The organism is Bacillus sp. FJAT-25509, assembly GCF_001420605.1.
GTDB lineage: Bacteria > Bacillota > Bacilli > Bacillales > Bacillaceae_G > Gottfriedia.
Genome location: NZ_LJIZ01000026.1, coordinates 1 through 57,671, shown reverse-complemented (window position 1 = coordinate 57,671; position 57,671 = coordinate 1). Strand labels below are relative to the sequence as shown.

Sequence of the window (57,671 nt, the reverse complement as noted above, 5' to 3'; positions counted from 1 at the left end):
TCTAATTCTTTTAAAATTGTACGGACAGTTTTTTCCTCACCGTTTACGGTAATTTCTCCACCTTGAAATTTTATATCTGTGAGAGCACGTTTAGAGAGCTCCTTTAATTTAAGAAACTCTCTAAGTAAAATTCCATTATGCTCTTTTTTTACTTCCCATGATAAATTAAATCGCTTCATATTCTTCACCATTTTTATTTAACAAAAGAATCAACGACACGCTTCCAAAATGGAAAAGGTCTAAAACGTGCAAAACGGACTTTTTCATGAGCTACTCGACATTGAATCGATTTAACATCTTGATGCACTATTGTTTTATGATCTAATGTAATTTGAAAATTTGCGTTTCTTACAGGCTTCAGTAAGCATGTATGATGTTTCGGTAAAACAAGAGGTGAACCAATTGTACGAAAAACTCGATTATTAATTGATGCCATCTCAGCAATTTGAATCGCTTCAATTGATGGATGAATAATTGCTCCACCAAGTGCTTTATTGTACGCTGTACTACCTGAAGGTGTAGAAATACAAAGACCGTCACCTCTAAATGTCTCAAAATGCTGACCTTTTATTTCAACATCAATCACTAATGTACCTTCAAGACCTTTTATCGTACATTCATTTAAAGCTAATGTTTGCATTTCTTTTCTTCCATCCTTATAACGGATGATCACTTCCAATAAAGGATATTCAACTACTTGAAATGGAGTCTTCGCAATTGCAATAACAAGCTTTTCTACCTCACTTGGTACCCAATCTGCGTAAAACCCTAAATGCCCAGTATGAACCCCTACGAAAGAAACTTTATCGAGAAGATGAGTGTAATGATGAAAAGCATGAAGTAAAGTCCCATCGCCACCTACAGATATGACGATTTCAGGCTCTTCTTCATCAAATTTAAAATTAAAACTCTCTAAATAATCTCTCATTCGTTTCATCAGTTCATTGGACTCTTGATCGCCCTTAGACATAATTACGAATTTCATTTTCTCGTCCTTTCCTTACTGGTCGTTTTTTTTCGAAAACTCTGCTTGCGCCTCTTGAATCTCTCCTCTAATAAGAGACATTTCTTCATCTAATAGAAACGCTGCTTCAGCCGCTCTTTGTAATCGTTCATGAATATTTTCAGGGTATTTCCCTTTATACTTATAATTTAAAGAATGCTCTATTGTTGCCCAAAAATTCATCGCAAGTGTTCTTATTTGAATTTCAACTAAAACTTTTCGTTCACCTTCAATTGTTTGAACTGGATATTCAACAACTACATGATAAGAACGATATCCGCTATCCTTTTTATTTGTAATATAATCACGCTCTTCTACAATTGTAAAATCTTTCCGTTTGCGAAGAAGCTCAACTACATTTTTAATATCTTCTACAAATTGGCACATCATTCTCAGACCGGCAATATCCTGTAATTCAGTTTCTAAATTCGCTAATGGAATTCCTTTTCTAATCGTCTTATTAACAATGCTATGAATAGGCTTAACTCTTCCAGTTACAAACTCAATTGGGGAATGCTGATTAGTTTCTTCAAACTGTTTTCTAATCCCTTTTAACTTTACTTTCAATTCACTTACTGCTTGTTCATAAGGTGCTAAAAAACTTTCCCATTGACCATTCATCCAATCACCACCAACTTACTTCTCTTCTAAAAATGCGCTTTGAACTTGCTTAACAAATTCTTCTCCATAGTTAAAATTCCCTTCAACATTTTGGATTAAATAAGTTAACTCATCATTCCAATTATTTAGTGAAAGACTCCTTTCACCGACCTTTAAAAATACGTTTAACTTTTGATCATTTGCTTTTTTCAAGTCCGACCAATACTCAGAAGGAACTGTAACATATACAAATTCTTCATTTTCTTCTAATATATACAATAGTGAACTTTGATCTGAGTCTGCAATCATTGTTCCTACTTCATGACACTGTTCTAAATTCATTTTTGTATCGTCAATTAATAGAAATAAACCATCTTCATTTATATTTATTCCATTTATTTCAAGCATTTTTCTCATCACTGAAACCTCAACCTTTTTAATGTATGTATTTTATTTAATTTTGACCATTTCTATTGTAACATATCAAATAGAAAATAGACGACGACTAGCACATACAATAACAAAAATAATACTAAATAGAAGGAGTTAATTATGGCTAAAGAAATTGAAATTGAATTTAAGAACTTATTAACAAAAGAGGAATTTGAACAGCTAAAATCCTATTTCCAAATTAACGAGTCGAGTTTCGAATCACAAACTAATTATTATTTTGAGACACCTGATTTTGCAATTAAAGAACATGGTGGAGCGTTAAGAATCCGCAAAAAGTCCCTAACTTCATTTACATTAACTTTAAAAATAAAACAAGCAGTCGGACATTTAGAAATTAATCAAAAAATTAGTGAAACTGAAGCATCAGCTATGCTAAAAACATACGTTCTTCCAGAAGGAGAAGTAAAAGAATATATTAACGAAGTAAAATTAAACTTAAATTCCCTAGTATTAATAGGTGACTTAACAACAAACAGAGCAGAATTTCCATACGAAAACGGACTATTAGTTTTAGACCACAGTACATATTTAAATCATGAGGATTTTGAGTTAGAATTCGAAGTTTCGGATGAAAACATTGGTAAACAACAGTTTATCAATCTGTTAAAAAATCTTCAAATTCCTAGGCGTAAAACATTAAATAAAATTAGACGCTTTTTTAATGTAAAACAAGGAAATCAGACTAACTGACATCTGAGTACCATTTTAATTTAAATAGCACAACGTAATTAGTTACTTTTAAACGTCGAAAAAACCAAAAGGGTATATATCGGCGTTTTTTTAGTATGAGCAATTTAGAAAAACTCCTTACTTGTAAACCAGACTACATTTTTAGTTTTTAATATCCATTTCAGTAATTGATTTTGAAATCAATCAGGCTTTTGGGACTGCCCCATTTTACTACCTTACTTAAATGAATTAAGGAAATATTAATAGATTAATGAAAAATAGTGCATCATATTTGAAATATTAACTATCCGTTGCTACAATACCATTAGAGAACAAACGTGTTATATCTTACAAATTAATTTTCAAGTCTGTTATAGTACGGACGAATGAATTGCATTAAGGGTGAAATATATGAATGACAAACAATATAAAAATGAATCAATCACGCTTCCCGAGCAGAATTGTACAAAAAAATCGATTGAATTGTATGTATTCATAGATCCACTTTGTAGAAATTGTTGGGATTTTAGTACAATTTTAAAAAAGTTTCACTTAGAATATGGTCAATATTTTTCATCTACTTATATTCCAGTTAATCGATATTACACTACTAAAAAACTATTAGAAAAACGACCTTCACAGCTTGCATTCGTGTGGGAGAAGACAGCTAGCAGATCGGATATCCTTTGCGACGATCACTTATGGATTGATAATAAAGAACTTTACCCATACTACTCTGCAATTGCATTAAAAGCAGCTGAGCTTCAAGGTAGAGTAGCTGGCGTTAGCTACTTAAAGAAGTTACAAGAATATTATTTCTTGAAGGATTTAGACATTACAGATCAAGATGTTCTTATCGAATGTGCTAAAGATATAAATATTGATGTAAAAGAGTTTATGGAAGATTTACACAGTACACACTCTATTAAAGCTTTGCAATGTGATATTAAAGTTACGAAAGAAATGCATGTAACTGAAATTCCAAGCGTTGTATTTTTTAATGAAAATATTGAAGAAGAAGGCTTGAAAGTTTCTGGTTTTGAAAGCTATCAGACTTATGTAAAAATATTAGAACTAATGACTAATAAAAAGTTAGAAAAACGAGAACTACCTGATTTAGCTGAATTTATTAAATTTCAACCATTTGTTACGATTAAAGAACTATGTATGATTTACGAACAATCCACTCAATGTATGGAGTTAGAATTAAAAAAATTAATCCTACGTAGAAAAGTTAAGAAAATTGTCCAAAAAGATCAAATTTATTATCAGTATGTTGTTTAAGAAATAAAAAAAAGACCTAGCTTTCGCTAGGTCATTTTTTTGATGTAATATTTTACATCAAGGGGATGGGAGAAATTTTCACGTTCAACAAAGGGGTATTTGTGTTTGTGAAGTAATTCACACCCTTATAATACAATTTATTTTAGAGTTTGGCAACCATTTGAGAAATATTTCACATTTTAGACACAAAATAGTAGGTATAAAGATATAGAAAAAGTTAGGTTAAAAAAACAAACACATATAGGTTTGATGCTACATGTGTTTGTTTAAGTAAGTTATTTGTTAAATAGAAGTTCTTCCATTTCGTTTAACATTTCTTCAAATACTTTCAATGCTTCTACGATGGGTTGTGAAGAAGTCATATCAACGCCAGCTTTTTTCAATACTTCAATTGGATAATCCGAGCTTCCTGCTTTTAAGAAGCCAAGGTATCTCTCAACTGCTGGTTCGCCTTCTTCTAGAATTTGTTTTGAGAGTGCTGTCGCTGCACTGAATCCTGTTGCATATTGGTAAACATAGTAATTGTAATAGAAATGCGGAATTCTACTCCACTCTAAACCAATTAACTCATCGATTACAATCTCGTCACCAAAATATTTTTTATTAAGCTCGTAATATGTTTTTGTTAATAGATCTGGTGTTAATGCCTCACCATTTTGAGCTAATACGTGGATTTGATGTTCAAACTCTGCAAACATCGTTTGACGGAATACAGTTCCTCTAAAAGTCTCTAAATAGTGGTTTAGTAAATAAAGTCTTTGTTTAGGATCTTCCGTATTTTTTAGTAAATAATCATTTAAAATAGCTTCATTACAAGTAGAAGCAACTTCAGCTACGAAGATTGAGTAATCACCGTAAACATAAGGTTGATTTTTACGAGTATGATAACTATGCACTGAATGACCAAATTCATGTGCTAATGTAAATAAATTATTTACATTGTCCTGCCAGTTCATTAAGATATATGGGTTCGTACCATACGCACCAGAAGAGTATGCTCCGCTTCGTTTTCCTTTGTTTTCTACAACATCTACCCAACGGCTTTCATATGCCTCTTTTAGAATTTCAACATATTCATCACCTAATGGTTTTAATGCCTTTAATAAAATTTCTTTTGCTTCATCATACTTAACTTCCATTTTTACTTCTTCTACCAATGGAGTAAATAAGTCATACATATGAATTTCATCAAGCTTTAACGCTTTTTTACGAATAGCAATATAACGATGTAATAAATTTAAATGCTCATTTACTGTAGACACTAATTGATCATAAACAACTTCAGGAATTTCGTTATTACTTAATGCTGCATGACGAGCATTATCATATTTTCTAACTTTTGCTTTGAAATTATCTTTCTTTACAGCACCACTTAAAGTACTTGCAAAAGTATTTTTATACGCATCATACGTATGATAAACCGCTTCAAAAGCTTCTTTACGAACGCGACGATCTGCACTTTCTAAATAATGAATATAACGGCCATGTGTGATTTCTACTTCTTCACCATTCTCGTCTTCAATCGTCGGGAATTTTAAATCCGCATTATTTAACATTCCAAACGTATTGCTAGAAGAAGATAACACTTCAGATGCTTGTGCCATAATTTCCTCTTCAGCTGCTGAAAGAACATGTGGTTTTTGCTTTAAAATTTCTTCTAAAGAGTGCTCGTACAATTTCAGTTCATCATTTTCTTTAATAAACTTTTTCAATGTATCTTCTGAAATTGTTAATAATTCAGGCACGAAGTATGACATTGCACTTCCAGCCTTAGTGTATAGATTTTTCGCACGATCATCTAAAGCTTGGTATGTAGAATTTGTTGTGTCTTGATCGTAACGCATATGAGAGTATGTATACAATTTACCTAATAAAAACGAAATTTCATCCTGTTTTTTTAATGCATTTAAAAGTGTTTGTGATGACTCACCTAATTTACCTTTAAACTCTGAAAACGATGGGATTAATTCAAGTACTTTTTTATACTCTGCTTCCCATTTTGCATCTGTTTCATAAATATCTTCCAACTTCCAAGTTAATTCTTCTTGAACTTCACTTCTAGTTGGTAATTTTTTAACAGCTTTTTGTTCTAGCATGTCTGATCCCCCTAAAATTATTATTAGTATTAATAACATTCCAGCGTCTGATATTAATAATCATTTGAATCAGTTCTTGCATTAAACAACAAATCAAATGCTGTATTAGCGCTCAGACAGTCTTCATCCAATGCTTGTTGGAATGATGTTGGAATAATAGCATTAGCTATCTTCATTATTTTACCATTTTTAATACGTTTTACGATTCTAATTTTTACTAAAAAGTCAATATACTTTTCTACACATTTCTCCAAATTATCAATTTCATTATCTTGAAATTGATTAACTCTCCAATTACCATACTGTACTTCCATTTTTACAGACTGAATTATTTTATCAGTAAAGATTAGTTGTCCAATTTCTACTTCATGAAAAAATTTAAAATATATTTGCCCCTGCCAAAAGATACAATGTTCTTTAATTATGCAGTTACTTTCTAATGGAACCCCAATTACCGCGGGAAAATAATTCATATTTGCATTGTATAAATACTGTTTAAAAACCTTTAAATTACCTTTAGTATGCAAATGTTGATATAGTCTAAAATCCTTTTTTAAACGATTCCATTTAGAGACAAATACCTTTTTATCAATTCTATTTGGAGATAAAAATTCATTAAGACTGAAATTGTTGATTGGAAATACGTCCTTTTGACCAATATATTGGACCGGAGAAAATGCTATTAATGAGGAAAGCACTGTAAATGATTGTAATGTAGGATTATAGAAGAGAAGGGAAAAAACGTTAATTCTAACAAGTGAATAAATAGAAAGGGAATTAATATAGAAAGATGACCATCTTTTTTGATTTAATAGTTTGTCATGTAAGATCCACAAAACTTTCATTCCACTATCTTTAAAAGAGTTTGTTCTCTTTATCATTATTTCTAAAGGAATAACCGAACATTGATATTCAACACATATTTGAATTGTATTTAATCTAATTAATAAATCAGGTCTTTGATTTAATTCAGGTATATATTTTTCAACCTCAACATTTACATTAAACCTTTTAAAAAATTGGTACAAAGCAAACTTCCCTTTATAATGGTCAATACTCTCTTTTTTTTCATTTTCACATTCAGACAAATCTATATGTGCAAAATGAGTTACCTTCTTTACTCCAATTTTAAGCCTCACTTGCTTTTTACAAACCGGGCAAAAATATGGTCCGTTTTGCTTTAATCTTAATAATTCCTCTGTCTTTTTAACTTCAAATAAATTAATAGTATGCTCTGCTGTATTTAATGCGACGATCATATTTCACTACCACCTTTCCAAATAACTTCACTATCCTTTTCGTATTTTCCTTCAAAAAAATTAAAAACGATTTTTCAAATAAAAAACCTACCAAATATTGAATTTCTATTCGGTAGGCTTTTTGACTATATGAAATATTATAAAAATGTTCTATCAATGTTCTATCAATAAGATAGCTCATTACAAAAGTGGTGCCATTAATCTTGATAATGATTCAAATATCCTTTTGTATATAGGTCTCTTTTTAAAATCTTTAAATATAATTGCTTCAGAATCGCGGATATCATTATTAAAATCATTAACTAAATGATTAATACTTTCTTCTAAATATAAAAATGCAGTGACTTCGAAGTTTAAACGAAAACTTCTCATATCCATATTTGCCGTGCCAACAGATGCGATTTCATCATCTACAATCAATATTTTACTGTGCAAGAATCCTTGTCTATATTCATAGATTTCTACACCTGCTTCTAATAACTCTGGAAAATACGAACGTGAGGCATAAAATACGATTTTCTTATCAGGGCGATCAGGCATTAGAATTTTTACTTTTACCCCACCATTTGCTGCAACTTTAAGAGCAGTTAAAATATCTTCATCGGGCACAAAATACGGTGAAGCAATGTATATACTTTTCCTTGCACTTGTAATCATCGCAAAAAATAACTCTTTTATCACTTCATGCTTTCGGTCTGGTCCACCAGAAACAAGCTGAATTGCTCCTTTTGAAGAATAACTACTAGCATTAATGTCAAAGTACTCTTTGTCATCAATTAACTCATTCGTCATATAATACCAGTCTTGCAAGAATATGAATTGTAGTGTTCGTACACCTTCTCCATTAAGGTATAGATGGGTATCTCGCCACTTTCCAAAATAATGGTCTTTCCCTAAATACTCATCTCCAATATTTAATCCTCCAACAAATCCTACATTCGAATCTATAACGATAATTTTCCGATGGTTTCGGTAATTAATCGTATCATTTAAAACTGGAATTTTAACTGGAGAAAATGGTAGTATTTCTACACCAGCTTTTCGTAAGTCTTTAACAAAATTTCTTGATAATTTCCAACTGCCTACAGCGTCATAGAGAAATCGTACCTTTACTCCATTCTGTGCCTTTTCAATTAGAATATCTTTTAGTTGATTACCAATCTCATCATTTCTTACTATATAAAATTCGATATGAATATGGTGCTTTGCTTTTTTAAGTTCCTCAATTATTTTTGGAAAGGTTTCACTTCCGTTTGTAAGAACTTTTGTAAAAGTATTCATCGTGACTGGAGTATTACTCTGTTTAGCTGCAATATTTATTAGATACTCTAATCTTTGATTTTGCGCTATAAAATCTTTCACTTCTACATCTTCGGATCCACTAATTAAACCATTTGCATTTTGATCATTAATTGCCTTTTTTCGATAGACCATTTTCTTTTTGTAATTTTGTCCAAAAATTAAATAAAAAACAAAACCAAATAACGGGAAAATAGCTAAAAGTATAATCCATGTTAAAGTTCTAGCAGGATTTCTATTTTCAAGGAAAATAATAATCGATACACCTATAGCTGTTATCGAGAACATGATACTTATTAATCTAAAAATAGTAGATTTCTCAAAAAATGCAAAATTCATTAACCAAATGAATTTAATAGTTGGAGAAGCAAAATATAAAATGCATACTACAATTGATAAAAATATTAAAATCTTTAATCGAAATTGCATCAATATTCTCCTTTATAAAGAAAAGAAACCGATCCCTAAGGCATCGGCTATTACAATAATGGAAAAATTGATTTAAAATGAGGTAAAGCTGTCTTTTCATAAATCAATTTTCCGTATTCCTCTAAAACATGTATAGTTACTTTTGAACGATGACCATATTCAAGTAACATAGATGATAAATATTCGACTTGAATTTCATCAAGCAATTCTTCTTCAAATTTAACATAAAGATAGTAATAATCTTGGAAGGAATATAGTGTGCTTTCAAATGATTCTTGATTAACAGCATGTGATAAAGAAATAATGTCTTCAAGATTTTTAAAGGAAAGAATAAGTTCAGTTTCCTCTTCATCCATCGATTCAAAAATATCGTCATCATCATCTTCATCTGAATCATCGTCATCATCTACAGAGATAAATGGAATTTCTAAATTCTTTTCTCCTTCACCTAAATTCACTTCTACTTTTTTGCCGTCTTTAGAAATCACAGCTTTTGTTACAACAACTTCTAAACCCTTGTCTAGTGCCTGTACCTGAATCCATAGGGGGCCACCAGCAATGAATTCCTCAGTCAAATGCGCTTCATCAATTAATTCCCAGAAAAGCTCTTCACTTCTTTCTCGATCTAACCATACTTCATCTTTAGAGAAACCTCTCTCCTCGATGTCTAAGTAGGATATGGAGAACTTAAACGTATTTTCATTAATTCTTTCTATTTCCATTTGTTTTCCCCCTCCTTTAATGAACAACAAGTAATTGCGTTAGACGAAATAGAATAAATAAAGTAAAAGAATTTTATGTTAAATATAAAATTCTGAAATAGTAAATTAGAAAAATACTCTTAAAAATTTAGCTTTAATAAGTAAATTTTTATCTATCTTACCATGAAAATTTATTAAATGCGAATAGTAACTACAATTATATTTTATGATACAAATTAAAATTTTGGAAATAAAATTCACCTATTTTTTAAAAATCATCATATACCTATTAATATTAGGACAATCATTTAAAGCTTTTAATAAGAGAGGTGAATTCATGATAGATCTTCATTATATATGGTCCTTTTTAATGATTGTTATTATCGACATTGTTTTAGGCGGAGATAATGCTATTGTCATTGCATTAGCATGTAGAAAATTACCATATAAGCAACGTAACATAGCGATAATTTTCGGTAGTATTACCGCAATTGTTTTACGAATTATCCTAACAATATGTGCAATTTTCGTCCTTAAAGTCCCATTCTTACATTTAATTGGCGGAATATTACTTTTGTACATAGCTTGCAAATTAATTATCCAGGAGGATGACAACCCTTCTATAAAGGAGAACTACACAGTTTTCCATGCAATTCGTACAATTGTATTTGCTGATTTAGTTATGGGGATTGATAACGTATTAGCAATAGCTGGGGCATCAAACGGAAAGCCATCATTAGTCATTTTAGGTCTTTCCATCTCAATTCCAATAATTATTTGGGGAAGTAAAATCGTTTTATGGTTTTTAGAAAGATATCCAATTTTGAGTTTTGTAGGGGCTTCTGTTCTTTCAATAACAGCTAGCAAAATGTTAATAGACGAGCCATTTATCAGTCAATATATAAACGGACGAAACGATATGGAATTAATTGTCGGCTCATCTTGTATAATCTTTACCATTGTCATAGGTTATTATTTTAATAATATTCGATACCGAAAGCGAACATCCTAGTTGTTAAAAAAAAGCTGTAAAAAGTATGCATTTAACTTTTTACAGCTTTTTATATAATATGAATAAGTATTTGTTCAATATGATTGAGAATCTTAATCAAGAATTGTAATTTTTTTCACAATTCAAAACAAAGATTTACTCATTAACTAAACGTTGTGCTTCACGTAATTGATATGTGCGAACTGAACGCGGTAAAAACCTTCTGATTTCATCTTCATTATAACCAACTTGTAAACGTTTCTCATCAATAATGATCGGTCTTCTAAGTAAACCAGGGTATTTTTGAATGATTTCATATAAGTCTTGTAAAGGAAGACTTTCTAAGTCTACATTTAATTCTTGGAAAATTTTTGATCTTGTTGATATAATTTCATCAGTACCACTTTCAGTCATACGTAAAATTTGTTTAATCTCATTAATTGATAATGGTTCTGAAAAAATATTTCTTTCTTTATAAGGAATATTATTATCTTCTAGCCACATTTTTGCTTTTCGACAAGACGTACAACTTGGTGAATTATACAAAATTACCATTTTGCTCTCCCCCTAACTACTCTTTTAAAAAAAAGGAATATAGTTATGTGTATTAATTTATAAGAATTGGTTAATTATAATTAGTTTAATCTACCACTATGTTCACCATTATACAGTATTGTGCTAAATAAATATATACAAATTTGTAAAAAAATTTAAAAAAACCTATACAAAAGGTGTACAATTTTCAGTAAATTCTTAAGTAAAATATAGGCTAATTTCTTTCATCTATTTTACGTATGTGAAAGCTGATTTTTCTCATCATATACCTCACTAACTGTGAGTCAAACCTGCATCCATATTTCATCCTCTTTTCCATCCTATAACCTCACCTCCCCCACAACATTATCCAAAGTAGTCAAGTACGCCTTTCATTTCACACAACTTTAATCCTAAAAATTACAATACTAAAAGCTTGATTGCTTTATAAATAGCCCGAAAATAATTATTATGAAAAAGTTTATTTATTCTTTCTATTTCATCAATTTTTTAATACAATAATAGTAACGCTTACATTCCTAGGAGGCTAATCTAATGGCAGCTTACATAACTGATCTATTGATTGTTGCAGTGTTAGTAATTGGAATTACTGCACTTAATGGTGTGTTTACAAACGCGATCGGCGAAAAAATATTTGGTAGAAGTAAAAAAAGTCAATTTGTTGAAATGTCTGACAGAATGTCTGCAAACTTCAAACAAGTTGGTGGCCAAGGTAAGTTCCGTAAAAAAACTTATTAAGAGCAGCATTATAAGAAATTTACGATTAAAAAAAGGGCAAAAGCCCTTTCTTTTTTTGCTTTGATAAGGTTTAGTGTATAACCAATGTAGAATTGATTAAGGTCACTAGTTCATCCTCATGTACAGTATTTTGAAATATTAAATTCAGGGGCTTTGAATTAAAAAATTGGTTATCATTGTACACTCTGGATTAATTTTCTTCTAAGCTTGTCCTACCATTAATATACCTAGCCTTATCTACACTTAATATGATAAAACCTCCACCTTTATTTTCCCTTAACTTGATCGAATTCTTAATGTGTAAGAAATTACGGATTTTTTGTTTTTTACTTACTCATGAACCTCTCATGAGTAACCATTTTGCTTCTTTTTGTTGTTTTACTTACTCATAAACCTCTCATGAGTAACCATTTTGCTTCTTTTTGTTGTTTTACTTCCTCATGAACCTCTCATGAGTAACCATTTTGCTTCTTTTTGCTGTTTTACTTCCTCATGAACCTCTCATGAGTAACCATTTTGCAGCTTTTTGCTGTTTTACTTCCTCATGAACCTCTCATGAGTAACCATTTTACAGCTTTTTGTAGTTTTACTTACTCATGAACCTCTCATGAGTAACCATTTTGATTCTTTTTGTTGTTATATTTCCTCATGAACCTCTCATGAGTAATCTTTCTTCTTCTTTTTGTTGTTTTATTTCCTCATGAACCTCTCATGAGGAATCTTTCTTCTTCTTTTTGCTGTTTTACTTACTCATGAACTCATGATCTAACCACTTTTAAATTAGCAAATTTCATTTATCCTCGCGATCTTGGTCTAAATACCATTCCCTACCTATTCTCCCCTTACATTCCTAATCCAATAAAAAAATCCTAGTGATAACCTCACTAGGATTGATTTATTATTTATACATTTGTTGATAATTTTTAAATTCTGCTTCTGAGCAAAGTACGAAATGTCCAGGACGAACTTCACGTAATTGTGGTTGTTCATTTGAATAATCGTGTTGTTTTGGATCATAAACGATACGTTTACGATTGCGCTCATAAACAGGATCTGGAAGCGGAATTGCTGATAATAATGATTTTGTGTAAGGATGCATAGGGTAATCATATAATTCATTACTATCTGCAAGCTCAACAATTTTACCGTGGTACATTACACCGATACGGTCACTAATGTACTTAACCATTGATAAATCATGGGCGATAAATAGATATGTTAAACCTTTTTCCTCTTGAAGCTTTCTCATTAAGTTTACAACCTGAGCTTGAATTGACACGTCAAGAGCTGAGATTGGCTCATCGGCGATAATAAAGTCTGGTTGTACAGCAAGTGCTCTTGCAATACCGATACGTTGACGTTGTCCACCTGAGAATTCATGTGGGAAACGGTTAGCGTGCTCTTTATTTAAACCTACTGTTTCAAGCAAGTCATAAACCATTTTCATTCGCTCTTCTCTGTTACGAGCTAAGCCATGAATATCAATACCTTCTGCAATGATATCTGCAACTTTCATACGCGGGTTTAATGAAGAGTATGGATCTTGGAAAATCATTTGCATACGGCGGTTAAATTGCTTTAACTCTTTACGACTTTTCTTACCATGTACATCTTCACCATCGAAAATTACTTGTCCATCAGTCGCATCATATAATCGAATGATTGAACGTCCAGTTGTAGATTTACCAGAACCCGATTCACCTACTAAACCGAAAGTTTCTCCACGGAAAATGTCAAATGTAACATCATCGATTGCTTTAACAGTTGTTTTACCTGTATTAAAGTATTGTTTTAAATTTTTAACTTCAACTAATTTTTCTGCTTTATTTGACATTTACTTCACCTTCCTTCATTCGTTGAATACGCTTGATAACGGCTTCAGGTGGTTCAACTTTTGGAGCATCCTCATGTAATAACCATGTTGCAGCGTAGTGTGTATCAGACACTTTAAACATAGGAGGTTCCATTTCATAGTCAATTTTTAAAGCATTTGGATTACGTGGTGCAAACGCATCACCTTTTGGAGGATTTAATAGATCTGGTGGTGTACCAGGAATTGCTACTAATTCTGCTCCTTGTTCATTATCTAGGTCAGGCATTGAAGCTAAAAGTCCCCAAGTATAAGGATGTTTTGGATTGTAGAAAATATCGTCTACAGTTCCCATTTCAACTACTTTACCAGCATACATAACTGCAACTTTATCTGCAACATTCGCAACTACACCTAAATCATGTGTAATAAAGATAATTGCTGAATCAGTTTTTCTTTGAATTTCTTTCATTAACTCAAGAATTTGAGCTTGAATTGTAACGTCAAGAGCTGTTGTTGGCTCATCGGCGATTAATAATTTTGGATTACATGCTAACGCCATTGCAATAACTACACGTTGTCTCATACCGCCTGAAAATTGGTGTGGATATTGTTTGAAACGTGCTTCAGCATTTGGAATTCCAACAAGATTTATTAACTCTAAAGCAATTTTCTTTGCTTCAGTTTTACTCATATTTTGGTGCTTTATTAGACCTTCTGTAATTTGATATCCAATTGTTAATACTGGATTTAAAGAAGTCATAGGATCTTGGAAAATCATTGAAATTTCTTTTCCACGAATACCTTGCATTTCTTTTTCACTTAATTTAGCTAAATCTTTTCCATCGAATAAGATTTCACCGCTCTTAATTTTACCTGGCGGGTTTGGAATTAACCCCATTAATGCTTTTGATGTTACTGATTTACCTGAACCAGATTCACCTACAATTGCTAATGTCTCACCTTTTTTAAGATCAAATGAAACTCCGCGTACCGCTTGAACTTCACCAGCATGAGTATAAAAGGAGACACATAAATCTTTTACTTCTAATAATTTACTCATAGTTCATTCTCCTCTCAAATATTACTTACTCTTTGGATCTAAAGCGTCGCGTAACCCGTCAGCAATTAAGTTGAAACTTAAGATTAATAAGCTGATTACAACCGCCGGAATAATCATCATATGTGGGAAAGTTTGTAGTGACTTGAAGCCATCACTTACTAAAGAACCTAATGATGCTTTCGGTGGTGCAATACCTAGACCGATAAAGCTTAAGAATGCTTCAGCGAAAATTGCACTTGGAATTGTGAACATCATCATTACAATGATTGGACCCATAATATTTGGAATTAAATGTTTTCCAATTAATTGAGCATTAGTCGCACCTAATGTTTTTGAAGCTAAAACGAACTCCTGATTTTTTAATTTTAACATTTGTCCACGAACGATACGGGACATACCTACCCAACCTGTGATTACCATCGCTAAAGCGATTGAAAGAATACCTGGGTTTTTAAATACTAAGATGAATAGGATTACTACGATTAGATAAGGAACACCCATTAAGACTTCAGCAATACGTTGCATAATTGTATCTGTTCGACCGCCAAAGAATCCCGATATACCTCCGAAGGTTACACCGATAAGCATATCAATTACTGCTGCTAATAAACCAATTAAAATCGATACTCGAGCACCCGCCCAAGTTCTTGTGAAAAGGTCACGACCTAAATCATCAGTACCAAACCAGAAGTTTTCTTTAATATTTTTGTTTTTATAAACGTCATTTCCATATTGATCAATTCCATCAAATGGTAAGAATTTTACATTTTCTAATACACCAATTTTTGGTGGTAATTTCGATCTTTTTAAATCTTGGTCTTTATAAGAATGTCCACTCATCATTGGACCAAATAATGTGAAGAATAATAAGATGCCTAGGACAATAAAGCCTAACATTGCACCTTTATTTTTCCTAAAACGTCTACGAGCGTCTTTCCAGAATGAATCTGAAGGTCTAGAAATTTTATCCGCGTTATTCAAATCTACATTTGCAGGTTGGAATAAATCAGATGAAATTTTTTGAGCTGTGTTGTTGTTCATTATTTATTTACCTCCTGCTAAACGGATACGTGGATCAATTACACCGTATAAAATATCTACTACGAAAATTACGATTAATAATAATGCACTATAGAAAATTGTTGTACCCATAATTACTGAATAGTCATTTGTGACAATTGATTGAACGAATTGAGAACCTAATCCAGGTACAGCAAACATATTTTCAATAACTAAAGTACCAGTCATTAAGTTTACAGCCATAGGACCTAAAATTGTGACTACTGGGATTAATGCATTTCGCAGGGCATGTTTAATGATTACGCCTACTTGAGATATACCTTTTGCTTTTGCTGTTACGATATACTCTGAGTTCATAACTTCGATTAACTCAGTTCTTGAGAATCGAGCTACAGTTGCTGTTACGAATACTGACAATGCAATTGTCGGTAGAATCGTGTATTTAAAGCTTTCCCAATACGCTACCGGGAACAGATGTAATTTTACTGCTAAATAATACTGTAAGATTGCCCCGAATACGAATGATGGTATCGAGATACCTAAAACTGCTAGAACAGTAGAACCATAGTCCCATATAGTATTCTTTTTTAATGCAGCAACAATACCGAAGATTAATCCGATAAATGTTCCTAATAATAGTGCTTGAGCACCTAATTGAGCTGATGGACCAATACGAGTTTTGATCATATCAGTTACTTGACGATTATCGTATTTATATGAAACTCCTAAATCTCCTTTAACTAAATTCTCCATGTACTTTGCATATTGTACAGGAACTGGCTTATCTAACCCAAATTTAGCGAAGATAATTTGTTTTTGATCAGGTGTTAATTTCTCTGGGTTTTTTAATGGAGAACCTGGTAACAACTTCATTAAGAAAAATGTAACAGTACAAATTAAAAATAGTGTGACTAACATGTAAATAAATCTCTGTAGCACGTAACGTCCCACAACTGCACCCCCTTATTAATTTAAAAAAATTTTATTTTTTTTATTTTTTGATAATTCTTTTGTAAAAATGAGAGCATTTGGATTTTTCCCTATTTGGATCTTTCCACATACTCTTTAGTACCAATTATAATTCTGTAATTTTTTCGATCGATTTTACTTCTTGTCCATATTATTCTCAAAGATGGGTTAAATCATTTAATCCAGTTTTTTCATTTCTTGTAAAAATGGTGTAGATTTTTGCTTAAGCTTTTTTTCCAACAATGTAAGCGTATTCGTAATGACGCTTTTGGTCAATATTTTTTTACTGGAAAATTCTAAATTATTATTCTAAACAGATTATTTCCAACTAATTCTCCCTTTTAAAAATATGCTGGGATCCTTATAAAAAATAACTTATTTAGATATTTATTCATAAATTTAGTAAAAAAATGAATGCTTATATTTGCAATTTCAGTATAACAAATTTATTTATCGAAACATATCTCACAATCCATGATGTATACCCCCTATGATGCTAAAGCAATGTAGGTTAAAATGCAGAAAGTTAATATACAATTCTGAATTTTTATAGTAGAATTTTCGATAAGTATCGATTTTTTTCTACAAATTTTATTATACATTTTTATGAGAGTTTTACAACAATTTTGACAAATAAAATTAAATAATTTGTTAAAATAAAGAGAATTGTCTTAAAAATGCTAACAATTTAAAAATATTTTGTAACGATTAGTTGAAACTGTTTACAATGTTATTATAGTATAGCATTATTAAGTCTACAATATATAATTCTTTCCAACAGGAGGATCACAAATTAAATGTCGAAACACTATATTATTGTACTATTATCAGCGATAGTACTAGCAGCAATCTTTTCTCTTATCCAAGGAACATTAAACTTTTTCCTTCATTTCACGAACACAATATTCTATATTGGACTAACATTATTTGTTATTGGTGGTTTCTTATTAATTGTACAAAGTGGATTTTTTAATATCACTCGCTTTGGAATGCGTAAAGTTTTCGGAACGAGAGACCAACAGATGGCAGAAATGACTGGTGATGAATCACTTACTGTTAAAAAGGATATGATTTATAGAAGATATAAATTTTCAGTTACAAAACCATTACTAATGGCTTCAATCACGTTAGTTATTGTTTCTTTTTTATTCAGTTTTATCATTATTTCTTAAATGATGTATCAACATCTTGAAAGTTGAATATAATTAAGATATTATCTATAGAAAGTATATATTAGCTATGATGAAGAGTAGTAAACAGATTTTAGCATGTTAAGAGAGCTTGTGGATGGTGAAAACAAGTCATGCTCCCTGTCGAATGGACTTCTGAGCTTCGAACCGAACATCTAGTATAAGTAGGCTTCGACGTAACTCAAACGATAGATGAGAGCATGATTTCATGCATGAGTGATTCCTTATTTGGAATAACTAGAGTGGTACCGCGGTTTAATCGTCTCTATGTATATAGAGAGATTATGCCGCTTTTTTTTTATTTTATTTAGTTTTATTTAGGAGGATTTAAGATGCAAACTATTTTTAGTGGAATTCAACCAACATCATCTGGAGGTATTACTTTAGGTAACTATTTAGGTGCCGTTAAACAATTTATTGAATTACAAAATGATTATAACTGTTATTTCTGTATTGTTGATCAACACGCAATAACAGTACCGCAAGACAGACTCGCTTTACGTAAAAACATTCAAAGTCTATCTGCAATCTATGTTGCTGCTGGATTAGACCCAGAAAAATCAACTATTTTTATCCAGTCTGAAGTACCTGCACATGCACAAGCAGGATGGATGATGCAATGTGTATCTTATATCGGTGAATTAGAGCGTATGACACAGTTTAAAGATAAATCTTCTGGTAAAGACGGTGTATCAGCTGCTTTGTTAACTTACCCACCTTTAATGGCCGCAGATATACTTTTATACGGTACTCACTTAGTTCCAGTTGGAGATGACCAAAAGCAACATTTAGAGCTTACTCGCGACTTAGCAGACCGTTTTAATAAGAAATATAATGATATCTTTACAATTCCTGAAGTTAGAATTAGTAAAGATGCAGCTAGAATTATGAGTTTAGCTGATCCAACTAAAAAAATGAGTAAATCAGATGAAAATCAAAAAGCTACAATTTTTGTTTTAGATGATCCTAAAGTAATTGAAAAGAAAATTAAAAGTGCTGTAACAGATTCTGAAGGTATTGTTAAGTATGATAAAGAAAATAAGCCTGGTATTTCAAATCTACTAAGCATTTACTCAGCATTTACTGGTGAAACAATTCAAGAATTAGAAGATAAATACGCTGGTAAAAATTATGGAGAATTCAAACAAGATGTTGCAGATGTAGTAGTAAACGGTTTACGTCCATTACAAGAACGCTATAAAGAAATGATTACATCGACTGAATTAGATGATATTTTAGATGCAGGAGCTGCAAAAGCAAATGCCGTTGCAACTAAAATGATTAAAAAAATGGAAAACGCTATGGGATTAGGTCGCAAGAGAAAAAAATAACCCCGGTTTTCCGTAAAAATGAAAATAGGAATGGGTGTCTTAAAAGTCAAAGAACTTTAAGGACACCTTTTTCTTTATATTAAGGAAAAAGACGAAATAGATGAGTTTATGTAGTCAAGAAATCACTAAAAAACCCACAAGGAACTTTTATCACCTTGTGGGTCTTCTTCGTTTTGAGGCCCTTTAAAATAACCTCTTTTAGTTTACTTTTTGTTCGTGTTCCATTTCCCATAGCTTTTCAAAGAAAGGTTGACCTTTAACGATTCTTCCACATAATTGCTCATGTCGCTCTGACCAACCACTCTTTATTTCGTCATATAATTGGGACCAAATATCCTCAAATGACAAATCCTGAATTTGTTGATACGACCTTGGATTCCACTCAGTGTACCAATATCGAATCTCCGAAGGATTTTTTGATGAATGGAGTTGATCTAACGCCATAAATAATAACTGCTTTAGTTGTCTTTCTTTTCTTGTTAGTCCGCTCATAATAATTGGCGACGGTGACAGTATATGATGTTCTTTTGTTTCATCATTTACTACGTTTTGAAGACTATAGTGACTTTCTTCAATCTCAGCTGTCATATCATACACCATTTGTTCTTGCCTTGGTATTAAACGACTTTTTCGAATTGGTATATTATACCCAATTGTGTCAACCGCAATAATACCATTGCCGTCAGTTACTACAAAGCAATAATCTAGTTGAATACGCTCATGATTCTTTCTTACATAAGACTTTTGAAACACTTCAGTTAATAGACCGGAAGGAAGCTCTAATAGTTCATTTTCAATATACTGATATAACTCTGGAGTAACTTTAATGACTGGAACTTGGTCTAATAATTCAACACTATCATCTTTTCTCCATTCAAAAAAATGACAGACATTGTAACCATTTTCTTCACCTTCAAACCAATTGACCCATACATCATGTAAATACAACATTTACTACCCCTCACTTCACAACTGTATGTAACTTTCAGTATGGTCAGTGATTCACTAATTTATTCCATTTTCCACTGAATTACAAAAAGTGTTTAACAAACTGAATGAAAAATCGTCAATAAATCACTAAAATATCACAGATTAAAGCTGCTCTGATACATTAATACTAAGCAATACATTATATACAATCTAAGGTGCTCTGGAATCATTTGCATTCAAATCGAAATATAATGAATTGCATTTTCCTTAATCTTTTTACTTGGCGTTCTTAAAAGGATATCAGTTGACCATTCTGTCTGCTCTGTACAACTTTTAACAATGTCATATCCAACACTGTAACCCAATAATTTTGGAATTCCGTTCCCACCATACAAGTATTTTGAAAAATTATCATCATTACTTGTTATCTCAAGTTTATCAATTAAATATTTTTTATAATATAATTCACATTGCTTGGAAGAATACTGATTTGTCCATGGTGCTTGAACTGCTTCTCCATACTTATCTAAAACTGCAGTTTCGGCTAATCCTTCTAAAATCATTGCATCAAGTAATGTGACCTTTTTGTTTTTATATAGTTTTGTCAATCTTACAATATGATGATACTCATGTAATAATACTGCTTTATGTTGTAAAATTCCTTCTAAAGGAGACAAAAATAAACAAATACAATTTTTATGTGCGATTCCGCCTCTTTGATAAGTCGTGTTTCTAAACAGATTTCCCGTTCTATGACAAGGTAAAATAATTATAGGTAGGTCAGGTCCATTAAATTCTTTTTTTAACTTCTCAAACTCTTCAGAAAGGCTTTTCCATACACTTTTTTCATCTAGTTGTTTCAGATCATCTTTACTCAATGGTGACAGTCTCGATAAACCGTGGGAAAGAAGATATTTATATAAACTCTCCTCATTATATTTCGGAAAATATGGTAAAAGTTTTTTCATTACCATTTGTTTATCTTCAATAAAATCAACCCATTTATAAGTTGGTATTATCCCAAGTTAATCACCTCAATTTACTATAAAGTATGATAATCAACCAGTGAAAGTTACTTTTTTTTACATTATGATTTCAAATAAAAAAAGCTTAGGTATATACCTAAGCTCCGTATCCATACATTATAAAAATGAATTTTAACTTATTTCGAGAATTCTTTAAATGCTAAAGTTACATTATGTCCACCAAATCCTAATGAATTAGAAATTGCTGCTTTTACATTAAATGGTCTAGCAACGTTTGGTACATAATCTAAATCACATTCGCTATCAGTTTCTTGGTGATTGATCGTTGGAGCAATTACTTTATTATGGATTGTTAATGCTGTAATAATTGCTTCAATTCCACCTGCTGCTCCTAGCATATGACCAGTCATAGATTTTGTTGAACTAATTGGTACATTGTATGCATGTTCGCCAAATACTTCTTTAATTGCCATCGTTTCGAATTTATCGTTTAATTCAGTACTTGTTCCATGTGCATTAATATAATGAATATCTTCAACTGATAAACCAGCATCATCAAGTGCCATTCTCATAGCACGTGCGCCACCTTCTCCACCTGGAGCTGGTGCTGTAATATGGTGTGCATCACCTGTTGTTCCGTATCCAACGATTTCTGCATAAATCTTCGCTCCACGAGCTAATGCGTGTTCTAATTCCTCAAGGAATACGATACCAGCACCTTCACCAATAATAAAGCCATCACGAGCATTGTCAAATGGACGACATGCTTTCTCTGGATCTGGATTTAATGATAAAGCTCTTGCAGCACAGAACCCAGCAAGACCCATATCAGTAATCGGTGCTTCTGCACCACCAGTAATCATTGCAACTGCATCGCCACGTTGAATAATTTTGAACGCATCACCAATCGAACTTGCACCAGAAGCACAAGCTGTAACTGTACAACCATTTGGACCTTTAGCACCTGTTAAAATAGATACTTGTCCAGATGCCATATCAGGGATTAACATCGGAATAAAGAACGGGCTTACTCGACGTGCACCTTTTGTTTGGAAAGTATTAAACTGTTCTTCATATGTTTCCATACCACCGATACCAGAACCAATCCAAACACCAACTTTTGGCGCAATTTCTTCGTCAATCGTAAAGTTTGCATCTTCTATAGCCATTTTTGAAGCTGCAATCGCATAGTGAGTAAAACGGTCCATGCGTTTTACTTCTTTTTTATCAATATATTTTTCAGGATCAAAGTCTTTTACTTCTCCCGCAACTTTAACAGGGAAATTATCAGGATTTTTTCGAGTCAGAGCACCAATTCCACTCTTTCCATTCATTAAACTTTCCCATACTGTATTTATATCATTACCAATAGGTGATACTGCACCTAAACCTGTAATAACAACTCGTTTTTTCATATCAAAAAAATCCTCCTTCAATTAGATTATCTTCCGAATCGAAGTGCAATTGCACCCCAAGTTAATCCGCCGCCAAATCCAACTAATACTAATACATCGTCTTCTTTAACATTACCTTTTTTATATTCTTCAACTAATGCAATTGGAATTGAAGATGAAGATGTATTACCATGACGATCAATAATTACACTCATTTTTTCTTTAGGTAGCTGTAATCTTTCTCTAGCTGCGTCCATTATACGAGTATTCGCTTGGTGTGGAATTAGGAAATCCACTTCTTCTTTCGTTAATCCTGCTAATTTTAATACACTTTCACAAGAATCTCCCATTTGACGAACTGCAAATTTAAACACTTCTCGTCCGTTCATTATTAAGTGATCTCCACCTTTATAAAGATGTTTACCACCAGTACCGTCCGCACCTAATTCATAAGAAAGAATTCCTCTGCCTTCACTTACTGGTCCGATAACCGCGGCACCTGCACCGTCACCAAATAAAACTGCCGTGTTTCGATCTTCCCAGTTAACAATTTTAGTTAACTTTTCAGCTCCGATTACAAGAATTCTACTGTATGTTCCAGTATTAACAAACTGAGCTGCAGTAACAACACCATAAATAAATCCAGCACAAGCTGCACTAATATCCATTGCAGCAGCATTTTTAGCTCCAAGTTTTTCTTGAATTACACATGCAACTGATGGAAACGACTTATCTGGAGTAACAGTTCCAACTAAAATTAAATCAAGTTCTTCTGCTTTTACATTTGCATCTTTTAAAGCTTCTACCGCAGCTTCATATGCTAAATCAGAAGTGTCTTGTTCGTCACTAGCAATTCTTCTTTCTTTAATTCCAGTTCGACTAACAATCCACTCATCTGAAGTATCCATCATTTGTTCTAAATCATAATTAGTTAATTTTTTTTCGGGTACGTATGAGCCAATACCTAAAATTCCAGCATTCATGAATATCCCCGCCTTACTTTATTATTTTTATGTCTTCTTCATATTATTACCTGGTACTAATTTTATGAAATAATATGTACTTTGTCTACATTTTTATCTTTTAAAATCTAGGCTATGTAAAAAAGTTAGATCATTTCTTAAAAAGAATACCACTTTGGACGAACTTTAAATCCAAAGCGAATTTTTAAACTAATGTATTCTACTACAAAAAAGGAAATAGTTCAAAAACGAACTATTTCCTTTTATCATTCTTTATATGCTGGATGAGGAAGTATTTTCTTCATACTCATGAAGTCTATATAGGGGGAATGTATTTCATTAGTAAAGATGAAAATGCTGTTGAATTTGCTGTTTTTGCTTTTGTATACCGTCCTCAAGTGAAGTTGTATTAATAATAACAAAAGGAGTTGCATCAATATAGTTTCTCATTTGAGCGAACTTTATTCCTTCGATCATATTTTGTAATCCAGTGAAATTCCCGTCCTCTGGTAAGAACATACATTGTTTAGCTGTGATGATATATTTATGTTCTTTTAATTCCTTCTCAGAAATGATCCGAATCGCTTTCCCTACATCTTCTACAAATAGAATTTCATTAGAACCGTATACATTTTTAATCGAAACATTTCTCTTTCCTAGGTCTTGAACAATTAATTCATGTACTAAGCCGGCAGATGGCTCCCAGGGTCCATATAAAGATGGAATTTCAATATAAGTAATATTGCAATCTATATTTTTACTCAATTCATTAACTGTTCTTTCTAAATCTGCTAATTCTTTTTTTGAAGATAATAAAAAGATAATATCCTTACTTTTGCCAATCATCTTGTTAAACAGTTTTTCGGTAAACTCTATACTATTAATTGTACCTTTTAACTTAAGTTCGTCATAAAAATGACAAATAAAAATGGTATCATATTGCTCATTCTCTACTAAAAATTGCTCTTCATCCAAAAAGATGACCCTTGCATTTCTTCCAATTGAGAAGATCTTTTCTTCACTTATTAAATCACTTTCATTTCCTTTTTCCATCACTACGGCTGAAACATCATTATATTCCATTAGTTGGCAAACCAACTCATATCCTATAAATCCACTAGATCCAATAACAGCACACCTTTTCATTATTAACCTCCTTCTTTTAGGAAATTTATTCAAAAAAAATATAGAGACTATAAAACATCCTGATATTTTTTTAAAAACCTTATTAAGTTTTTTCCACAATCAAATTTTTTCTCTTCTAATGATATCAAAATCGAAAGCGGTAAATTATTTTTATGTCGCTCTTCTTCTAAAAGTCTAATATCGCTTTTCCATTTATAATGATTTCTCGTTGTTGTGTAAATTTTAATTGGTGAGATTGTTTCATAAAAAAAACATTCTCTATCTATAACCATATATATATCCGAAGCTTTATATGCTTTTAAAATTTCATGAACTGTTCTTTTATAGAACAGTTTATTTTCTCTTTCTAAATCTAATTCATTTTTTAAATTTAACGAAGGATTTAATAATGAAATACTTCTGACTTTTCCTTTTAAGAGGCCAAGTAATTTACAAACGACTAATGCTCCAGTACCTTCCCCAATTATATGAATTGATGGATTCAAAATTTCTTTTCTCATAACTGAATGATATAAGCTTTCTGCTAAATCGACAGCGTCATCAGAACCCCAATTTTTCCCATATAAATTTGAAGTGAACACTGTGTATCCTTCATCTGTTAAAGTTGATAATAGCTTTCTTTTATCAAAATGCTGCAATAAGCAACTATGTGCATTATCTACGTAATGTGTATTCCCACCGACATAGAGTACTCCGAAACCATTCGGTCTAATAGGTAGATGAATAACTGCATATTGATCCTCTTGTTTAAAAAACCTCTCGGTTACAGGCATTCTTATCACCTTATTATTAATGTAGTATTTTTGGGGAATTATAAAATAGGTATAAAAAAATTCTTAAGTTACTTTTTTTAATTAAAACTTTTTAATTATAACTTCAATTATCAAATTTCTAGGTATATAATATGATAAGAACTAACTAGATAGGAGTGATTAGAGTGCGTTTTATTATGACATTGTTCTGGAGCTTTGTTTTATGCCAAATGGGAGCTTACGTTTTAAGTTCAATGACTGGCGGAGTATATAATTTCACAACTGCTTCAGTTATGGCTGTAGTATTATCATTAGCTATTTCAGTTCTTAGCGAAGCAATAATTCCTAATGAACCTGTTGCAAAACACCACTAAAATCTATATATAACATATGTTGTAGCACCCAAAAACGTTCAACTTGGTATATACATATGTCATGATTTATAGTTTTAGATAATTTATAAAATACTAAAATTTTGATAAATACATTCAATATTTTGTATATTGTAAACACATAAAAAAGCGCCCTCGATCAATTAATCGAAAGCGCTTTTTTTTATCTTTTTTAAGTTTTTAATATTGAGCCCATTATGCTAAATTTACAATCAATTATTTAAATTTAGATTTATATGTCCATTTTCTGTTATGGTTTTGTGTATCTGGAAAAACTTCTCCAGCCTGAAGCTTAATTTGTTTTGGACGAGTTACGTTGCTTCCTGTTTCACCGATTTCCACGTATACCCCATTATTTGGTGCTTTGTCGCCTGGTCGAAATTGATGTGCTTGACCCATAATTCATTCCTCCTTCTATTTAGGTTCTTATTGTTCCTCTAAAAATAAAGTTTTTTCTTTTAAAAAGATGGTATCATTAGTAATTATTGGCTTTTTACCCAATAATATTTTTTCTTAAAAAGATTCACATTAAAAAATAAAAGGTGATGAATATGAAAACAAAACACTTAATTGCACTAGATTTAGACGGCACCTTATTAACGGATGAAAAAATAATATCCGAACGTACTTTAAAAGTGATCCAACAGTTAAAGACTCAGGGTCATGAAGTATGTATTTCAACAGGTAGACCTTTTAGAGCTAGTAAAATGTATTATGAACAATTAAACCTTACAACTCCAATTGTAAACTTTAATGGTGCTTATGTTCATCACCCTCTAGATGATTCATGGGGAGTTTATCACGAATCATTACCTTTAGAAGTAGCAAAAGAGGTAATTGGTTCTTGTAGAGAGTATGAATTAAAAAATATGTATGCTGAAGTAATGGACGATGTATACGCTGATAAACACGAAGAGGAGATACTCCCACTTTTCCACTATTTAAAAGAAGATATTATCCATGGAGATTTAGTTGAAAATCTTATTCAAGCTCCAACATGTCTTCTAATCGATAGTGAAGAGTCTCATGTTGCAAGTATTCGTGAGCACTTATCAAATGTCCATGCTGAGGTAATTGATCACCGCCGCTGGGCAGCACCTCATCATATAATCGAAATTGTTAAAGCTGGTATGAATAAGGCAATAGGACTACAAAAAGTAGCATCATACTATAATATTCCTCGAAAAAACATTATAGCTTTTGGTGATGAGGACAATGATTTGGAAATGATTGAATATGCGGGCCATGGTGTTGCAATGGATAATGCTATTCATCAATTAAAGAATATTGCAAACCACACAACATTATCTAATCAAGATGATGGAATCGCGATTTTTCTTGAAGATTTTTTCAACTTAAAATTATAATTTATAGCACTTTCGTTGTCATTAATTTCAAAGATAACTAATAATAACCACTTATAACAATTTGCTAATTGTGCATTCTATTAAGGACTTCACCAATAAGGATTATCCAGTTTTTGATATTGATCAATTACTATTGGAATTTCTTAAGAAGTCAAAAACAAAAAGCTTTCCTATTTAGGAGGGAATCACGATGGGCAAAGGTAATAAGTCTAAGCGCTTTATTCAACAAAGTTCTGATTCTGTTACAAAGTACTCTGAAAAATTCCCTTATCACTTTACATTAGCTGAAGCAGAAGAGCGAAAAGCTAATAATAGACAAAGCTTTAATGCTTAATTTAAAGCATTAAAAACAAAAAACAACCATTGGATTAATCCTTTGGTTGTTTTTTATTTATGAAAACACTCTGTTTATATCTTATTTACTGGAGAAAGTTTCTAGTAAGAAACTGTTTGGGTAACTGGTTTAATTTCTCCATTTAGATCCTTCTCATTAACCTTTGTTGCAACGAAAATTGCAGTTATTTCATAATTCCCATTTGGAAGTTTTTTATCTACAAAATTAACTTGCTCTTGCCAGACTTGCGCCTTTCCACTTAGAATTGCAACATTTGTAATGACCTGTGCATACGCCATTTCTCGAGATGACTGATAAACTACTTGTCCACTCTCATCTTTAATTGTAAAATCAACTGTTTGCGATGAAGGGAATGTAAAATTCACAGGGATTTTATTATCATTACGTATTGAATATTTCATCTTCACAATCCCGTTAGCTTCTGTAATCTCAAGTGTTGGTGAAAGCTTTTCAACGTCGATCTCATTAATTTGACCTACAGTTTGTTTTGTACTTGGTGTTTGTTTTATTTCCTTGTCGCTCTTTGCACCACAACCAGAAAGAAGTAGCGAACAAGCTAATAAGAGAATCGTTCCCTTTTTCAAAATAATCCCCACCTTTTTAGTATCCTTATCCTAAATTATACCAAAAAGCTGAGAAATTACTTTAAAATTCCAGCGAAATATTGTTGTGATTAGTAGCATTGTTCATTTAGAAACAAATGCATAAATCTTAAAATTAAAAGAAAAATTAATTAAGTATTTATCTAATTGTCTATAAAAAATAATTAAGCTTTATCAAATATATATGTACTCCTTACCCATATTTGAAAGGGGAATTAATATGATGCATACTATTTTTCATTCATTCATACTAATTTTAGCTGGCATTTTACTATTAAGAATAGCTGGAAGAAAATCAATTTCACAAATGACATTGCCCCAAACAATTGTTATGATTTCGATTGGTACAATTATCGTTACTCCAATTATTGAAAAAGGCTTAACTAAAACAATTGTTGCTGCCACAGTTTTTGTATTAACTCTACTTGTATTAGAATATTTGCAGATGAAATCGAATACTCTTGAAAAATTTTTTACAGGAAAATCAAAAATTGTAGTAGAAAACGGGAAGTTGAATGTTAAAAATTTAAAAAAGCTACGGTTAACGGTTGATCAATTAGAAATGCGTATTCGAAATGAAGGAATTAATAAATTTGATGATATTAAGTTTGCTACAATTGAACCAAATGGCTTATTAGGATTCGAATTAGCCGAGGATGCGAAACCATTAACAATTGGAGAGTTTAAAACGCTTATGGATTCGTACGGATTTCATCTTAAAAATAATCATTTAAGCGAGAATACTCAAAGTTCTGCTTCAATTTTTAATGAATTAAAAGGAAAACAAAAACCTGAAAATCCTAAATTTAAATAAATCGATCCATTAACAAAAAAAGACTAGCAAATTTCAGCTTTTTGCTAGTCTTTATCTATTTATATCTTTCTAAATTCCCCTAATACATCAACGGTTTGTACCACATTCGTAAAAGCTTTTGGATCTACCCTTTTTATAATTCTTTCCAAATCGTATAATTCATAACGAGATAATACAATCATTAAGATATCTTTATCTTGCTTAGTAAATGCTCCAGTAGCATTCATTTGCGTAATTCCTCGCACAAGTTTCGCATGAATTTCTTTTCTAAGCTCTTCACCTTTTGTAGTGACAATCATTGCCGTTAATTTAACGTGACTTGTATGAACACTATCAATCACACGAGTAGTAACATATAAATTGATTAAAGTATAAAGAGCTTTTTCCATTCCATATAACTGGCCAGCTGTAATGATAATAATTGCATTAAACAAAAAGAAATACGTTCCAACCGGTTTCCCTTTTGATTTCGAAAGAACTAAGGCGATAATATCCAATCCACCTGTAGACCCACCAAATTTTAATGTCATTCCAATACCGATCGCAGCAATTAAACCACCAAAAACTGCATTAAGAAGAATATCATCTGAAAAAATCGGTTTAACAGGTAAGATTTCTAAAAATAACGTCATTACCCCTACACTAAAGAAACTAAAATACGTAAAAGAACGTCCAACTTTTTTCCATGCTAAGACGATAACAGGAACATTTAATAACGCTAAAAGAATCCCCGTCGTTGCTGTAAACGGAGTGTAGTCAGTTATAATATTTGAAAGTAACTGCGCTAAACCTGCGAAACCACTTGAATAAACATTAGCAGGGATTAAAAAACAATTCATTGCAAACGCATTTAAGAAACCACCAATCATTACTACAACCAGCTTAAATAAAAGCTCTTTATTTCTTTCCACCAACTCTGCTTCCTCCTCAAAAAAAATAAAACTTCTCTCTATATTAAAAATTGCCTCTGTAAAAACATCATACTTGTTTAACAAAAGCCAAATGTAAAAACGAATACTCATACATAATTAAAGTGATAAAGGCAAACCTAACATTATCATTTCTTATAAAGGAGCTTAAATATGCCTACTAGTGATAATGACAAAAAAGCAAAAGATAATAACGCTGTAAGAGAAAAGAAAAATGCACAAGAAAGTAAAAATGCACAGGCTGGTAAGAAATCTTTTTCTAAAAGTGTCGATCATCTTTAATATTTTTAAAACGGTTTAATTGAATAAAAAACATGTAAAATTTCATCTAATAGTTTAAGTATATTTAAATCTTTCTGAAAGACAATAAGAACTTTCTAAACTTGAAAAAGCCTTATTATTAAGAATATTTAACCGATGTAAATATTTTAAAAAAACCTCTAGAAACACTATTATATAAGTGTTTTTAGAGGTTTTAACAAATTTAAAAATTTGCCAAACAAAAGCTAACTACCCTACACAAAATGGGTGAGGTTTTTGAGGAATAATTTTTGCATAATAATAGAAACAATACAAAATCTAAACAAATGAAAAAAAGGACCATTCCAGCATTAATGGAATGGTTTTTTTACTTTGAGTTTTAATGAATCATATAAAAAGCCTCTGCAACAACACATTAATAATATCAAGTATTAATCAACATGTACTGTCCTTATTTGAAATGCAATATATCAAATAAAGGCTCACGATACCTCAAATAATATAGTAATGTTTTCATTGGATAATCTATACAAAAAATTATAAGTTGGAAGTATTACATGAAAAATTTATTTAAACAAGCTACTGTTAATAATGGCAGCTGGTAATTACTATATTTATAAAGAGTTAAGAGATAACACAAGTTCCAAAGGTTCAATTCTAGTATTAAAATGGGCACCACCATCAGTATATGCAAAGAAAAGATAATGAGGTGATATATCTTGAGTTCAATGCTAGCACAAGTTATTCTTTTCCTAATTCTCCTTCTAGGATTCTATTATTTAACAAAATTCTTTCCAAATAGCTCGAAGTACTTCCTAGGAGCAATAGTTTTATTTATATTTGGAAGCATTGTTATCCATACAGATCATTATTTTGATAGATATTTTTTATTCATAACTTCTATCTGTTTATTAACTCTAATATCAATTTTAAAAAAAGATATTTCAATGCTACTGAATAAAATAATTAATTAAATTTCTTTAGGAGAAGTCACGCTATTTTTTGACTTCTCCTAAATATCTTAAAACAACTAACTCCAGTTCTAATTCACACAACTACATCAACAACTAAATCATTATTCTCTTGAAACGCATTAACACCTACTTTAGTTTTCTCTTGATCGATACCATTATTAATATCTAATTTTAGATGTATCGTGCCTACATGTCACTTTACTTAAAGTCACTCATTTAAAGAACTAAAAAAAGAGTCTTTTCTAGCATTCGGAGAGTGTAAATATTTAATTTTTGAGCGGTTATTTTCACTCTTAAAACTTCCTAAATTCTCCAAACACATCAATTGTTTGAACGATATTTGTAAACGCCTTTTCATCAACTGATTTAATGACTTTCGATAAATGATATAGCTCATAACGTGATAGTACCATCATTAAAATTTGTTTATCTTGATTCGTAAAGGCACCTTTTGCATTGATTGCAGTAATTCCGCGCACTAGCTTCGAATGAATTTCTTTACGCAGTTCATCACCTTTTGTCGTTACAATAAAGGCAGTTACTTTAATATGACTTGTATGAATTGCATCAATGAATCTAGACGTTACATATAGGTTAATTAATGTATAAAGTGCTTTTTCCATTCCATAAATATAGCCTGCTGTTAATATAATTAACGCGTTAAACAGGAAGAAGTATGTACCAACGGGTTTTCCTTTCGAACGTGATAATACTAGAGCAACTATATCTAACCCACCTGTTGAAGCACCAAACTTTAAAGTATATCCAATCCCAACCGCAACAATTAATCCACCAAATACTGCGTTTAGTAAAATATCTTTTGAGAATAGAGGCGTTACTGGAATTACTTCTAAAAATAGCGTAGTGATTCCAACGCTTAAAATCGTAAAATACGTAAAAGATCGACCTATTTTTTTCCATGCTAAAATGATTACAGGAATATTTAATATTGCAAGTAAGATACCAGTAGAAGCCCTAAAAGGTGTAAAATCATTTAATAAATTAGTAAGTAACTGAGCTAAACCAGAAAAACCACTTGAATAAACACTGACAGGAATTAAAAAACAATTCATTGCAAATGCATTCATAAATGCACCAAATATTACTACAAGAACTTTTATGAACAATTCTTTTTTGTCATTCACCTACAAGCCTCCTAAATTTTCATATGTTTAGTATGCCTGTAAATTGTAAAAAAATAGCAAAAAAACCACTTCATTCTATAAAGTGGTTTCACATTCTAATTATTGCTCTTTCTTCTCAAACAGTTCTTTTGCGTATGTCCAACCGTCTTCTTGATAGATTTTATTTTCCTTTAATAATCTACCCATCGCTCGTTTAAATGAAGCCTTACTAATATTAAATCTTACTTTAATATCCTCTGCGTCACTCTTATCCCAGTAAGGCATTGCCCCACCACGGCTCATCATATATTCATAAATTTCATTTGCTTCTTGATCTAATCCTTCATGTACCCTTGGTAAAAGTGACACGTTAATACTTCCATCATCTTTTACATCAATAATGCGTCCACTTACCCTTTCACCAATACGAGGTTCAGTTTTTCTCTGTGATTCGTGGATAAAACCTATGAATCGTTCATCAGTTAAAATATAAGAACCTACTCTTAAAGTACGATAGATGATTCCTGTAACGTTTTTATTAAGCATACTCGGTTCAGCCGGTACAGAAAACTCTTTCATGACTGGTTCAGTAGCAATTTTAATTAATAGTCTACCTTTGTTTGTTTGCTTTAACGTACAAAAAATTTCATCGCCTTCTTCAGGCCATACTTCTTGAAGAGGTGGAAGGTCACCTTTTTCTAATAGAATATCTTTTGAAATACCGATGTTTACAAAAACACCCACTCCATCAAGTTTATCTACTACTTTTGCAAATCCATAACCTTCTGTTGTAATGAATGGCATTTCCATCGTTGCAGAAAGTCTACCTTTGGAATCATGATATAAAAATACAGTAACTTCTTGATCTATTTCAACTTCACCAGATGCCTCATTTTTATGTAAAAATACTTCTTCTTGATCTTGGACAAGCATATACCCAATATCCGTTTCTCGACTGCAAACTAAAGTTACAATCTCTCCTGCTTGTAAACTCATTTTTTGTTACATCCTCTCTTAACTTTCAAACTAAAAATTATTATATCATGCTAACCTGAAAGTTTGTTACTTCGTCTATCATACACTATAATACAAGTATTAACGAATTGGAGGGATTCTATCTATGTCAAAAGAAAGTTCATTTGATATTGTTTCAAAAGTTGACTTACCAGAAGTCTCGAATGCGATTCAACTTGCTACAAAAGAAATCGCAACTCGCTATGACTTTAAAGGAAGCAAAAGCTCAATTGCATTAGAAAAAGAAGAACTAGTTTTAGTATCAGATGACGATTATAAATTAGAGCAATTAAAAGACGTATTAATTAATAAATTAATTAAACGTAATGTTCCTATTAAAAACCTAGATTACAGTAAGGTTGAAGGTGCTTCAGGTGGTACTGTAAGACAAAGAGCTAAATTAGTTCAAGGTATTGATAAAGAAAATGCAAAAAAAATCAATACAATCATTAAAAATAGTGGATTAAAAGTAAAATCACAAATTCAAGATGATCAAATCCGTGTAACTGCAAAAAGTAGAGATGATTTACAAGCAATTATCGCTGCTGTAAAAGGTGCAGATTTATCTATTGACGTTCAATTCCTGAATTACCGATAAACTTATACATAGAAAAAGAGGATGAAAGTAATCATCCTCTTTTTTAACTTTTATAAATTTAATTAACCACTTACTAACGTTAATCTCTCATTCTTTACACATGTATCACGGACTACTATTTTATATGGAACGATAATACTTTTTTCAGTACCATCTGGTTCTTCAACTTTTGAAATAATATTTTTTGCTGCTTCATTGCCTAATTGATAAATATTAATATCTACAGATGTTAATGGTGGATTTGCTAATTCTGCAAAAATTGCATTATTAAAGCTAATAATTGAAATATTATTTGGGACTAAAATGTTATGTTCGCTTAATACACTTATAATTCCTAATGCTAATACATCATCAGTCACAACAATTGCAGTCGGAAGCTCCTTAAGTTCGAGCATTTGATTTACTGCTTTCCTTCCACCGTCTCTCGTAAATGATGTAAATATAATTTCTTCTTCATTTACAGAAAGTCCTTTTAATTGCATTGAATCTTGGAATCCTCGTAATCGGTTTTGAGTTACTAGAAGACTACTGTCTCCTCCAACAAATGAAATTTGTCGATGTCCAAGATCAATTAAATAATTAGTCACATCTCTCGCAGCAGCATAATTATCATTGTCAATATACGTTATATCATCCATTGAATGAACAGGCTTCCCTACTAATACAAAAGGAAAATTATTTTCATTTAAATAATCGATAATCTTATCATTTTCCTTTGAGTAAAGTAGAATAATTCCGTCGACTCTTCTACCCCTAATTGTTTTAATCACAGTTTGCTCAACTTCATCTTCATTGTTTCCTGTAATAAAATAAAGAGAGTAATCTTTTTGATTCGAATACGCTGTCACACCTCTAATCACTTCTGCAAAAAAAGGATTATGAAATGATGTATCTAATGCTGGTGGCAAAACTAATCCAATCGATTTCGTAGATCGATTAGCCAACGACCTTGCATTTAAATTAGGATGATAATTTAGTTCATCCATTACTTTTCTAACTTTCCTCTTTGTTTTTTCACTAATTCTTGGGTTGTTTGAGATAACTCGAGACACCGTTGAAGGCGCTACATTCGCTTTCTTCGCAACATCCTTAATTGTAATCGTCATTTTAATTCCCCTTATTTACGAATGAATGTAAACGTTATCATTTTCTCTTTAGATGTAGACTCTATTTAAAAGATTATTGATTCTTGATAAAATCCACATCTTCCTTCACAAGGCGATGTCCCGTTTATTTTACTGGAATCTAGTGGATTCAATCTCTTCTAATTTGCTTAGAATACTAAAAAAGACAGCAATCATTTCAATCATTTCAAGTATTCTAAGCTTAAGCAAACTAGTATTTATTTAACCTCATTATTACGTCTTCTTGCAAACCATAAAAAGATGATAAACGCAACAAAAATGGATGGTATTGCAATAATCACGCCAATGTTTAAACTAGTTTTAGGTGCAACTGCATAAACATTTGAAGATTCTCTTTTAAGGACTATATCGAATCCTTTTTTATTTGGACGAACCAAATCATCACTTAACATACCTCTTAATTCATTAGATTTTTTAATGACATCAAAATCTAAATGAACCTTTTGATCAAGAGAAGTATTATTTATTGCAACGATCGTAGTTTCATCATTATAATGTCTCTTAATTAAAGTCATACCTTTAGAATCATCATAAAGCACTTCAAAATCCCCTTCAGAAAGAGACGGTAAAGTTCTTCTTAATTCAGTCAGTTTTTTAATATATTTTGAAAAATCTTCATCAGTACGGAAATCCATTCCTTTTCGATTATCAGGGATGTTTCCACCATTTAGTGCAATTTCTGTCCCATAATAAGTCAATGGGATTCCTGGTGTTGTAAATAAATAAGCAAGTGCCAACTTTAATCTTGAAGGTGGATACTCACCTTTTTCTACGGCTAATGAAACAAAGCGCTTAGTCATTTCATCATCTAAATAGTTAATCATTAATGTCGAGCCTAACTGCTTACTTAAATCCACTTGTAGCTTCATTATGTCAGTTAAAGATTGATTTTGTGAAGAAAATGAATTTGCCAAATCATCTACAGAATCTACATTATAAATCCCATTAAAACCTAAATTTTTATATTTATTTAGATCTATTTCACTTGAAGCATTTAAATCAGCAAATAAGATGAAGTTTGGATTTTTCTTTTTTATTTCATTGTTAAATGATTTCCAAAAAGAAACAGGTACATTATTTACTTCTTGTAAATTATATCCGTCAAAATTAGCTTGATCCATCCAATACTTAGCTGTTTCGATTAAGTAATTTGCTACCTCATTGTTATCTTGGTTAAAATCAGGTAACCCATTTATCCATTTCTTTTCTGAACTTGTACTATTTTCTGGATTAAACCAATCCGTTTTTTTAGCAAGTTCACTATTTGGCGAAGCATTATTTGTAACAAAATCAATATAAACTTTTATTTTACGTTTATGCGCTTCTTTGACCAACTTCTGAAGGTCTTTATTTGTTCCGAACCTTGGATCAATTTTTCTAAAATTAACGACGGAGAATCCATCATATGAATTTACGTCATTCTCAAAAATAGGTGAAATCGAAATAGCATTATATCCAAAATCCTTAAGATAATCTAATTTTTGGGTAATACCATCTAAATCCCCACCCTGAGATTTGTTTAAATCTTTCGGGTCTGTATTTTTATCATTCATAGGATTACCATCAAAAAAACGATCAACTAAAATTCGATAAATCATTTCTTTTTTTAAATCTGTTGTCTTTTTTTCTGCAAAACTAATACTTGGTAATGTACTAAAAAATAGTACAGACGCTAGTATTAATAAACCAAATCGCCTCATTTTTTCTCCCCCTGCAAGACACTCGCATGTACATAAATTTCACTCTCTACATTATTTTGCAAAATATTACAATGAAATTCAAATGTTAATTTAAATTTCATAAAAATGGAAGCGATTGCACACACTATTTAATTATACTGTTACTAAATTAGATAGCAAGTTAATTCCTTATAGACATTAATAATAACATTTTACTAAAAAATAAAGGGTGGGATCATGCAAATTGAATCAATATATCATCAGCCATATGATCAATATGCTTTTTCAATAGATGATAAAACCTATCGTATAAGAATTCGAACAAAAAAAGGTGATTGCACAGAAATTATTTTTTATTTCGGAGATCCATTCAAATTTAATGATTCAGGTTGGCAAATTGAATCATCACTCTCCATGTATCTTGCATTTTCCACAGAACTATTTGACTACTGGGAAGTAAATGTGATCCCTCCGAATAAACGAATGAAATATCAATTCCTTTTAAAAAATGAGCAAGATTCTCTATCTTACGGTGAGGGCGGATTTTCAAACAATTTTAATCTCAATGATCAGTCGAATTGTTTTACATTGCCATTTCTTCATAATAACAATTTAATTTCGCCCCCAAGTTGGATTAATAGTACGACTTGGTATCAAATTTTCCCCGACCGTTTTGCTAGTGGAAATAACAAGAATAACCCTAAAAATTCTACTCCGTGGGGATCTACTCTCCCAACGAGTTCAAGCTATTTTGGTGGTGATTTAGAAGGTGTTATACAAAAAATAGATTATCTTAAAAATTTAGGAATATCTGGAATTTATTTAACTCCTATTTTTGAAGCAAATTCTAATCATAAATATAATACAATTAATTATTTTAGAATAGATCCTACTTTTGGAGATGAAAAAGTCTTAAAAATATTAATCGAAAAATGTCATGAAAATAATATTCGAGTAATGCTTGATGCAGTATTTAACCACACTAGTGCATCCTTTCCCCCATTTCAGGATGCCTTGCAAAACGGAAGGGAATCCGCCTTTTTTGAGTGGTTTCACTTTTTTGAAGATGAACAAAATAACTTGGCATATGAAACTTTTTCATTTGTAAAGGAAATGCCAAAATTGAATACAGAAAATAAAGAAGTACAGAATTTTTTAATCGAAATAGGTTCTTATTGGATAAAAGAATTTAATATTGATGGCTGGCGTTTAGATGTAGCAAACGAAATCGATCATTATTTTTGGAAACTATTTAATAAAAAAATGAAGGAACTAAAAAAGGATTTATTTATTGTAGGTGAGATTTGGCACCATGCAATGCCATGGCTAAGAGGTGACGAATTCGATTCTGTTATGAATTATCCTCTAATGAAATCACTTTTTGCTTATTTCGGTTATCAAACGATTTCAAAGATACAATTTCAATATTCGATTAACGATTTAATCGCTCAGTACCCATTACCTGTAATCAAAGCACTCTTCAATGTATTAGGTTCACATGATACACCAAGAATACTGACACAATGTAATCAAAATGAAAAAAGAGTGATCCTATTATATGTTTTTTTATTTACTTTCTTTGGAACTCCATGTATCTACTACGGAGATGAAATTGGTCTACAAGGTGGAAATGACCCTGAATGTCGAAGCTGTATGCTTTGGGACAAAACACAATTTAATTTAAGTATCTTTGATTCAATCAAAAAATTGATTTCTATAAGAAATAAATACTCAGTTTTAGAAAATGACGGTGAGTTTAATTGGGTACAAACTGACCAACCTGACATTGTTATGTATGAAAGGAAGAATAATCATTTTCATTTTTTAATCATAATTAATAACTCAAGCGAAAAACAGTCAGTTCAAGCACCAATAAATTTAGGTAAGAAAAGAATTACAAATGTATGGAATGGCGAACAGTTTGCAACTGAATCTGATTCAATTGGTGTTGATCTACTAGAAACCGACTTTTTAATTTTGCAAATTGAAGATACAGACTCATTTATGTGAGTCTGTATTTTTATTCACTCATTTACGTTATGTTAGATTTTCTAACAAATCAGATATATGTTAGCGTTTTCATAATTATTTTATATATTTTTTTCGATTTTCCGTGAAATTATTATTGAATTTTGCATATATTTTGAATATGATAACTTATATAACATTTGATGTTACAAAAACTAACATTAAGGAAATGGGGAATGAAGATGAACGGTATTCAAGCTGCGGATAGTGTATTTCTTTTTATTTCAACTGTTTTAGTCATGATCATGACACCTGGTTTAGCACTTTTTTACGGCGGCATGGTTAAAAGTAAAAACGTTTTAAGTACTACAATGCATAGCTATTCTGCTATGGCAATTGTATCAATCCAGTGGGTGTTAATTGGTTACTCTTTAGCATTCGGTCCAGATTTTCATCATTTGATTGGTAACTTTTCTTGGGCAGCTTTAAAGGATGTTGGTTTTACTCCAAATGAAAACTACAGCGCAACAGTCCCTCATAATCTTTTCATGATGTTCCAGCTAATGTTTGCAATTTTAACTCCTGCTCTTATATCAGGTGCCTTCGCCGAGCGCATGAAATTTTCAGCATTTCTATTATTCACTCTTTTATGGACGACATTTGTTTACGATCCATTAGCTCACTGGGTTTGGGGCGTAGATGGCTGGCTTCGTAATCTAGGTGCATTAGACTTCGCCGGTGGAACAGTCGTCCATATTTCCTCCGGTGTTTCAGGTTTAGTTCTAGCTCTACTTCTTGGTAAAAGACGAGATTTTGGCTCTACATCACCTCATCATTTACCACTAACTGTATTAGGTGCTGGACTATTATGGTTTGGATGGTTCGGATTTAATGTTGGTAGTGCTTTAACATTAAATGAAGTAGCATTAACTGCATTCATTAATACAAATACTGCAGCTGCTGCAGCTTCAGTTGCTTGGGTACTTGTTGAATGGTATGTAAATAAAAAACCGACTATTTTAGGTGGAGTTAGTGGTGCCGTAGCTGGATTAGTTGCAATTACACCTGCTTGCGGATTCGTCACTCCTCTCTCATCAATCGTGATTGGATTTTTAGGTGGCGTCATATGCTTTTTAGCAGTAACATACTTAAAATACAAATTCGGATATGATGATGCATTAGATGCATTCGGTTGTCACGGAATCGGAGGGACATGGGGAGCTATTGCAACAGGATTATTCGCTACAAAATCAGTAAATAGTGCTGGTGCAAACGGACTTTTTTACGGTGACATATCACTTCTTTGGAAACAACTACTCGCTATCTGTGCAACCTATCTTTTTGCAGGAATTATTACCTTTTTAATTGTGAAAGTTATAGGCTTTTTCATCAGCATTCGTGTCGATCAAGAGGAAGAAAACCTCGGCCTTGACTTAAGCATACATGGAGAAAAAGCATATCACGACGCAAGTATTTAAGGAGGGATAAAAATGACAGCAAAATTAACGAAAATTGAAATCATTACTCGGCCAGATAAATTTGATATTTTAAAGGATGCCCTTTCAAAAGTAGGAATCACTGGAATGACCGTAACGAACGTTTTAGGCTGTGGAATGCAATCAGGCTATACAGAAGTGTATCGAGGGAAAAAACGAACGATCAATTTACATGAAAAAATTAAGGTTGAAATAGTCGTATGTGATGTACCTGTTCAATCTATAATCGATGAAGCAAAAAGAGTTTTAAAAACCGGAAAACCTGGGGATGGAAAAATATTTGTATATCCTATTGAAAACGCGATTAAAATTCGCACTGGGGAAGAAGGAAGAGACGCATTACAAAATGATTATTAGATTTTTAAAACCTAGTCATTCTACATGGCTAGGTTTTTTATTGATTAATTATATTACATTTTCATAGATGAGACTTAAGACTAATACAGCTATGAAACTTATCAATATATGCTTGGTGAAACTGTTCGATAGAATTTTAAAGAATGCCCCGTCTTACCAAAACGATTTTTCGGAAAAAGTGGCTGTTTTTTCTATCTAGCAGTTGAATCTGAATTATATTCTTATATTTTTTATTGAATATCATCTACTATCCCAAAGAATATGACATTTGCTTTTATTATCCCTGATTTATTTGCGATTCTACGTTTTTAATTGCGATTCTCATTCTTTTTTGCAATTCTCATTAAATTGCAGTTCCACACTCCGCTCAAGCTTCTTTATTTAATCAAAAACAAAAAAGAGGTGAAAAAGATCACCCCTATACTTTAAGCTTTCACATTAATATTGAATTTTTTAAACCAAACATGAATTTGGTATAAATGAGCTAGTAATTGAGGTCCAGACATTAATTGTCCGTACCACGGAACTTGAAATGCCTTTCCTTCACTTTCAACTAAACTATTTAATTGCTCTTTATCAAGAAACTCGTAAAGTGCTGAGCTTTTATCTTTTAAAGCTTCTTTTAATTTTTGAACAACTAATTTTGTATATACTGGATTATGCGTCTTTGGATATGGGCTTTTTTTGCGGTATAGGATATCATTTGGTAACAGACCTTCAAGTGACTTTCTTAAGATACCTTTTTCGCGATCACCATACATTTTAAGCTCCCAAGGGATATTCCATACATATTCGACAAGTCGGTGATCTGCAAAAGGAACACGCACTTCAAGACTCGCTCCCATACTCATCCGATCTTTTCGATCTAATAATTGCGCCATAAACCATTGGCGGTTTAAATAAAACAGTTGTCTTCTTTTAGCTTCTAATGGACTTTCTCCTTCAAGGATTGGCGTTTCTTTTACAGTCTCGTTGTATCGATCTTGAACGTACTGAGCTAAATTCAGCTTCTTACTCCATTCGTCTTTTAAAAGCTTTTGACGAAGTTCTGTTGATCTCATCCAAGGAAACGCTGGTCTATTCAAGTCGTCTTCTCGGTGAAACCAAGGATATCCACCAAAAATTTCATCAGCACATTCTCCTGATAAACCTACTACAAAGTTCTGTTTAATTTTTTGACAAAACCATAATAATGAAGAATCAACATCCGCCATTCCCGGAAGATCACGACACTCCGTAGCCTCGTCTAAATATTGAACTAGCTCTTCGTTTGTAATGACACATCTTTGATGATTCGTATTAAATGTTGAAGACATTAACTCAATCCATGGTGCATCTGAATTCGGTTGGAATACACTTGATGTGAAGTATTTATCATTTTCCTCATAATCGATTGAATATGTGGTTAATTGTCCTTTTCCTTCTTTAGCGTAATGATTTGCTGCGATGGCTGTAATCGCACTAGAATCCACTCCACCTGATAAAAACGTACATAAAGGGACATCAGAAACTAATTGTCTTACGATTGCATCTTCAACATAAAAACGTACTTTTTCAATGGTTTCATCAACTGAATCCGTGTGTATATCGCTTTTAACATCCCAATATTTCCATATTTTAAGTCCATTTCTTGAGAATGTCATTGCATGACCACCACGGAGTTCTTTAATTCCATCAAAAACACCATTTCCAGGCGTACGAGATGGACCAAGTCCGAATACTTCTGAGAGCCCTTCTTCAGTTAATTCAGCCTTTACCCCAGGGTTTGCTAAAATCGCCTTTACTTCTGAAGCAAATAATAATCTTTTATAATCTTCTTTATAAAATAGAGGTTTAACACCTAAACGATCTCTTGCAATGAACAAACTTTCCTTTTCTTCATCCCATATTGCAAAAGCAAATATTCCATTAAATTTGTCTACACAAGCTTCCTTCCACTCAATATAGCTTGTTAGTAGAACCTCAGTATCTGAATGCCCTTGAAACGTGTAGCCTCTTTTTAGAAGTTCTTTTCTAAGATCCTCTGTATTATACAACTCACCATTGTAGCAAAGCGTATACGTGAGGTTACCATTCGTTTTACGCATCGGTTGTTTTCCGCCTACTGGATCAACTACAACTAACCTTTTGTGGCCAAAACTACAATGATTCGAAGACCAAACATTCGTATCATCTGGACCTCGTTTAGACAATGTTTCAGCCATTTTTTTTGTCACTGAATTTACATTAGATAAATCATTTTGAAAATCTGCCCACCCAGTTATACCGCACATGTTTTATTCTCCTTTCTGGGCTATTTCCCTATAAAACTAAAGTTAATTCTATATCGTATTATTGTTTTTAAAAATAGGTGCGTTAATCCGCAAAAAAAGTTAGAAACTTATCATTATTTGTCCATACATTTTTTAAATTTTTGCATAGTTATAAAATAGTTAAGTTATGTCAATAAATGAAAAAAGTAGCAGCTTTATTAAAATCGAAATAAACGCAGCTAGTCTGATTTATAAATCCTAATACCGGTCGGAAAATAGAGTAAAATTTTTAATCCATTTAAAACAATATTCGAGTTTCAAAAAAAGGTTCGAACGAAAAAAAGATTCTATTAGATACTTAATTTTATGATTCAATAAAATGTCCGAATCACTACTTTTCACCTGAACCTACCTAAATAAACAATGAACAGCAGAACGCTTGTAACTGGAGGTTACTTAATGCAATTTAAGCACCGATCACAATTATTTCAAAAGCAACCTCGCGCTTTCACTATTGGAGCAATTGAAGAAATAAATGATGAATGGGTCTTTTTCGATGATGAAACTGATGAGGCTTTTTTACTTGAGGATCTTGTCGATGAAGATTTTGAAGTTTCTATAAATGAAGAGTGGGTACCTGCTTCTTTAAAAAATGGTAATTTTCTTATTCAGTATTCCAAAAAGAAAAAATTACAAAATGGCGATATTCTTCGTATTCAAAGAAAGCTTTTATATAGCTTCGATTCACTCTTGAAAAATTTGAGCGATGAATCATTTTATACTTTAGCTTACCTACTGAATACACATAGTTTTTCCCTATACGATTGCTTGTACTGTCATAACTTTCTTTCATTTCAACCTGAGGGTTCACCTTCAGATGGAGTAAATTTCATCGTATTTGATAATGGAGAACTTGTTTGTTCAGTATATCACCAATTTAGAATTTCATCTGAAGAACAAAACCATCGATTTGAACTTACGAAAGCAACAGGTAACCGCTACCTATTAACACAACTTTCATAAATACAAAAAACTGCCACAAGAAAATTGTGACAGTTTTTTTATTAAGCAAAGAAGTGTAAACCTTGTGGCAATCTAAATCCTAAATATAATAAAGCTAAAATAAATACTGTAAAAATTGTTGCAGGAACAACCATTTTACGGTGCTTCTTAGAAGACACAGTGAAATATTCAAACACACCTAACATAAGAATACCAAGTGTCATTTTTATGTTATAAAGCATCATCATATTAGAAGGCATATTTTCTTTATTCGAAATATGAATAAATAAATACAGTCCAGTTCCTAATATAACGAAGTATAAAAGACGTAAAATCATATGGGCAACTTTCACATTCCAACCATTTTTGTATCCATGCCCAACAATTAAAGCTAAGATAATAGCGATTACCCACGCTGTAATATGTAAGTGAATCATTTCATTTCCTCCCAATTATATATTCTCAATAATCATAACATAAGTGCTTGAATAAGGAAAAATCTAGATGAATTGGAAATGGAAAAGATTTTAAAAAATTCACAAATTGTTCAAAATATATGCTATGATTTTATACCTATTAACCGTTATAAAAAGCATGACAAAATATTCATTTTTAAAAATCATAAATTATATTAATCTAGGATTGTAATCTACTGTCGAAAATAAATTCAATATCAACTATAGCTCCTTACGATTCGACACTTCGTCTAGTTTATCCTACAAAAACCTTTCAATTTCCACTATCACAAGATTGAATGCAGCTGAATATTGTAGTATTTTGTAAGTTTTACACTTCTTTTAGCGAATGTCTTCTCATATGAAAATGATTTTGTATAATAGCATTACATACATCGTGAGACCTAGACATAATTCCCTATTCTTGAACAAAGTTGGTGACTAAATTGCTGCTTCATGTTATAGAGAAAAAACGAGCCCGAATGGTATATTATGCGGGACGATATGGTTTTACGAACAAAAAAACAGTTTTATGTAGCCAGGAATTGGACAGGCTCATGAATATGATCTCGACCTTTACCTCTTCTAAAAGGAGAGCCTAATAGCTAGCTTGCGATTAGTTTATTCTAATTGCAGCTAGTATTTTTTTTGTTATAGAATACGAGATCTCATCTCTTTTTTTATGCCCCTTCCCCTTTTCTTCCTATTTAAAACTTAATACTTATTAACAATATATAGTCTACAATCACGTTTTGGGGTAAATGGCCATATAATACATAATCATAAAAGAACAAAGGGTGTGCAGTCATGCCTGCTTATGTTGGAGTAATAAATATTGTCAGTATCGGTAGCAGCGCTGTAGTTAACGTGGGTGACGCATATAATATCATGCCTAAAAGTAATGCTCAAACTTATGCCGGTGCTGGTTCGTTTAATACAGGTGATAACGTAACAGTTTATAACAATAAAAGTATTTCGACCGTATATGATCAAGATCAAGTGGATCAACCAATGGTTGGCAACATGTAAAGGAGGGTGTCGTTTGAATATATATATACATCAAACAATTATTATTAATCAGCTAAAAACTGGTGGGATCGTAAACTCATCTGTTTTTCAAATTGGTACAACAGGAAATATAAATGCAAGAACGATAACGAATAATACTGGAGATTATTTAGAACCAGCACCACCACTTACTGAACCAGGTCAAATCGTTCAAACTTCGCAAGAGACATAATCTTATTCCTGTAGCAAAGTGAAAGCGAGGGAATTCTATGAATCAGCTAGAATTAAGACAGAATCAAATTGAGCAATTACTATATGAGCAGTCCCAAATAATTGAAGAATTAAAAGCTAAAATAGCTCAACTTGAAGTTACTGTTATTGAACTTTCTCAAAGACCTGAGACAAAAATTGATAAAATCGAATATAAATTTGATCAATTAAAAGTAGAAAATTTAAATGGTACGTTAACAATCGGGCTGAATCCTCTTCAAGCCCCAACATTCGATGATTTAACCGTGGAAAACCAACAAATTGATATTAAACCTGACAATCACATGAAAGCTTTGAAATCATATATAGAAGACCGAATCCATTTCCATTTAAAGGAAGAAGCGCTAGAAACCATTCTCCAATTAGAAACAGAGCTTAGAGTGTCAGTAGATGATTATTATCGTCAAATGATGATCGATGATATTCGAAATCAAATGGATATCAGGATTCCTTACTATATTGATTTATATAAGAATAAACCAAACTTCGCTGATAATCCTCTAAGATATTCTGAAGAAGTCGTTTTACACATGTTAAATGATATTCGAACTGCCTATAGTGCCTTTTTACAAAACTTACCGCATAATATCGGAAAGGAGAATAAAGGATGAATTTAAATGTAACAAATTGTAATTTACAAGTAGAAGAAATAAAATTTACGGCTATTTCATCATCTTCATTATTTATAATTGGCGATGCTCATAATATTTCACTATCCTCTATATTTGACACACCACCAGAATCGTTAATTGTAGGACCTTTTGTACCTTTATCTGTAAGCTAATGTTTAAAATTGATCCAAGATTTCGTTTAGCCGCCTTAGAAAGTTACAATGTAAATACAGTACTATTTTCAAGCGTTTTGCAGTTTGGGGATGCATTATCAATGAGTGCAGAGTCAAATGCTCTCGCGCTACAGGAACAAGGAAACGTATTAACTGAACCAGGCAAAGATGTTTTTGAAACTTATCCTCTTTATAAAGCAATGCCAAAACATCTTCCTTATGTTCCGAACGTTAAATTAAACCGAGTAAATCTTAACCCTACAATCCAAGTTGGTTCAGTTAATTATAATGGTATAAGCTCAGCCAGCGCTTCCATTATTGGCTCAATTTATAATGCTTTTATGTTATCGCGTGTACACCAAATACGGCATTTTATCACACCACCTACATTACACTACCAAACTCCAGGCGTTCATACACAGCCTACTTTTGCTCAGTTAATGCAACCACTCATGTCACAGCCAATGCAAGCCGTTCAATCAGATGTACTTATGCAACCAACAACACCGTCACAGATAGCCGTACCGACAGCAACAGTCGCAGCACATCCAGTTGCACCCGTACCTGCAGTACATGTCCCAGTTGTTCCGGCAGTGCCGGCGGTAGCAGGACGATTAACAGAATCAAAGAAACCACCATTATCCGATTAGGAAAGGAGAATTCTTCATGCCAACATTTCTTGGTGCAATTGTCATCACAAGCAATGAAGGAAATATAAATACAGGAGATCTTAATAATATCTCACCAAAAACTCAAACGAAATCATATTTCGGTTCAGGTTCAGGTAATACAGGATTCCTACCAGTAGCATTAAATGGTGCAAGTGCCACTAATACTTTAGATGCTGATTTAGTAGATCAAAACGAAGTTGCAACTCTTTAGTACACAAAAAAAAGCGATGCAAATGCATCGCTTTTTTTATAACTCTACAATATGACCACCATCGAAAAAGTATAGATACTTAGCTTTAACTAGTTTATCCATCCCCGCTTCAATTGCCTTTGAATAAAGATCGAGTTGAACACCATATCTTCTAATGGCTTCTTGCTTCAAGGCATCGCTTGTTGCAAACGCACCAGTTCGATCGGTTTTATAATCAATTAAGATAACCTCGTCTCCATCAATTAAAAGTAAGTCAATGATCCCTTGGATTAATACGACTTCCTCTTCATCTTCCCAATCTTTATAAATTTCATTTGTTGAAACCCCATAACTAAAAGGTACTTCGCGTAGATTTTGATTTGAGTTTGTCACTAATTGGCCAAGCTTTGACTGACAGAAATCAAATATCTCCAAGCTATTTACCGCTTCTCCTTGCTCTTGGGTAATTAATTCTTTTAACACCATACGATTTATCTGATTTATGATGTCGTCATGAGATGAGACATATTGATAATCTAAATTTTGCATAACAGCATGGGTAGCAGTCCCTTTTTCAGCTGAGTTCATTTTTTGTTCTGACATAAATTTCGGTCTTTCAAGTGGAAAATCTTTTGTTTTAGTCGCTGTAAAACTTTGACTATATGGATCCTCCTCTTGCATTTTTCTTTTTAATTCTGTAACAGATTGTTTTGGTCGATATAGAGTAGATTGTCTATGATGATATTGCCAGTTTAATTGATTCTCTAGTTTTTCATGAAGCTCTTCATGATTAATTTGAATCGGTTCCTTTAACTGAAAAGCTTGAAATACTTCGACTTTATTATTTTCTACTTCCTCAGCTTCCAATAATTGAATTGTAGAAGCATCTACAATTGAATAATTCCAGCGACATGGGTAAAACTGAATTTCATTTTTTGTGTGCCACAAATCATCTTCAAGTCTAATTGCATTACTAGAATCATGACGAATGATCGAAGGACCAATCCAATCAAGATAACTTTTAGCACCACTAATAACATTTAATGGCAAAAGCCACTCTTTATGGTTTTCAACTTCCTTCCAACTTTCAATCATTTTTTGTGCATCATTTACTTTACCTACTAAAATAAGCTTTTCTCTTGCACGAGTTAATGCAACATAAAGAATTCGTAACTCTTCCGAAATTAACTCTTCTTGTTCCTTGCGCTTGATTGTTTCCTTCAAAAGAGTTGAATTAGTCGTACGATACGCAGGATGTACAAAATTCATTCCTAGACCTAATTCCTTTTGTAAAATGAATTTTGCCCTTAAATCTTGCATATTAAATTGCTTAGAAGTATTCACGACAAACACGATAGGAAACTCTAATCCCTTACTTTTATGGATTGTCATCATTTGAACGACATTTTCTTGATCACTTAAAATACGAACCTCATCTAGCTTTTCATCTCTTTCTTGCATACGATCTAAAAATCTTAAAAACTGAAATAGACTTCTATAATTTGATTCTTCTAATGCTTTAGCACGATCAAATATCGTAATTAAATTTGCTTGCCTTTGTTTACCTCCTGGTAATCCTCCGACAAAGTCATAGTATGTAGATTCCTTTAATACCTTCCAAATAAAGATTGAAAGTGTCTCTCTTTTAACGAGTCGTTTCCATTCCTTTATTTGTGCAAAGAAATTTACTAATTTAATTGAAAGTTGTTTATGTCGGTTTTCATAATTATTTAGATAATCCTGGCATGCATCGTAAAAAGATCCATTTTTATGATTTAGTCTAATCATCGTTAATTCCGGTTCCGAAAGACCTACAATTGGAGAACGTAAGACAGATGCAAGCGGGATATCTTGAATCGTATTATCGATTAACTTTAATAAATTTAAAAAGACGGCAACTTCAATTGTTTGAAATAAGTCCTTTGATTTCTCAGCATATAGCGGTATACCTAACGCTTTGCATTCTTCTATATACAAATCAGCATTCGATAATGAACGACCTAAAATAGCAATATCATTATATTTTACTGGTCGCATTTCTCCAGTCTTTTCCGTTATTAAATATTCACTTTCAACTAAATCCTTTATTCTTCTCGCTACGTACCTTGCCTCAATTTGTTCAAGCTTTTCTTCAACAAGATCATCATCATCTTGTTCACTGTACTCAGGCTCATTTTCTTCTTCATCCGAATTCGTTAATAAGATTAATTCAGCAGCGCAATCTGAGTATTCAGGATAGCTCGCACCTAGCTTTAACATTGCATCTTCATCATACTCAATACCACCAATTTCTCTTCCCATGATTTGTTGAAAAATAAAATTGGTTGCATCTAATACTTCCGCTCTACTTCTAAAGTTTTTAGATAAATCGATTCTCAAGCCAGTTCTTTCATTTTTCTCTTTTTCGTATAAATTGTATTTATTTATAAATAGCTGTGGTTCTGCTAATCGAAAGCGATAAATAGATTGCTTTACGTCCCCAACCATAAAAAGATTACCAGAAGCACCAGAGCCTTTTGTGATTAATCTTAAAATCGATTCTTGTACATAGTTCGTATCTTGGTATTCATCAACTAGCACTTCACTAAACTTTTCTTGGTAAACTCTCGCAACTGACGAAGGTAATAAATCTTCCTCGTTTTTTTCCTTTAAAATTTCAAGTGCATAATGTTCTAAATCATTGAAATCTAAAATTCCATTTTCCAATTTTGCTTGTTTAAATAACACGATAAAACGATTAACAAGTTCAATTAATTTTTCAACCAAAGGCTTTAATTCACTTATTTGTTTTAATTGAAGGTCAATACTTCGACTAAAATACTTATCTCTTATATCTTCAACCTTCTTTTTAACATCTTTACGGAAATTCGCTACTAATTCCTTTTTCTGTTGATCTCCCTCTGTCTTCTTAATCGTTGGCAATCGATTAAATACTATTTTTTGTAGACCAACATTAATTTCTTCCCATGATTTTTCTGAAGCATGGAATAAACATTCTAAATTACCATACTCCTCTTTAAACACTTCAGCATACTTAATTGGGCCATCAGGACTTTCTATTATATCTAAAGCTTGTTTATAAGTGTTTATACAAGCAATCATATCATTTTGAATAAATTTCTTAAGCTCTTGAATAAAAGGAATCTCATCAACTGGTTTACCTACTACATTATATTGATGAATGAACGCATTTAAAAACTCACTTGGATTTGGGTTAGAAATTGCGTGACGATATAGCTTTAATATTAATTTTGGTAAATCATTATCATCTCGATCACTAGTATATCGATCAACTAAATCAAAGAAGACTAAATTAGATTCATCACTGTATTCTGACTCCATCAACTCTTCTAACACTTCATCCATCAGTAATTGAATCTCAATTTCTTCTGCAGTACGGAAGTTCGGATCTAATTCTACCATATAGTAATTTGATCGAATGACTTCAGTACAAAAAGAGTGAATAGTTGAGATTGAAGCTTTATTTAATAAAGAAGCTTGTTTCCTTAAATGATCAGATTCAGGATTATTTACAAGTTGTTTCTCTAATGCAATACCAATCCTTTCTTTCATTTCCTGGGCACTTGCTTTTGTAAAAGTAACTACTAGTAATTCATCAACATTTATTGGATTTTCATCGCGAATGATTTTTTGAATAATTCGTTCAACAAGAACAGCCGTCTTTCCAGAACCAGCGGCAGCGGCTACAAGAATATCTGACCCTTCGAAATCGATCGCTTTTTGCTGGTCGACTGTCCATGTTGTTTTACTTGCGTTATTTTCTTCTTTACTCATCTTTATTCACCACCTCTATCATTTTTTGTAGTGCTTCGCTATCTTCTAAAGGAGGTAGAACACGATATTCATTTCCTTTTACATTCGCATCAAATTGACATACTGATTGGTACGAGCAATATGTACATGGTATTTTATCCTTTTGCTGATATGGATTTGCTTCTACAAAACCGTTGTATATTTGCTGACCAGCTTCAGTAAATTTTTGCTTTATATAATTCGTCATCATTGGGTATTGTTCAGGCTTTACCGTTTTTGAATATTTCGCCATATACTCTCCGGTTTTTTTAAGCCTAATCGGCACAATTTTTGAAGAGCTTCCATCTTGAATTAATGCTTCATCCATTAACGTATTACTTTCACGATCTTCTAATAGTAATCCATTCATTTTAAACTTTTTAAAGATCTCATCCTGAATTTCATCGAATTCGATATTATTTTTAACTTTAACAATCGGATTTTGAACATGGAAATACAGAATGCCAGCCGGGTCCGCGTGTTTTCCAAGTAAAGTTGTTGAATTTGCTACAGCTATATCTAAATAAGTTAGTAACTGTAAAGCAAGTCCATAGTAAACATCTGATAATTTTAATTCCTTTTTTGTTGATTTATAATCCAAAATTCGAAGGTAATCGCCTTTTTCACTTGTAGCTTTATCAATTCGGTCAATTCGGCCATTTAATACCATTCTTCTCTTTCCATCAATCGGAAGTTCATAAGAATTCAACTGTTTACCCATACCAAATGGTACTTCTAAAGCAACAGGGACAAATTTACCTGAATGTTCTTGTTGACTTAAAATTGAGGATACTTTAGCAATAACATCCTTCATTTTTTTCTTTAAAAACATATATCGATTCGTACTTAACAAAATCTCACGTTGAAACTTTGGAGAGATTTCGTCTACTACTTTTGCTGCTAATTCATCACATTCTGAATTCGTTAAACTACTCCAGCTTTTCCCGGCCTGTAAAAGATTCTCTCCAATAATTGTTAAAGCACTATGGAATAATTGACCCATATCAAATGATTCAAACTTATAAATTTCACGTTCTTGTAGCTTTAGTCCATAACGTGCAAAATGGGCATATGCGCATTGATGGAAAAGCTCAATTCGTGATACCGATCCACTCAATTCTTCCCCATATAATTCTGTACTTAAATCTTCTCCAAGATCTTTCGCAACATTGTTATACATTACGCTACTTATCACTTTATACAGTTTATCTTTTGAATCAGTATTTTCTCGTAAAACATTATAAAGCGTCCACCATAAATCCATATTCGTTTCAGTTTCCTTAGTCGACCAAACTTGAAGCTGAGACACTAAATTCGTTAATGCTGTACCATAATTTGTAATAGATGTTAGTTGTTCTTCTACAGAACTAAATGTTAAATCTCCACTTTCAAATCTTTGCTGTATATTTGGAAAAATCGATTTTATTCTTTGAATGAGACTTGATGGGGCAAGACTTTTCCCATCATCACTTGCTAACGGATAACTAATGATTAACTCATGACTTGCTCGATTAATTCCAGTATAGATATTAAAATTTTCTACAAATAATTGGTGCTTGCTTGTTGGTGCTACTTCCACTCCAAATGATTGTAAAAACTCTCGAGCAGTGTCGCCTAATAGCCCATCTTCATTGGCCTTCCTTGGTATAACCCCTTCATTTACACCAATGATATAAGCACACTTTACATTTTGTAATCTTGAATGATCAAAATCAGCTATGTTTACTTGATCTAATGATGCAGGAACATTCGCAAATTCAAGTGATTGAAAACCAGTTTGAAGAATTTCAAAAAATGTTTTACGTGACAGCTTTTCTTCTCCAATTAATTCAACGCATTCATCTAAAAGTTGAATAAACCCTTTCCAAACTTGCTCGTGATCTTTGCTTTCAATTAAATTGGATCGATTTTCAGCATCATCCTTTAAACGTTGGAGCTTCCTTGAAATATCTAGTGATTCAACAAATTCATACAATGCTACACACATTTCTCTTGCATTTTTTGCTCGCTTTAGATTGCTTTGAAATGTAAGAATTGGCTTTACTAATAAATCTCTTACCGAATTAATTAACGCCTCGAATTCTAACTCTTCATTTGTTATCCCTCTATCAATACCTTCAGTTGAGCGATACTTTCGGTACTTCCATGGTTCTTTAATCGTCCACCTTTTTCCTTGCTTACCATACGCTATGCAATAATTCTCAAATAACTCAAGCTGTTCACGATTCTGATCACGATTACTTTCAAATGGATAAACTAATTCTGTTTTATATGCATTGAAAACTGATTCATATCTCCAATTTTTTTGAATGATATCGAAAGTAGCTTGTAAAAACGTAAATAATGGATGCGTTAGCATTGAACGCTTTTCTTCTATGAAAATTGGTATTTCATACGCATGAAAAATAGTTGATATCAAATGTGAATATGAATCTCCATTTCTTAAGAAAATTGCTATATCACGATATCGGTATCCTTGTTCACGTACCTTATGAATAATATCTTTCGCAATCCCATTTACTTCAGCCCGACGATTAGATGCCGACATAATCTTAATTCCATCTGATTCAAACGAAGGCTTAACTGGCCTGTTATCAAAATTTGTTTCGAAATACTTCAAATCATTCGATTGATTTCTAAAGTTATGATGACAAATAACCGGTTCCTCTATTGTTTGCTTTGTATTTAAAGCTATCTCTTTAATTTGTTGATATAGAAGCGCTGGTTTATAAAATAAATTCAATTCATGTGGTAAAAAATCATCATATGGTCGGTCAATTGTTAGAGAGAAATTTACCTCACTACAATATCTCATTAGCTCCTCAACTACATTTCGCTCTTGAGGTGCTAAGTCATAATATCCATCAATATAAATAATACTGTCTTTTATATAGTCACTTTTAGGTAATTCTTGAATCAACAAATTTAAATAGTCTTCCGAATCAAGGTATTTATCTTTCATATATGTATTAAAAGCATCAAACACTATTTGAATATCATTTATCTTTTGTTGAATAAAGATATGATCCTTTGATGAATTTTGCTCCATTTGTAAAATAACAGAAGATAATTCATCTGAAGAAACTTGAAAACCTTTAAACTCAGCAATAAGACCTGTTAGTTCCTTATAAAATCCTTGTCGATCAGCAACGTGATGAAATACTTTCAATTCTTCTTTCTTTTCTTCAATAATCTTTCGAAGAATCATAGAAATTCCAATTTCACCAATATGAATCCGACTTATTCCACCTGTTTCTTGTAAAACCTTCCAAGCTAATCGAGTAAAACTAAAAACTTGGGAATTAATAATCGCCTTCTTTTCCTGCCTTCTAACTAATTCATATTCCATCTGAAAGGTCATTTGATCAGGTACAATAAAGATGATATTTTTTGTTTCATTTTTTAATCTATTTGTAATTTCATTTAAAATATGATGCGTTTTTCCACTTCCTGCACGTCCTAATATAAATTGAAACGACATTAACTAGCTCCCTCCTTAAAGTATTAGAATAATAAATGTGTAATTAATAAGAAAAGCCCCCATAAGGAGCTTATTTGTTAAAATTCGTATTCAAACTTGAAATTGGCCAATAAAGTAGGTCGACCTTCCCTACAATTTTATCAATTTTTACAAATCCAAACAAACGACTGTCATAACTTTTTGGTCGATTGTCCCCTTCAACAAAAACATAACCTGGTGGAACTTTCGTTTTACCTGTAACTTCGTTTAAATTAAAATCAGGTGTAAAAGCTGTTCCTTTTAAAGAACTCTTGTAATCATTTAAATATGGTTCATTCCATTTTTTATCGTTAACATAAAGCTGATCATCTTTATATTCAATTGAATCTCCAGGTAAGCCAATCACACGCTTAACATAATCTTCTTTCTTATTTGCATGAAATACAATTACGTCAAATCTGTTAATATCACCAATCTCATATCCAAATTTATTTATAACTAGTAAGTTTCCATCCTTTAATGTTGGCATCATAGATTCCCCATCAACTACATATGTAGAAAATAAGAACGTTCTTACAATAAAAGCAATTGCGATCCCAATAATGATCGCTTTTCCCCAGTCAAATACTTCTTTTCTTAGCATAAAGTTGCTCTCTCCCTTTTGAGTAATAATGCTTTATTGCTCATCAGATGATTGAGGCGCTCTCTTTTTCTCTGGTGTTTTTTCTTTGATGTCCATACGTTTCTCAATCACTTTCCCAACAATCCATAATACGAATATAAAAATTCCTATGTACACTGCTTTAATCGGGTTTTGAAACACTGAAGTTAAATCTTTCCCTAAATAACTAATCATGGCAATCATAGTAAACTTTCCAAGTACTAATGCGATTAGAAATTGTGATATTTTAATACGTGACAGACCAGCTACAATATTTATTAAAAAAGATGGTGAAAACGGAAATGCAAACATAATAAAAATAGGGCCAAATCCCCTTTTTTCAATCCACCCTATTGAAGATTCTACTTTCTTATGCTTACTTACAAATGAAAAAAATCGTTTCTGACCAAATTTTCTAACAACATAGAATAGTAAAATGGAACCTAAGCAAGAACCAATCCATGAATATAAAAAACCTAATAAAGGCCCAAATGCTGCAGCATTAGCAAATACAAAAATGACTAAAGGTAAAATTGGACAAATTGCTTCAATAAAAGGGATTGATATTCCAACTAATGGACCATAGTCTTTGTACTGTTGAATGAGATGTAAAAAATGTTCTTCTGTAAAAAAAGCCTTTAAGTCAAAAACGTTCATTTAAATATGAATCTCTCCTTAAGCCGTATTTCTAAATAGATATCCTTACTGTTAACATTATCACATATAACTATTTATTCAATAATAATAAATGATTCTAACTAGTATTTTTTGTAATAATTTGACTGTTCATCTTATAATTATTTTTTTACTAATTTGTTCCTAATGATGCTTAATGTAATTCTAATAAACTATTCTTTGAATAAATAAAAAAACTACTTCACTAAATGGAAAAGTAGTTGTCAATTAAATAAGTAATTTCCTGTTGATTTCCACTACAGAATGCTCGCATTCCACGGGGCACGAGCTGAGCCTCCTCGTTCCTGCGGGGTCTCACCCTTCCTGCATCTCCCATAGGAGTCGATCATCCTTTCGTTCCAATCAACTTATTCATCTAAAAAAGGGCAACTGTTTTATAACTTTTATCTCCTTCAAGTTATAGTTTTACGGCTTTAAGTTTAAATTCCTCAGAATATTTTTTAGACGTAAGATTAATTATAGACAAAATAAAATCCCCTAATAGTAGACTACCTATCCTTATTATCGGACGGGCTTTTTTGTGTGTCTACTAGAAGGGGATAATATCAATTTAAGGTCCTAGCTTACTTACGTTGTCGTATAAAAAACTGTCGCTGCTACACCATTTGGAAATGCACCGTCACCTGTTGTAATGCGTACAGAGATTAAATCACACGGATTCACGATTAGATTTGCAGCTGGTGACATTCCACAACAAAACGGAGGATTTGGCCCATCTACTGTTGCAATGACACCTGTAGCCATTGCAGTTTGAGCGCAGTTTGTACTGATATAAATTTCCGCTGTTGCCGTTTCACCTAAAGCTAAAGTGTTATCTCGAATACTGAAAATAATTCCTGTAATTACTCCTGCTTGTGGAATCACAATCGTATTTCGGTCAAACATCGAAGAAGAAGTTCCTTGCCCAATAAAATTATTATTTGGAACTGATTGATCTGAACTGAAATAAATGAAACTTGAGCCTGACCCTGTTGTACCTCTTGGTCCTGTTGCACCCGTTGCACCTGCCGGGCCAGTAGCTCCCGTTGCACCTGCCGGGCCAGTAGCACCAGTAGCTCCACGCTTACCTCTCTCGCCTTCCTTACCTCTTGGCCCTCTTGGCCCTACACAACAGCAACTACAAGAACACTTATGACAGCCATGACATTTATCCTCATTATGCTTTTCCTTACATTCACAATCTTTATGCTTGTCCTTACTCAATGAAACTCCTCCATTTCTATTTATACAGAGAAGGGATTTCTTTGCCTTATTACCTTTACAAAGTCCACCACGACTACATTAATATTTTATGGCTTGTCAGTTGTATTTGAATGGTACTCTTGCCCTTTTTTACTTTGTAATCTTTTGGACAAACAGTTAAAAATCACCATTAAAATCTAAGAGATATTACTAGAAAAAGTTAAGGAAATATTACCGAAATTTATCTAATTATTAATTGATGTACCTAATTCTTAAGCAACTATCCTGCCATTTTGTAGAATAAAAAAAGCTATTCTTCGTTATTGAAGAATAGCACTGATGATAAAAACGATTTTAACCCATATTGATTTTCTAAGTGAACAAATAGATATGTTAGATAAAGAAATCGCAACTCGAGTAAGTTCAAATCAAAAAGATATAAAACGACTCGATTCTATTCCAGGAATTGCCACAAGAATGGCTGAACAAATTTTCGCTGAAATTGGAGCAAATGTTGGCGAT

General features: G+C 32.0%; 56 protein-coding genes, 1 pseudogene and 1 other annotated feature (1 of these 58 running past the window's edge). Of the genes and pseudogenes, 24 read left to right on the top strand and 33 right to left on the bottom strand.

Features of this window, described 5'->3' with window-relative positions; translation table 11 throughout:
• The 4 genes in view from AN960_RS16500 to AN960_RS16485 are tightly spaced (at most 15 nt apart) and all read right to left on the bottom strand, a layout consistent with a single transcriptional unit that may run on beyond the window.
• Positions 1-179, bottom strand: the 5' portion of a protein-coding gene (locus AN960_RS16500) for an RluA family pseudouridine synthase (protein ID WP_056473655.1). It extends 709 nt beyond the left edge of the window; 179 of the gene's 888 nt are visible here — the first part of the coding sequence; its start codon is at positions 177-179; its stop codon lies off the left edge, out of view.
• Positions 180-193: 14 nt separating this feature from the next.
• Complete coding sequence (locus AN960_RS16495; protein WP_056473654.1) at positions 194-985, bottom strand: NAD kinase; 792 nt, start codon at positions 983-985, stop codon at positions 194-196.
• 15 nt (positions 986-1,000) lie between these two features.
• Positions 1,001-1,624 (bottom strand): GTP diphosphokinase, encoded by a 624-nt coding sequence (yjbM, locus tag AN960_RS16490; protein ID WP_056473653.1) that lies wholly within the window; start codon positions 1,622-1,624, stop codon positions 1,001-1,003.
• A 15-nt stretch (positions 1,625-1,639) separates the two neighbouring features.
• The gene (locus AN960_RS16485) at positions 1,640-2,020 is read right to left on the bottom strand and encodes a UPF0738 family protein (RefSeq protein WP_056473650.1); all 381 of its coding nucleotides are present in this window, start codon (positions 2,018-2,020) and stop codon (positions 1,640-1,642) included.
• 135 nt (positions 2,021-2,155) lie between these two features.
• On the opposite strand from AN960_RS16485, the gene AN960_RS16480 reads away from it, so the two are divergent.
• The gene (locus AN960_RS16480; RefSeq protein ID WP_056473649.1) at positions 2,156-2,746 is read left to right on the top strand and encodes a CYTH domain-containing protein; all 591 of its coding nucleotides are present in this window, start codon (positions 2,156-2,158) and stop codon (positions 2,744-2,746) included.
• A 390-nt stretch (positions 2,747-3,136) separates the two neighbouring features.
• Positions 3,137-4,009 carry a DsbA family protein gene (locus tag AN960_RS16475; protein ID WP_056473648.1) on the top strand — a complete coding sequence of 291 codons (873 nt, stop codon included), beginning with the start codon at positions 3,137-3,139 and terminating at the stop codon, positions 4,007-4,009.
• Between the two features lie 275 nt (positions 4,010-4,284).
• Here AN960_RS16475 and pepF read toward each other — a convergent pair whose 3' ends face one another.
• The 4 genes from pepF to mecA form a co-directional block, all read right to left on the bottom strand.
• Entirely contained in the window at positions 4,285-6,105 is a 1,821-nt protein-coding gene (pepF, locus tag AN960_RS16470; RefSeq protein WP_056473646.1) for an oligoendopeptidase F, read from the bottom strand.
• A gap of 53 nt (positions 6,106-6,158) precedes the next feature.
• Entirely contained in the window at positions 6,159-7,364 is a 1,206-nt protein-coding gene (locus AN960_RS16465) for a competence protein CoiA (protein ID WP_056473643.1), read from the bottom strand.
• Between the two features lie 180 nt (positions 7,365-7,544).
• Positions 7,545-9,092, bottom strand: coding sequence for a cardiolipin synthase (gene cls / locus AN960_RS16460; RefSeq protein WP_056473642.1), 1,548 nt, complete (start codon positions 9,090-9,092; stop codon positions 7,545-7,547).
• A gap of 50 nt (positions 9,093-9,142) precedes the next feature.
• Entirely contained in the window at positions 9,143-9,814 is a 672-nt protein-coding gene (gene mecA / locus AN960_RS16455) for an adaptor protein MecA (RefSeq protein ID WP_056473639.1), read from the bottom strand.
• 319 nt (positions 9,815-10,133) lie between these two features.
• On the opposite strand from mecA, the gene AN960_RS16450 reads away from it, so the two are divergent.
• The gene (locus AN960_RS16450; protein WP_056474234.1) at positions 10,134-10,805 is read left to right on the top strand and encodes a TerC family protein; all 672 of its coding nucleotides are present in this window, start codon (positions 10,134-10,136) and stop codon (positions 10,803-10,805) included.
• Between the two features lie 135 nt (positions 10,806-10,940).
• On the opposite strand, the gene spxA is transcribed toward AN960_RS16450, so the two are convergent.
• Complete coding sequence (spxA, locus tag AN960_RS16445; RefSeq protein ID WP_056473638.1) at positions 10,941-11,339, bottom strand: transcriptional regulator SpxA; 399 nt, start codon at positions 11,337-11,339, stop codon at positions 10,941-10,943.
• A gap of 534 nt (positions 11,340-11,873) precedes the next feature.
• On the opposite strand from spxA, the gene AN960_RS16440 reads away from it, so the two are divergent.
• The gene (locus AN960_RS16440) at positions 11,874-12,077 is read left to right on the top strand and encodes a hypothetical protein (RefSeq protein ID WP_056473635.1); all 204 of its coding nucleotides are present in this window, start codon (positions 11,874-11,876) and stop codon (positions 12,075-12,077) included.
• A gap of 898 nt (positions 12,078-12,975) precedes the next feature.
• On the opposite strand, the gene AN960_RS16435 is transcribed toward AN960_RS16440, so the two are convergent.
• The 4 genes from AN960_RS16435 to opp3b are packed head-to-tail and all read right to left on the bottom strand — an operon-like array spanning position 12,976 to position 16,921.
• The gene (locus AN960_RS16435; protein WP_056473634.1) at positions 12,976-13,911 is read right to left on the bottom strand and encodes an ABC transporter ATP-binding protein; all 936 of its coding nucleotides are present in this window, start codon (positions 13,909-13,911) and stop codon (positions 12,976-12,978) included.
• A complete protein-coding gene (locus AN960_RS16430; protein WP_056473632.1) occupies positions 13,901-14,950 on the bottom strand; it encodes an ABC transporter ATP-binding protein in 1,050 nt (349 codons plus the stop codon). The genes AN960_RS16435 and AN960_RS16430 overlap by 11 nt, the downstream gene beginning before the upstream one ends.
• Before the next feature lie 21 nt (positions 14,951-14,971).
• On the bottom strand, positions 14,972-15,991 hold the full coding sequence (gene opp3C / locus AN960_RS16425; protein ID WP_056473631.1) for an oligopeptide ABC transporter permease: 1,020 nt from the start codon (positions 15,989-15,991) through the stop codon (positions 14,972-14,974).
• 3 nt (positions 15,992-15,994) lie between these two features.
• The gene (gene opp3b, locus AN960_RS16420) at positions 15,995-16,921 is read right to left on the bottom strand and encodes an oligopeptide ABC transporter permease (RefSeq protein ID WP_056473628.1); all 927 of its coding nucleotides are present in this window, start codon (positions 16,919-16,921) and stop codon (positions 15,995-15,997) included.
• Positions 16,922-17,736: 815 nt separating this feature from the next.
• On the opposite strand from opp3b, the gene AN960_RS16415 reads away from it, so the two are divergent.
• Both AN960_RS16415 and trpS read left to right on the top strand, forming a co-directional pair.
• Positions 17,737-18,111, top strand: a complete 375-nt coding sequence (locus tag AN960_RS16415; RefSeq protein ID WP_056473627.1) for a DUF3899 domain-containing protein — start codon at positions 17,737-17,739, stop codon at positions 18,109-18,111.
• 58 nt (positions 18,112-18,169) lie between these two features.
• Positions 18,170-18,399: a binding site (T-box leader), on the top strand.
• 62 nt (positions 18,400-18,461) lie between these two features.
• On the top strand, positions 18,462-19,460 hold the full coding sequence (gene trpS, locus AN960_RS16410; RefSeq protein ID WP_056473625.1) for a tryptophan--tRNA ligase: 999 nt from the start codon (positions 18,462-18,464) through the stop codon (positions 19,458-19,460).
• Between the two features lie 198 nt (positions 19,461-19,658).
• Here trpS and AN960_RS16405 read toward each other — a convergent pair whose 3' ends face one another.
• From AN960_RS16405 to AN960_RS16380, 6 genes are all read right to left on the bottom strand, one after another.
• A complete protein-coding gene (locus tag AN960_RS16405; protein WP_056473623.1) occupies positions 19,659-20,411 on the bottom strand; it encodes a YjbA family protein in 753 nt (250 codons plus the stop codon).
• A gap of 215 nt (positions 20,412-20,626) precedes the next feature.
• Complete coding sequence (locus AN960_RS16400) at positions 20,627-21,364, bottom strand: DUF2268 domain-containing putative Zn-dependent protease (protein ID WP_056473622.1); 738 nt, start codon at positions 21,362-21,364, stop codon at positions 20,627-20,629.
• A gap of 188 nt (positions 21,365-21,552) precedes the next feature.
• Positions 21,553-22,791, bottom strand: a complete 1,239-nt coding sequence (fabF, locus tag AN960_RS16395; protein WP_056473619.1) for a beta-ketoacyl-ACP synthase II — start codon at positions 22,789-22,791, stop codon at positions 21,553-21,555.
• Between the two features lie 26 nt (positions 22,792-22,817).
• Positions 22,818-23,753, bottom strand: a complete 936-nt coding sequence (locus AN960_RS16390) for a beta-ketoacyl-ACP synthase III (protein ID WP_056473618.1) — start codon at positions 23,751-23,753, stop codon at positions 22,818-22,820.
• Between the two features lie 318 nt (positions 23,754-24,071).
• Entirely contained in the window at positions 24,072-24,878 is an 807-nt protein-coding gene (locus tag AN960_RS16385) for a hypothetical protein (protein WP_056473616.1), read from the bottom strand.
• 47 nt (positions 24,879-24,925) lie between these two features.
• A complete protein-coding gene (locus AN960_RS16380; protein WP_056473614.1) occupies positions 24,926-25,651 on the bottom strand; it encodes a hypothetical protein in 726 nt (241 codons plus the stop codon).
• Between the two features lie 164 nt (positions 25,652-25,815).
• Between AN960_RS16380 and AN960_RS16375 the strand changes: the two genes are divergently transcribed.
• Positions 25,816-26,004 carry a YjzD family protein gene (locus AN960_RS16375; protein ID WP_056473612.1) on the top strand — a complete coding sequence of 63 codons (189 nt, stop codon included), beginning with the start codon at positions 25,816-25,818 and terminating at the stop codon, positions 26,002-26,004.
• Positions 26,005-26,238: 234 nt separating this feature from the next.
• Here AN960_RS16375 and AN960_RS16370 read toward each other — a convergent pair whose 3' ends face one another.
• On the bottom strand, positions 26,239-26,421 hold the full coding sequence (locus AN960_RS16370; protein ID WP_056473610.1) for a YjzC family protein: 183 nt from the start codon (positions 26,419-26,421) through the stop codon (positions 26,239-26,241).
• A gap of 152 nt (positions 26,422-26,573) precedes the next feature.
• Here AN960_RS16370 and AN960_RS16365 point away from each other — a divergent pair, with 152 nt between their 5' ends.
• Complete coding sequence (locus AN960_RS16365) at positions 26,574-27,389, top strand: Cof-type HAD-IIB family hydrolase (protein ID WP_056473609.1); 816 nt, start codon at positions 26,574-26,576, stop codon at positions 27,387-27,389.
• A 190-nt stretch (positions 27,390-27,579) separates the two neighbouring features.
• Entirely contained in the window at positions 27,580-27,723 is a 144-nt protein-coding gene (locus tag AN960_RS24800; protein WP_165347023.1) for a hypothetical protein, read from the top strand.
• A 101-nt stretch (positions 27,724-27,824) separates the two neighbouring features.
• Here AN960_RS24800 and AN960_RS16360 read toward each other — a convergent pair whose 3' ends face one another.
• Positions 27,825-28,328, bottom strand: coding sequence for a BsuPI-related putative proteinase inhibitor (locus tag AN960_RS16360; RefSeq protein WP_056473608.1), 504 nt, complete (start codon positions 28,326-28,328; stop codon positions 27,825-27,827).
• A gap of 241 nt (positions 28,329-28,569) precedes the next feature.
• Here AN960_RS16360 and AN960_RS16355 point away from each other — a divergent pair, with 241 nt between their 5' ends.
• Positions 28,570-29,160: a DUF421 domain-containing protein gene (locus AN960_RS16355; RefSeq protein ID WP_056474232.1), complete on the top strand. Its 591-nt coding sequence runs from the start codon at positions 28,570-28,572 to the stop codon at positions 29,158-29,160.
• 59 nt (positions 29,161-29,219) lie between these two features.
• On the opposite strand, the gene AN960_RS16350 is transcribed toward AN960_RS16355, so the two are convergent.
• Entirely contained in the window at positions 29,220-30,029 is an 810-nt protein-coding gene (locus tag AN960_RS16350; RefSeq protein ID WP_056474230.1) for a YitT family protein, read from the bottom strand.
• A 213-nt stretch (positions 30,030-30,242) separates the two neighbouring features.
• Between AN960_RS16350 and AN960_RS24110 the strand changes: the two genes are divergently transcribed.
• Complete coding sequence (locus AN960_RS24110; protein ID WP_082459548.1) at positions 30,243-30,371, top strand: DUF3941 domain-containing protein; 129 nt, start codon at positions 30,243-30,245, stop codon at positions 30,369-30,371.
• A 1,246-nt stretch (positions 30,372-31,617) separates the two neighbouring features.
• Here the strand turns inward: AN960_RS24110 and AN960_RS16345 are convergent.
• Entirely contained in the window at positions 31,618-32,469 is an 852-nt protein-coding gene (locus tag AN960_RS16345; RefSeq protein WP_056473606.1) for a YitT family protein, read from the bottom strand.
• A gap of 99 nt (positions 32,470-32,568) precedes the next feature.
• Positions 32,569-33,444 (bottom strand): CvfB family protein, encoded by an 876-nt coding sequence (locus AN960_RS16340; protein ID WP_056473604.1) that lies wholly within the window; start codon positions 33,442-33,444, stop codon positions 32,569-32,571.
• Positions 33,445-33,568: 124 nt separating this feature from the next.
• Between AN960_RS16340 and AN960_RS16335 the strand changes: the two genes are divergently transcribed.
• A complete protein-coding gene (locus AN960_RS16335) occupies positions 33,569-34,060 on the top strand; it encodes a YajQ family cyclic di-GMP-binding protein (RefSeq protein ID WP_056473601.1) in 492 nt (163 codons plus the stop codon).
• A 62-nt stretch (positions 34,061-34,122) separates the two neighbouring features.
• Here the strand turns inward: AN960_RS16335 and AN960_RS16330 are convergent, their stop codons facing one another.
• Positions 34,123-35,166 (bottom strand): LacI family DNA-binding transcriptional regulator, encoded by a 1,044-nt coding sequence (locus AN960_RS16330; RefSeq protein ID WP_056473600.1) that lies wholly within the window; start codon positions 35,164-35,166, stop codon positions 34,123-34,125.
• Between the two features lie 236 nt (positions 35,167-35,402).
• On the bottom strand, positions 35,403-36,905 hold the full coding sequence (locus AN960_RS16325; protein WP_056473598.1) for an alpha-amylase family glycosyl hydrolase: 1,503 nt from the start codon (positions 36,903-36,905) through the stop codon (positions 35,403-35,405).
• A 216-nt stretch (positions 36,906-37,121) separates the two neighbouring features.
• On the opposite strand from AN960_RS16325, the gene AN960_RS16320 reads away from it, so the two are divergent.
• From AN960_RS16320 to AN960_RS16310, 3 genes are all read left to right on the top strand, one after another.
• Positions 37,122-38,894 (top strand): glycoside hydrolase family 13 protein, encoded by a 1,773-nt coding sequence (locus AN960_RS16320; RefSeq protein ID WP_056473596.1) that lies wholly within the window; start codon positions 37,122-37,124, stop codon positions 38,892-38,894.
• Between the two features lie 209 nt (positions 38,895-39,103).
• On the top strand, positions 39,104-40,330 hold the full coding sequence (locus tag AN960_RS16315; RefSeq protein ID WP_156339718.1) for an ammonium transporter: 1,227 nt from the start codon (positions 39,104-39,106) through the stop codon (positions 40,328-40,330).
• Positions 40,331-40,342: 12 nt separating this feature from the next.
• Positions 40,343-40,705, top strand: a complete 363-nt coding sequence (locus tag AN960_RS16310; RefSeq protein ID WP_056473594.1) for a P-II family nitrogen regulator — start codon at positions 40,343-40,345, stop codon at positions 40,703-40,705.
• Positions 40,706-41,130: 425 nt separating this feature from the next.
• Here AN960_RS16310 and asnB read toward each other — a convergent pair whose 3' ends face one another.
• Positions 41,131-42,978, bottom strand: coding sequence for an asparagine synthase (glutamine-hydrolyzing) (asnB, locus tag AN960_RS16305; RefSeq protein ID WP_056473593.1), 1,848 nt, complete (start codon positions 42,976-42,978; stop codon positions 41,131-41,133).
• Between the two features lie 438 nt (positions 42,979-43,416).
• Here asnB and AN960_RS16300 point away from each other — a divergent pair, with 438 nt between their 5' ends.
• Positions 43,417-43,980: a DUF2777 family protein gene (locus tag AN960_RS16300; protein ID WP_056473591.1), complete on the top strand. Its 564-nt coding sequence runs from the start codon at positions 43,417-43,419 to the stop codon at positions 43,978-43,980.
• Positions 43,981-44,021: 41 nt separating this feature from the next.
• Here the strand turns inward: AN960_RS16300 and AN960_RS16295 are convergent, their stop codons facing one another.
• Positions 44,022-44,396, bottom strand: coding sequence for a DUF1516 family protein (locus AN960_RS16295; protein ID WP_056473589.1), 375 nt, complete (start codon positions 44,394-44,396; stop codon positions 44,022-44,024).
• Between the two features lie 464 nt (positions 44,397-44,860).
• Here AN960_RS16295 and AN960_RS24105 point away from each other — a divergent pair, with 464 nt between their 5' ends.
• The 7 genes from AN960_RS24105 (at position 44,861) to AN960_RS16265 (ending at position 47,358) form a co-directional block, all read left to right on the top strand.
• Positions 44,861-45,016, top strand: a complete 156-nt coding sequence (locus AN960_RS24105) for an aspartyl-phosphate phosphatase Spo0E family protein (protein WP_088012099.1) — start codon at positions 44,861-44,863, stop codon at positions 45,014-45,016.
• Between the two features lie 205 nt (positions 45,017-45,221).
• Positions 45,222-45,443, top strand: coding sequence for a spore germination protein (locus AN960_RS16290; protein WP_056473587.1), 222 nt, complete (start codon positions 45,222-45,224; stop codon positions 45,441-45,443).
• Positions 45,444-45,456: 13 nt separating this feature from the next.
• Positions 45,457-45,654, top strand: a complete 198-nt coding sequence (locus AN960_RS16285) for a spore germination protein GerPB (protein ID WP_056473584.1) — start codon at positions 45,457-45,459, stop codon at positions 45,652-45,654.
• Between the two features lie 37 nt (positions 45,655-45,691).
• Positions 45,692-46,303 carry a spore germination protein GerPC gene (gene gerPC, locus AN960_RS16280; RefSeq protein ID WP_056473582.1) on the top strand — a complete coding sequence of 204 codons (612 nt, stop codon included), beginning with the start codon at positions 45,692-45,694 and terminating at the stop codon, positions 46,301-46,303.
• Entirely contained in the window at positions 46,300-46,476 is a 177-nt protein-coding gene (locus AN960_RS16275; protein WP_056473579.1) for a spore germination protein GerPD, read from the top strand. The genes gerPC and AN960_RS16275 overlap by 4 nt, the downstream gene beginning before the upstream one ends.
• Entirely contained in the window at positions 46,476-47,126 is a 651-nt protein-coding gene (locus AN960_RS16270; protein WP_056473577.1) for a spore germination protein GerPE, read from the top strand. Before AN960_RS16275 ends, AN960_RS16270 begins: the two co-directional genes overlap by 1 nt.
• A 16-nt stretch (positions 47,127-47,142) precedes the next feature.
• The gene (locus tag AN960_RS16265) at positions 47,143-47,358 is read left to right on the top strand and encodes a spore germination protein (RefSeq protein ID WP_056473576.1); all 216 of its coding nucleotides are present in this window, start codon (positions 47,143-47,145) and stop codon (positions 47,356-47,358) included.
• A gap of 36 nt (positions 47,359-47,394) precedes the next feature.
• Here AN960_RS16265 and addA read toward each other — a convergent pair whose 3' ends face one another.
• The 5 genes from addA to AN960_RS25135 form a co-directional block, all read right to left on the bottom strand.
• Complete coding sequence (addA, locus tag AN960_RS16260) at positions 47,395-51,132, bottom strand: helicase-exonuclease AddAB subunit AddA (protein WP_056473574.1); 3,738 nt, start codon at positions 51,130-51,132, stop codon at positions 47,395-47,397.
• Positions 51,125-54,631, bottom strand: a complete 3,507-nt coding sequence (gene addB / locus AN960_RS16255) for a helicase-exonuclease AddAB subunit AddB (RefSeq protein ID WP_056473572.1) — start codon at positions 54,629-54,631, stop codon at positions 51,125-51,127. Before addB ends, addA begins: the two co-directional genes overlap by 8 nt.
• A gap of 70 nt (positions 54,632-54,701) precedes the next feature.
• Positions 54,702-55,253, bottom strand: coding sequence for a signal peptidase I (lepB, locus tag AN960_RS16250; protein ID WP_056473570.1), 552 nt, complete (start codon positions 55,251-55,253; stop codon positions 54,702-54,704).
• 33 nt (positions 55,254-55,286) lie between these two features.
• Complete coding sequence (locus tag AN960_RS16245; protein WP_056473567.1) at positions 55,287-55,928, bottom strand: TVP38/TMEM64 family protein; 642 nt, start codon at positions 55,926-55,928, stop codon at positions 55,287-55,289.
• Positions 55,929-56,534: 606 nt separating this feature from the next.
• Entirely contained in the window at positions 56,535-57,170 is a 636-nt protein-coding gene (locus tag AN960_RS25135) for a collagen-like protein (protein WP_056473563.1), read from the bottom strand.
• 318 nt (positions 57,171-57,488) lie between these two features.
• Here AN960_RS25135 and AN960_RS16235 point away from each other — a divergent pair.
• Positions 57,489-57,671, top strand: a pseudogene (locus tag AN960_RS16235) (IS110 family RNA-guided transposase); the annotation flags it as partial.

Coding starts and splice junctions, on each gene's coding strand:
- yjbM (WP_056473653.1), bottom strand. CDS start 1,624: ATGAATGGTCAATGGGAAAGTTTTTTAGCACCTTATGAACAAGCAGTA.
- AN960_RS16320 (WP_056473596.1), top strand. CDS start 37,122: ATGCAAATTGAATCAATATATCATCAGCCATATGATCAATATGCTTTT.
- addB (WP_056473572.1), bottom strand. CDS start 54,631: ATGTCGTTTCAATTTATATTAGGACGTGCAGGAAGTGGAAAAACGCAT.
- AN960_RS16350 (WP_056474230.1), bottom strand. CDS start 30,029: ATGATTGGTGGTTTCTTAAATGCGTTTGCAATGAATTGTTTTTTAATC.
- fabF (WP_056473619.1), bottom strand. CDS start 22,791: ATGAAAAAACGAGTTGTTATTACAGGTTTAGGTGCAGTATCACCTATT.
- cls (WP_056473642.1), bottom strand. CDS start 9,092: ATGCAATTTCGATTAAAGATTTTAATATTTTTATCAATTGTAGTATGC.
- trpS (WP_056473625.1), top strand. CDS start 18,462: ATGCAAACTATTTTTAGTGGAATTCAACCAACATCATCTGGAGGTATT.
- AN960_RS16295 (WP_056473589.1), bottom strand. CDS start 44,396: ATGATTCACTTACATATTACAGCGTGGGTAATCGCTATTATCTTAGCT.
- AN960_RS16335 (WP_056473601.1), top strand. CDS start 33,569: ATGTCAAAAGAAAGTTCATTTGATATTGTTTCAAAAGTTGACTTACCA.
- AN960_RS16390 (WP_056473618.1), bottom strand. CDS start 23,753: ATGAATGCTGGAATTTTAGGTATTGGCTCATACGTACCCGAAAAAAAA.
- AN960_RS16275 (WP_056473579.1), top strand. CDS start 46,300: ATGAATTTAAATGTAACAAATTGTAATTTACAAGTAGAAGAAATAAAA.
- AN960_RS16435 (WP_056473634.1), bottom strand. CDS start 13,911: ATGTCAAATAAAGCAGAAAAATTAGTTGAAGTTAAAAATTTAAAACAA.
- AN960_RS16355 (WP_056474232.1), top strand. CDS start 28,570: ATGCATACTATTTTTCATTCATTCATACTAATTTTAGCTGGCATTTTA.
- AN960_RS16475 (WP_056473648.1), top strand. CDS start 3,137: ATGAATGACAAACAATATAAAAATGAATCAATCACGCTTCCCGAGCAG.
- AN960_RS16325 (WP_056473598.1), bottom strand. CDS start 36,905: ATGAGGCGATTTGGTTTATTAATACTAGCGTCTGTACTATTTTTTAGT.
- pepF (WP_056473646.1), bottom strand. CDS start 6,105: ATGCTAGAACAAAAAGCTGTTAAAAAATTACCAACTAGAAGTGAAGTT.
- addA (WP_056473574.1), bottom strand. CDS start 51,132: ATGAGTAAAGAAGAAAATAACGCAAGTAAAACAACATGGACAGTCGAC.
- lepB (WP_056473570.1), bottom strand. CDS start 55,253: ATGCTAAGAAAAGAAGTATTTGACTGGGGAAAAGCGATCATTATTGGG.
- AN960_RS24800 (WP_165347023.1), top strand. CDS start 27,580: ATGGGCAAAGGTAATAAGTCTAAGCGCTTTATTCAACAAAGTTCTGAT.
- AN960_RS16385 (WP_056473616.1), bottom strand. CDS start 24,878: ATGAAAAGGTGTGCTGTTATTGGATCTAGTGGATTTATAGGATATGAG.
- AN960_RS16380 (WP_056473614.1), bottom strand. CDS start 25,651: ATGCCTGTAACCGAGAGGTTTTTTAAACAAGAGGATCAATATGCAGTT.
- AN960_RS16400 (WP_056473622.1), bottom strand. CDS start 21,364: ATGGTAATGAAAAAACTTTTACCATATTTTCCGAAATATAATGAGGAG.
- mecA (WP_056473639.1), bottom strand. CDS start 9,814: ATGGAAATAGAAAGAATTAATGAAAATACGTTTAAGTTCTCCATATCC.
- AN960_RS16340 (WP_056473604.1), bottom strand. CDS start 33,444: ATGAGTTTACAAGCAGGAGAGATTGTAACTTTAGTTTGCAGTCGAGAA.
- AN960_RS16415 (WP_056473627.1), top strand. CDS start 17,737: ATGTCGAAACACTATATTATTGTACTATTATCAGCGATAGTACTAGCA.
- gerPC (WP_056473582.1), top strand. CDS start 45,692: ATGAATCAGCTAGAATTAAGACAGAATCAAATTGAGCAATTACTATAT.
- AN960_RS16430 (WP_056473632.1), bottom strand. CDS start 14,950: ATGAGTAAATTATTAGAAGTAAAAGATTTATGTGTCTCCTTTTATACT.
- AN960_RS16265 (WP_056473576.1), top strand. CDS start 47,143: ATGCCAACATTTCTTGGTGCAATTGTCATCACAAGCAATGAAGGAAAT.
- AN960_RS16245 (WP_056473567.1), bottom strand. CDS start 55,928: ATGAACGTTTTTGACTTAAAGGCTTTTTTTACAGAAGAACATTTTTTA.
- AN960_RS16465 (WP_056473643.1), bottom strand. CDS start 7,364: ATGATCGTCGCATTAAATACAGCAGAGCATACTATTAATTTATTTGAA.
- AN960_RS16310 (WP_056473594.1), top strand. CDS start 40,343: ATGACAGCAAAATTAACGAAAATTGAAATCATTACTCGGCCAGATAAA.
- AN960_RS16290 (WP_056473587.1), top strand. CDS start 45,222: ATGCCTGCTTATGTTGGAGTAATAAATATTGTCAGTATCGGTAGCAGC.
- AN960_RS16485 (WP_056473650.1), bottom strand. CDS start 2,020: ATGAGAAAAATGCTTGAAATAAATGGAATAAATATAAATGAAGATGGT.
- AN960_RS16480 (WP_056473649.1), top strand. CDS start 2,156: ATGGCTAAAGAAATTGAAATTGAATTTAAGAACTTATTAACAAAAGAG.
- AN960_RS16330 (WP_056473600.1), bottom strand. CDS start 35,166: ATGACGATTACAATTAAGGATGTTGCGAAGAAAGCGAATGTAGCGCCT.
- AN960_RS16300 (WP_056473591.1), top strand. CDS start 43,417: ATGCAATTTAAGCACCGATCACAATTATTTCAAAAGCAACCTCGCGCT.
- AN960_RS16270 (WP_056473577.1), top strand. CDS start 46,476: ATGTTTAAAATTGATCCAAGATTTCGTTTAGCCGCCTTAGAAAGTTAC.
- AN960_RS24110 (WP_082459548.1), top strand. CDS start 30,243: ATGCCTACTAGTGATAATGACAAAAAAGCAAAAGATAATAACGCTGTA.
- spxA (WP_056473638.1), bottom strand. CDS start 11,339: ATGGTAATTTTGTATAATTCACCAAGTTGTACGTCTTGTCGAAAAGCA.
- AN960_RS16365 (WP_056473609.1), top strand. CDS start 26,574: ATGAAAACAAAACACTTAATTGCACTAGATTTAGACGGCACCTTATTA.
- AN960_RS16440 (WP_056473635.1), top strand. CDS start 11,874: ATGGCAGCTTACATAACTGATCTATTGATTGTTGCAGTGTTAGTAATT.
- asnB (WP_056473593.1), bottom strand. CDS start 42,978: ATGTGCGGTATAACTGGGTGGGCAGATTTTCAAAATGATTTATCTAAT.
- AN960_RS16495 (WP_056473654.1), bottom strand. CDS start 985: ATGAAATTCGTAATTATGTCTAAGGGCGATCAAGAGTCCAATGAACTG.
- AN960_RS16405 (WP_056473623.1), bottom strand. CDS start 20,411: ATGTTGTATTTACATGATGTATGGGTCAATTGGTTTGAAGGTGAAGAA.
- AN960_RS16370 (WP_056473610.1), bottom strand. CDS start 26,421: ATGGGTCAAGCACATCAATTTCGACCAGGCGACAAAGCACCAAATAAT.
- opp3C (WP_056473631.1), bottom strand. CDS start 15,991: ATGAACAACAACACAGCTCAAAAAATTTCATCTGATTTATTCCAACCT.